Source organism: Paenibacillus sp. A14, assembly GCF_036864815.1.
Lineage (GTDB): Bacteria > Bacillota > Bacilli > Paenibacillales > Paenibacillaceae > Fontibacillus > Fontibacillus sanfengchensis.
In genome coordinates this window covers 1-57,671 of sequence record NZ_JBAGJD010000016.1, presented here as the reverse complement: position 1 = coordinate 57,671, position 57,671 = coordinate 1, and the positions used below count along the sequence as shown (strand labels likewise).

52 protein-coding genes (1 of these 52 running past the window's edge) are annotated in these 57,671 nt (G+C 53.3%); 34 read left to right on the top strand and 18 right to left on the bottom strand.

Annotated elements, in window-relative coordinates; genetic code table 11:
• The 4 genes from V4U88_RS24695 to V4U88_RS24680 form a co-directional block, all read left to right on the top strand.
• A protein-coding gene (locus V4U88_RS24695; RefSeq protein WP_334075861.1) for a carbohydrate ABC transporter permease crosses the window boundary here: on the top strand, positions 1-405 show its 3' end. It extends 459 nt beyond the left edge of the window; 405 of the gene's 864 nt are visible here — the last part of the coding sequence; its start codon lies off the left edge, out of view; it ends in the stop codon at positions 403-405.
• Positions 406-485: 80 nt separating this feature from the next.
• Positions 486-2,216: a cache domain-containing sensor histidine kinase gene (locus V4U88_RS24690; RefSeq protein ID WP_334075860.1), complete on the top strand. Its 1,731-nt coding sequence runs from the start codon at positions 486-488 to the stop codon at positions 2,214-2,216.
• 17 nt (positions 2,217-2,233) lie between these two features.
• Entirely contained in the window at positions 2,234-3,580 is a 1,347-nt protein-coding gene (locus V4U88_RS24685) for an extracellular solute-binding protein (protein WP_334075859.1), read from the top strand.
• An 18-nt stretch (positions 3,581-3,598) separates the two neighbouring features.
• Entirely contained in the window at positions 3,599-5,194 is a 1,596-nt protein-coding gene (locus V4U88_RS24680; protein WP_334075858.1) for a response regulator, read from the top strand.
• A 61-nt stretch (positions 5,195-5,255) separates the two neighbouring features.
• Here the strand turns inward: V4U88_RS24680 and V4U88_RS24675 are convergent, their stop codons facing one another.
• Positions 5,256-5,513 carry a GlsB/YeaQ/YmgE family stress response membrane protein gene (locus tag V4U88_RS24675; RefSeq protein WP_334075857.1) on the bottom strand — a complete coding sequence of 86 codons (258 nt, stop codon included), beginning with the start codon at positions 5,511-5,513 and terminating at the stop codon, positions 5,256-5,258.
• Positions 5,514-5,909: 396 nt separating this feature from the next.
• On the opposite strand from V4U88_RS24675, the gene V4U88_RS24670 reads away from it, so the two are divergent.
• Positions 5,910-8,987, top strand: a complete 3,078-nt coding sequence (locus tag V4U88_RS24670; protein ID WP_334075856.1) for a carbohydrate binding domain-containing protein — start codon at positions 5,910-5,912, stop codon at positions 8,985-8,987.
• Between the two features lie 685 nt (positions 8,988-9,672).
• Here V4U88_RS24670 and V4U88_RS24665 read toward each other — a convergent pair.
• The 4 genes from V4U88_RS24665 to V4U88_RS24650 form a co-directional block, all read right to left on the bottom strand.
• The gene (locus V4U88_RS24665; protein ID WP_334075855.1) at positions 9,673-10,215 is read right to left on the bottom strand and encodes an HXXEE domain-containing protein; all 543 of its coding nucleotides are present in this window, start codon (positions 10,213-10,215) and stop codon (positions 9,673-9,675) included.
• 18 nt (positions 10,216-10,233) lie between these two features.
• Positions 10,234-10,824 (bottom strand): TetR/AcrR family transcriptional regulator, encoded by a 591-nt coding sequence (locus V4U88_RS24660; protein WP_334075854.1) that lies wholly within the window; start codon positions 10,822-10,824, stop codon positions 10,234-10,236.
• Between the two features lie 160 nt (positions 10,825-10,984).
• On the bottom strand, positions 10,985-12,796 hold the full coding sequence (locus V4U88_RS24655; RefSeq protein ID WP_334075853.1) for a SulP family inorganic anion transporter: 1,812 nt from the start codon (positions 12,794-12,796) through the stop codon (positions 10,985-10,987).
• A gap of 44 nt (positions 12,797-12,840) precedes the next feature.
• Complete coding sequence (locus tag V4U88_RS24650) at positions 12,841-13,170, bottom strand: ArsR/SmtB family transcription factor (RefSeq protein WP_334075852.1); 330 nt, start codon at positions 13,168-13,170, stop codon at positions 12,841-12,843.
• Between the two features lie 210 nt (positions 13,171-13,380).
• Between V4U88_RS24650 and V4U88_RS24645 the strand changes: the two genes are divergently transcribed.
• Together V4U88_RS24645 and V4U88_RS24640 are read left to right on the top strand one after the other, a co-directional pair.
• A complete protein-coding gene (locus V4U88_RS24645) occupies positions 13,381-13,707 on the top strand; it encodes an antibiotic biosynthesis monooxygenase (protein ID WP_334075851.1) in 327 nt (108 codons plus the stop codon).
• A 155-nt stretch (positions 13,708-13,862) separates the two neighbouring features.
• On the top strand, positions 13,863-14,654 hold the full coding sequence (locus V4U88_RS24640; RefSeq protein WP_334075850.1) for an exodeoxyribonuclease III: 792 nt from the start codon (positions 13,863-13,865) through the stop codon (positions 14,652-14,654).
• A 188-nt stretch (positions 14,655-14,842) separates the two neighbouring features.
• On the opposite strand, the gene V4U88_RS24635 is transcribed toward V4U88_RS24640, so the two are convergent.
• On the bottom strand, positions 14,843-16,036 hold the full coding sequence (locus V4U88_RS24635; RefSeq protein ID WP_334075849.1) for a VanZ family protein: 1,194 nt from the start codon (positions 16,034-16,036) through the stop codon (positions 14,843-14,845).
• Positions 16,037-16,547: 511 nt separating this feature from the next.
• On the opposite strand from V4U88_RS24635, the gene V4U88_RS24630 reads away from it, so the two are divergent.
• The 5 genes from V4U88_RS24630 to V4U88_RS24610 all read left to right on the top strand — a co-directional run bounded on the left by V4U88_RS24630 (position 16,548) and on the right by V4U88_RS24610 (position 21,947).
• Positions 16,548-17,957 carry a deoxyguanosinetriphosphate triphosphohydrolase family protein gene (locus tag V4U88_RS24630; protein ID WP_334075848.1) on the top strand — a complete coding sequence of 470 codons (1,410 nt, stop codon included), beginning with the start codon at positions 16,548-16,550 and terminating at the stop codon, positions 17,955-17,957.
• Positions 17,958-18,145: 188 nt separating this feature from the next.
• Complete coding sequence (locus V4U88_RS24625; protein WP_334075847.1) at positions 18,146-18,604, top strand: flavodoxin; 459 nt, start codon at positions 18,146-18,148, stop codon at positions 18,602-18,604.
• Positions 18,601-19,308 (top strand): hypothetical protein, encoded by a 708-nt coding sequence (locus V4U88_RS24620; RefSeq protein WP_334075846.1) that lies wholly within the window; start codon positions 18,601-18,603, stop codon positions 19,306-19,308. Before V4U88_RS24625 ends, V4U88_RS24620 begins: the two co-directional genes overlap by 4 nt.
• A gap of 118 nt (positions 19,309-19,426) precedes the next feature.
• Positions 19,427-20,722 (top strand): cytochrome P450, encoded by a 1,296-nt coding sequence (locus V4U88_RS24615; protein WP_334075845.1) that lies wholly within the window; start codon positions 19,427-19,429, stop codon positions 20,720-20,722.
• Between the two features lie 415 nt (positions 20,723-21,137).
• Entirely contained in the window at positions 21,138-21,947 is an 810-nt protein-coding gene (locus V4U88_RS24610) for a hypothetical protein (protein ID WP_334075844.1), read from the top strand.
• Positions 21,948-22,059: 112 nt separating this feature from the next.
• On the opposite strand, the gene V4U88_RS24605 is transcribed toward V4U88_RS24610, so the two are convergent.
• Entirely contained in the window at positions 22,060-22,629 is a 570-nt protein-coding gene (locus tag V4U88_RS24605; protein ID WP_334075843.1) for a thymidine kinase, read from the bottom strand.
• Positions 22,630-22,803: 174 nt separating this feature from the next.
• On the opposite strand from V4U88_RS24605, the gene V4U88_RS24600 reads away from it, so the two are divergent.
• The 5 genes from V4U88_RS24600 (at position 22,804) to V4U88_RS24580 (ending at position 28,111) form a co-directional block, all read left to right on the top strand.
• On the top strand, positions 22,804-23,865 hold the full coding sequence (locus tag V4U88_RS24600; RefSeq protein WP_334075842.1) for a DUF1963 domain-containing protein: 1,062 nt from the start codon (positions 22,804-22,806) through the stop codon (positions 23,863-23,865).
• A gap of 497 nt (positions 23,866-24,362) precedes the next feature.
• Positions 24,363-24,506 (top strand): RNA polymerase sigma factor, encoded by a 144-nt coding sequence (locus V4U88_RS24595; RefSeq protein ID WP_334075841.1) that lies wholly within the window; start codon positions 24,363-24,365, stop codon positions 24,504-24,506.
• Positions 24,507-24,995: 489 nt separating this feature from the next.
• The gene (locus V4U88_RS24590; RefSeq protein ID WP_334075840.1) at positions 24,996-25,889 is read left to right on the top strand and encodes a pentapeptide repeat-containing protein; all 894 of its coding nucleotides are present in this window, start codon (positions 24,996-24,998) and stop codon (positions 25,887-25,889) included.
• 68 nt (positions 25,890-25,957) lie between these two features.
• Positions 25,958-26,809 carry a MerR family transcriptional regulator gene (locus V4U88_RS24585; protein ID WP_334075839.1) on the top strand — a complete coding sequence of 284 codons (852 nt, stop codon included), beginning with the start codon at positions 25,958-25,960 and terminating at the stop codon, positions 26,807-26,809.
• Between the two features lie 201 nt (positions 26,810-27,010).
• Positions 27,011-28,111, top strand: a complete 1,101-nt coding sequence (locus V4U88_RS24580) for a C45 family peptidase (protein ID WP_334075838.1) — start codon at positions 27,011-27,013, stop codon at positions 28,109-28,111.
• Between the two features lie 14 nt (positions 28,112-28,125).
• Here V4U88_RS24580 and V4U88_RS24575 read toward each other — a convergent pair whose 3' ends face one another.
• From V4U88_RS24575 to V4U88_RS24560, 4 genes are all read right to left on the bottom strand, one after another.
• Positions 28,126-29,010 (bottom strand): MerR family transcriptional regulator, encoded by an 885-nt coding sequence (locus tag V4U88_RS24575; protein WP_334075837.1) that lies wholly within the window; start codon positions 29,008-29,010, stop codon positions 28,126-28,128.
• 76 nt (positions 29,011-29,086) lie between these two features.
• Entirely contained in the window at positions 29,087-29,620 is a 534-nt protein-coding gene (locus tag V4U88_RS24570) for a hypothetical protein (RefSeq protein ID WP_334075836.1), read from the bottom strand.
• A gap of 61 nt (positions 29,621-29,681) precedes the next feature.
• Positions 29,682-30,200 carry a DinB family protein gene (locus tag V4U88_RS24565; protein ID WP_334075835.1) on the bottom strand — a complete coding sequence of 173 codons (519 nt, stop codon included), beginning with the start codon at positions 30,198-30,200 and terminating at the stop codon, positions 29,682-29,684.
• Positions 30,201-30,383: 183 nt separating this feature from the next.
• Entirely contained in the window at positions 30,384-30,974 is a 591-nt protein-coding gene (locus V4U88_RS24560; RefSeq protein WP_334075834.1) for a TetR/AcrR family transcriptional regulator, read from the bottom strand.
• A 208-nt stretch (positions 30,975-31,182) separates the two neighbouring features.
• On the opposite strand from V4U88_RS24560, the gene V4U88_RS24555 reads away from it, so the two are divergent.
• The 4 genes from V4U88_RS24555 (at position 31,183) to V4U88_RS24540 (ending at position 35,180) form a co-directional block, all read left to right on the top strand.
• On the top strand, positions 31,183-32,340 hold the full coding sequence (locus V4U88_RS24555; protein ID WP_416367276.1) for an MFS transporter: 1,158 nt from the start codon (positions 31,183-31,185) through the stop codon (positions 32,338-32,340).
• A gap of 102 nt (positions 32,341-32,442) precedes the next feature.
• Positions 32,443-32,988, top strand: coding sequence for a DUF1697 domain-containing protein (locus tag V4U88_RS24550; RefSeq protein ID WP_334075832.1), 546 nt, complete (start codon positions 32,443-32,445; stop codon positions 32,986-32,988).
• A 132-nt stretch (positions 32,989-33,120) separates the two neighbouring features.
• Positions 33,121-33,618 carry a PH domain-containing protein gene (locus V4U88_RS24545; protein ID WP_334077767.1) on the top strand — a complete coding sequence of 166 codons (498 nt, stop codon included), beginning with the start codon at positions 33,121-33,123 and terminating at the stop codon, positions 33,616-33,618.
• Positions 33,615-35,180 carry a PH domain-containing protein gene (locus tag V4U88_RS24540; RefSeq protein ID WP_334075830.1) on the top strand — a complete coding sequence of 522 codons (1,566 nt, stop codon included), beginning with the start codon at positions 33,615-33,617 and terminating at the stop codon, positions 35,178-35,180. Before V4U88_RS24545 ends, V4U88_RS24540 begins: the two co-directional genes overlap by 4 nt.
• Positions 35,181-35,211: 31 nt before the next feature.
• On the opposite strand, the gene V4U88_RS24535 is transcribed toward V4U88_RS24540, so the two are convergent.
• From V4U88_RS24535 to V4U88_RS24515, 5 genes are all read right to left on the bottom strand, one after another.
• Positions 35,212-36,324, bottom strand: a complete 1,113-nt coding sequence (locus V4U88_RS24535; RefSeq protein WP_334075829.1) for an ABC transporter permease — start codon at positions 36,322-36,324, stop codon at positions 35,212-35,214.
• A 15-nt stretch (positions 36,325-36,339) separates the two neighbouring features.
• Positions 36,340-37,491 carry an ABC transporter permease gene (locus V4U88_RS24530; protein WP_334075828.1) on the bottom strand — a complete coding sequence of 384 codons (1,152 nt, stop codon included), beginning with the start codon at positions 37,489-37,491 and terminating at the stop codon, positions 36,340-36,342.
• A 16-nt stretch (positions 37,492-37,507) separates the two neighbouring features.
• Positions 37,508-38,461: an ABC transporter ATP-binding protein gene (locus V4U88_RS24525; protein WP_334075827.1), complete on the bottom strand. Its 954-nt coding sequence runs from the start codon at positions 38,459-38,461 to the stop codon at positions 37,508-37,510.
• A gap of 62 nt (positions 38,462-38,523) precedes the next feature.
• A complete protein-coding gene (locus tag V4U88_RS24520) occupies positions 38,524-39,111 on the bottom strand; it encodes a TetR/AcrR family transcriptional regulator (RefSeq protein ID WP_334075826.1) in 588 nt (195 codons plus the stop codon).
• Between the two features lie 540 nt (positions 39,112-39,651).
• Positions 39,652-40,257, bottom strand: coding sequence for a DUF2625 family protein (locus V4U88_RS24515; RefSeq protein ID WP_334075872.1), 606 nt, complete (start codon positions 40,255-40,257; stop codon positions 39,652-39,654).
• A 169-nt stretch (positions 40,258-40,426) separates the two neighbouring features.
• On the opposite strand from V4U88_RS24515, the gene V4U88_RS24510 reads away from it, so the two are divergent.
• The 10 genes from V4U88_RS24510 to V4U88_RS24465 all read left to right on the top strand — a co-directional run bounded on the left by V4U88_RS24510 (position 40,427) and on the right by V4U88_RS24465 (position 51,919).
• Positions 40,427-41,077 (top strand): hypothetical protein, encoded by a 651-nt coding sequence (locus tag V4U88_RS24510; RefSeq protein WP_334075825.1) that lies wholly within the window; start codon positions 40,427-40,429, stop codon positions 41,075-41,077.
• Positions 41,078-41,121: 44 nt separating this feature from the next.
• Positions 41,122-42,441: a PQQ-binding-like beta-propeller repeat protein gene (locus V4U88_RS24505; protein WP_334075824.1), complete on the top strand. Its 1,320-nt coding sequence runs from the start codon at positions 41,122-41,124 to the stop codon at positions 42,439-42,441.
• Positions 42,442-42,654: 213 nt separating this feature from the next.
• Positions 42,655-43,614, top strand: coding sequence for an AAA family ATPase (locus tag V4U88_RS24500; RefSeq protein WP_334075823.1), 960 nt, complete (start codon positions 42,655-42,657; stop codon positions 43,612-43,614).
• Between the two features lie 13 nt (positions 43,615-43,627).
• Entirely contained in the window at positions 43,628-44,263 is a 636-nt protein-coding gene (locus V4U88_RS24495; RefSeq protein WP_334075822.1) for an RNA ligase family protein, read from the top strand.
• 161 nt (positions 44,264-44,424) lie between these two features.
• On the top strand, positions 44,425-45,228 hold the full coding sequence (locus V4U88_RS24490; protein WP_334075821.1) for a hypothetical protein: 804 nt from the start codon (positions 44,425-44,427) through the stop codon (positions 45,226-45,228).
• Between the two features lie 497 nt (positions 45,229-45,725).
• The gene (locus V4U88_RS24485) at positions 45,726-46,787 is read left to right on the top strand and encodes a suppressor of fused domain protein (protein ID WP_334075820.1); all 1,062 of its coding nucleotides are present in this window, start codon (positions 45,726-45,728) and stop codon (positions 46,785-46,787) included.
• Positions 46,788-46,816: 29 nt separating this feature from the next.
• Positions 46,817-47,662: a metallophosphoesterase family protein gene (locus tag V4U88_RS24480; protein ID WP_334075819.1), complete on the top strand. Its 846-nt coding sequence runs from the start codon at positions 46,817-46,819 to the stop codon at positions 47,660-47,662.
• Positions 47,663-47,697: 35 nt separating this feature from the next.
• A complete protein-coding gene (locus V4U88_RS24475) occupies positions 47,698-48,765 on the top strand; it encodes an ankyrin repeat domain-containing protein (protein ID WP_334075818.1) in 1,068 nt (355 codons plus the stop codon).
• A 17-nt stretch (positions 48,766-48,782) separates the two neighbouring features.
• On the top strand, positions 48,783-49,583 hold the full coding sequence (locus tag V4U88_RS24470; RefSeq protein WP_334075817.1) for a hypothetical protein: 801 nt from the start codon (positions 48,783-48,785) through the stop codon (positions 49,581-49,583).
• Positions 49,584-49,630: 47 nt separating this feature from the next.
• The gene (locus tag V4U88_RS24465) at positions 49,631-51,919 is read left to right on the top strand and encodes a hypothetical protein (protein WP_334075816.1); all 2,289 of its coding nucleotides are present in this window, start codon (positions 49,631-49,633) and stop codon (positions 51,917-51,919) included.
• Between the two features lie 112 nt (positions 51,920-52,031).
• Here V4U88_RS24465 and V4U88_RS24460 read toward each other — a convergent pair whose 3' ends face one another.
• The gene (locus tag V4U88_RS24460) at positions 52,032-53,354 is read right to left on the bottom strand and encodes an XRE family transcriptional regulator (protein WP_334075815.1); all 1,323 of its coding nucleotides are present in this window, start codon (positions 53,352-53,354) and stop codon (positions 52,032-52,034) included.
• A gap of 45 nt (positions 53,355-53,399) precedes the next feature.
• On the opposite strand from V4U88_RS24460, the gene V4U88_RS24455 reads away from it, so the two are divergent.
• The 3 genes from V4U88_RS24455 to V4U88_RS24445 are packed head-to-tail and all read left to right on the top strand — an operon-like array spanning position 53,400 to position 56,653.
• Entirely contained in the window at positions 53,400-54,782 is a 1,383-nt protein-coding gene (locus V4U88_RS24455; RefSeq protein ID WP_334075814.1) for an SMI1/KNR4 family protein, read from the top strand.
• Positions 54,783-54,802: 20 nt separating this feature from the next.
• Positions 54,803-56,131 (top strand): DUF1963 domain-containing protein, encoded by a 1,329-nt coding sequence (locus tag V4U88_RS24450; RefSeq protein ID WP_334075813.1) that lies wholly within the window; start codon positions 54,803-54,805, stop codon positions 56,129-56,131.
• Positions 56,132-56,188: 57 nt separating this feature from the next.
• The gene (locus V4U88_RS24445; protein WP_334075812.1) at positions 56,189-56,653 is read left to right on the top strand and encodes a hypothetical protein; all 465 of its coding nucleotides are present in this window, start codon (positions 56,189-56,191) and stop codon (positions 56,651-56,653) included.
• 547 nt (positions 56,654-57,200) lie between these two features.
• On the opposite strand, the gene V4U88_RS24440 is transcribed toward V4U88_RS24445, so the two are convergent.
• Positions 57,201-57,671 (bottom strand): transposase (locus tag V4U88_RS24440; RefSeq protein ID WP_334075811.1); only part of this gene is annotated, 471 nt, incomplete at its 5' end.

Sequence of the window (57,671 nt, the reverse complement as noted above, 5' to 3'; positions counted from 1 at the left end):
GTCCCGGCGATGGTCAACGCGTTCGGGATTTTCTGGATGCGCCAGTATATCACCTCCGCGGTTCACTCCGAGCTGCTTGAGGCCGGACGGATCGATGGCGGCGGACATTTCCGCATTTTCTGGAATATCGCAATCCCGGTCGTGACGCCGGCGATGGCGACGCTGGGTATCCTGAACTTTATGAATGTATGGAACGATTTTTTCTGGCCGCTGGTCGTGTTGAAAAACAGAGAGAATTACACGATCCAAATTGCCTTGCAGCAGCTGTTTACGAATAAAGACGGCCTGGACTTCGGCATGATCATGTCCGCTACGTTTACGGCGACGCTGCCGCTCCTGATCGTATTCCTGCTGTTCAGCCGCTGGGTGATCGCCGGGTTGACTTCCGGCGCGATAAAGAGCTAGGACTTTTGTTAGGGTGGCAAGGAGATAAGACGCATAATGAAGAATAATAGAGATAGGAGATTGTGGAGGGGGACGAATGCTTGAAGCTCCGTCGGAAAATCTTGCTGGCTATTATTCTTCTTGTGTTTATCCCCGTTATTTTGATGGGATCGATCTCGTATTTCAGTTTTTCGGGCGCCATGGAGAAGAAGTCGAGTAATTTTTATTGGGTTTCTCTGCTGGAGACCGACCGGAAGCTGAAATACGCCTTGAACGAGGTCACCACCATCTCCAATTCGGCGATAACACAACCGGTCATTCAGAAGACCTTGAAGCAGCCAAACTTTGTCATCACGTATGATCAAAGGCAAGATATCAATAACTTGATCAACCATCCGATGATCACCTCTTTCGGGCTCTATTCCAAGGAGAAGCTGTTGTATCAATATAATGAGGCCATGTCATTCGATACGCTCAGCAAACAAAACTGGTACGGGGCGATGAAGGCGGCCGAAGGGAGACCCATCTGGGTCGGCCCCGGCGAAAATGGCAGCGCCTCCACGGGGAAACCGGTTTTGATCCAGGCCCGGGTGATCAAGGATTATTATTCATTGGAGGATATTGGAGCCGCTGTCATTTACGTAAAGCCGGATATTTTGGATCAGGTGTTTTGGGACGCCGCCACGCTCAAACAAGGGGATATTCTGCTCGTCAACCAGCAGGGAAATATCGTGTTTGACAAGTCGGGCGAGCATATTGGGGAACGTACGGATTTTCCGTTTTTAAGCGAGAGTCCGAAGGTGGACGGAAACGGAAAAGGCTATTATGTCGATAAATACGCGGGCGAGAAATCGCTGATTACTTATTTGCCTTCACATAACAAAGATTGGTATCTCGTCGCCATTACGCCGAGTAAGCTGATCGCGTCGGAGTCGATTCAGATCCGCAATATCGCCATGGTCCTGGTGCTGGTCTCCTTGGTTTCGGCCTTCTTGTTCGACCGCTATTTTGTCCGCCGGATGGTGCGGAGCATTATCAGTGCGGTGAACGGAATGAAGCGGGTGCAGCAGGGCATTTTTGTACCGATTCCGCCTGCCTTGCGGGCCGGGGATGAAACGGATTTGCTGATCGACGGCTTTAACCGGATGAGTACGCAAATTTCCGAGCTGATCGAGCAGGTGCAGACGGAGCAAGCGCGAAAAAAAGAAGTGGAGCTGCAGGCGCTCGTGGCGCAGATCAATCCGCATTTTATATACAATTCATTGGAGTCGATCAATTCGATGGCCGTGCTTCAAGGGAACAAGGATATCAGCAAAATGGTCGTATCGCTCGGTAAACTGCTGCGGATCAGCATCAGCGAAAGCCAGCAGTTGATTCCCTTGTCGATGGAGATGGAGCATGTGCGGCATTATTTGAACATTCAGAAATTCCGGTTCGAAGATAAGTTCACGTATCAAATCGAAATCCCGGAATCCTTGAAATATTACAAAACGCAAAAGCTGATCGTGCAGCCGATCGTCGAGAACGCGCTGTACCATGCCATCGAGCCGATGGAAGAGCACGGATTCATTTCGATCACCGCCCGGGATGGTGGACGGGATATCCTCATCGACGTGATGGACAACGGGCCCGGGTTTGATCACGAGACGCTGATGAACTTGTGGAACAAGGACCGCAGCAGTCTGAAAAAATACAGGGAGAACGGCGTCGGCCTCAAAAATGTGCACGAACGGCTCAGCATCCGGTTCGGCGGTTATTACGGGATCATGATCTGTTCCTCCCCGGGATGCGGGTCGATCATCCGGATTCGCATCCCGAAAATCGATTCATGAAGGGGGAAAGAGCGGTCGTGAAATGGTTGATCAATTGGGGCTGGATCGTCGTGTACGCTTTCGTATTGGCCGTCTCGGTGCTCATTCTCGCCATGAACGGGAGCGAGCCGATCGAGGAGAGACAGACCGAAAAAATCACACTGACCTTTCGTCATTTCTGGATCAAGGAGCATGACCGGAAAATGCTGAGTATTTTTGAGGAGGTTGTAGATTCGTTTCAAAAATCCCATCCGAATGTCAAAGTGAATTTTGAGGGAATGGATCAGACCGTCCACCGGGAGCAAAAGCTGAAAAGCGAAATGGTGACGGGAACGGCGCCGGATATGTTCGTGCTCTTCGCCGGCGCCGAGATCGAGCCTTATGTTCGCTCCAACCGGTTGATGGATCTGACGTACTTCGTCCGGGAGAGCGGGCTCGAGGGGAAATTTCAGGATCTTCAGGCGTGGTCGTACGACGGCCGTATCTACGGTTTGCCAATCGAGGGGCATGCCGAGCCGCTATACTATAATAAGGAGATATTCTCCAAATACGACATTTCACCGCCCAAAACGCTTGGGGAGATGGACGCTGTCGTGAAGCGGCTCAAGGCGAACGGGGTGATTCCATTTGCGCTCGGCAATGAAGAACGCTGGCCTGCCGCGATTTTCGCCCACTACTTCATGGACCGCTATGCGGGACCGGAGCTCATTAACCAATTGACCCGGGGAAATCCGAAAGCGGATTTTAACAACAGCGCCTACCTGCAGGCGATGATGCATTTTAAAAGCTGGGTATCCGAGGGAGCGTTCAGCGAGCCGACCAACGATTTATCCACGGAAGAGGCCATCGATTTGTTTACGTCGGGAAAAGCGGCCATGTATTTGAACGGAAGCTGGGATATCAACCTGTTCCATAACGGGGACGAACCGGATGATTTCCCGGACCGGGTCGGCGTAACTTCGTTCCCTACGCTGCTTCCGGACCAGGAGCCTTCGTTAGCGGGCGGCTATACGATCGGGATCGCGCTGTCCTCCAATCTGGATGAGGCGAAGCGCACCGCTGCTCTGGAATTGTTGCAAGCGTTTTATACGGAAGAAATCCAGGAGCGGGTCGTATATGAAGGACTGCGGATTCCGTCGATGAAAATCACGTTTGATTCGGAACGTACAGGGCCGGTGTTCGATCAGGTCGTGAAGCTGATGCGGCAGAGCGATAAGATTTTTTTGGCGTATGACAATGCCTTGTCACCCGAGGTGAACAAAACGTTCCTGAAGGTCGTGGAACAGATTTTGGGCGGCCAAGTCTCCCCCAATGAAGCGCTTGAGCAGATTCAGGCGACATCGGAGCAATATTGGAACCAACGCAACAGTTCTCTGCCCAATTAATGGTCTGGAGGTGTCTTCATGGAATCCAAAGAAGCAAAGTATCGGGTTGTTCTCGTAGATGACGAACCGATTATTTTGCGGAGCTTAAAGGTGGCGATTCCCTGGCATGAGCTGAACCTGGAAATTGCCGGGGAAGCGCGAAACGGAGAAGAGGCGCTCAAGCTGGTCCGCGAGCTCTCTCCGCATATGGTCATCAGCGATATCCGCATGCCGGGGCTGGACGGAATCAGCTTGATGAAGGAAGTGATGGCGGAGAACCCCAAGCGCCTGTTTATCTTTATCAGCGGCTACGGAGAGTTCGAATATGCCAGGGAAGCGCTGCGGGAGGGGGCCTTCGATTACTTGCTCAAGCCGATCGACCACGATGAATTAATCCAAATGATCCTGCGCGCCATCAAAACGTTGGAAAAACAACTGGAAAACGATAAGCTGCTTCATTCCGTGCAAATGCTATCGATGCTGGCCCGGGAGCGGATGTTTGCCGAATTGATCGAGGGCAATCACAGCGAAAGCCATCTGAGGCACATGAAATGGCTGGAGAACAGCGAGCTTCAGGAGGATTATGTTGTGGCCGTGCTGCAATTGGACCACTATCTCAAGCTGTACGACCAATGGTCCATGGAAGAGAGAAGGCTGTGGCTGTTCGCGATCCGCAACATTCTAAGCGAATGGTCGATTGCCCAAGGGGCATTGACGTTATTCCCTTTCCACAGCGGGGAGTGGGTCATGCTGTTTCCGGCGGCGATGAGCGGGCGGAGGGAAAGCTTGGGCCGGGACATCATTCACCGGATCAAGGTCAATACGAAGCTGTCCTGTTCCATCGGCTTCAGCCAGACGGCGCAGGGAATCGGCCAATTGAGCGAGGCTTACCAGAGCGCGGCCAGAGCGTTGTATCGGCGGTTTTACAGTGACAGGGAAGGGGTATTCGTCGAACCGGCCCCCGAGCTGGGGGCGGCGCGCGAAGCGAAGTATCCGAAGCACTTGGAACCGGGGATGCTGGAAGCGGTCCGCACGCTGGACGACGAGCGCCTGATCGCCCTGCTGGATGAGACGAAGGGCTATCTGGAAGCGCAGGCATTCTCCAAGGAAACCGCGGAACGGATGATCGTCGAGCTGACGGTGGTTTTGTACCGTGAATTTGAGCATATGAAGCTGCTGCTGGAGTGGTCGCTGGAGGGGATTCTGCAGGAGCTGCATTCCCTGGAGAGCCTGAATGAAATGATCGGACTGCTAAAACTGAATTTCGGGAAATGGATCAAGGAGAGCAAGGAATCCCAGCCGAAGGAACACATCCACAGCATGATCGACAAAACGAAAGGGTATATAGCCAATCATTATCATAAGGACCTCAGCATCGAGGAGGTGGCGGAAGTGGCCGACCTGAGCATCAGCCATTTCTGCATGCTGTTTAAACAGGTGACGGGATACACCTTCCTCGAGTATTTAACCCAATGCCGAATCGAGAAAGCCAAATTTATTCTACAAAATAGTCAGGTTAAAGTGTATCAGATCGCCCCGCTGGTCGGGTATCAAGATCCGCGTTACTTCACGCAGGTGTTCAAAAAGGTCACCGGCATGACGCCTTCGGAATACCGGGAAGCCCACGCCTCCTGACGCTCACCCCAAAAAGAACCGCCGGAACGGCGGTTCTTTTTGGGGTTCATTTCGCATTAAGTTACGAGCGCCCGCGTCTCATTGAGCCCATGATCAGGCTGACAATAAATACAAGCACAACGGCACCGATCAGAGCCGGAACGAAGTAGAAATCTCCGATGACCGGACCCCAGTTGCCCAGAATCAGGCTGCCCAGCCAAGCGCCGATAAAGCCTGCGATGATATTACCGATGATGCCGCCGGGAATATCTCTGCCCATAATTAACCCTGCCAGCCAACCGATAACGCCACCGATAATTAAGGACCATAAGAAACCCATTCGTATCACCTCTTATGTGTTTAATTTGCTTGTCGATTACTATTAACCAAAGAGGGGGTTTTTAAACAACCGGGTAAAAAATGAGCCTGGATTGGATGAAGAAGTTGGCTGCATAAAAACAGAGTATACATGTGCGGAGGGATATGTTACAATCCAGCTAGCAACTTCCAAAATTAAACAAAATTAACAGCGTGAATATTGTAAGGGCTTACATATTTAATTTTGTTTTGCGGAGCTGCAAAGTTGAACAGCAGGAGGTGAGTATGCCCCAAAAAACAAACGTTTGCACTTCCTAATATTCCAATGGCTAAGAAAGTAATCTTTTTTTCGAAGAGTGCATTTTCCGAAAAATACAAACGTTTGCACAAAAATACTTATTTTGAAAGGAGTAAACGCGTGAAGAAAAAGACCCTCAGGTGTGCGTCATTTTTTCTCAGTTTTATATTCCTGATTACAATATCCTTTGGTTCACAGGTTTTACCGGTTCAGTATGCGGATGCTTTGGAGGCGGGGGCGGGCGCTTTAGCGGAGAAGGTTACGGAGACGGAGGGCCCGACCGGACCGGCTGTCTTCAGCTGGGATAATGCAAACGTTTACTTTGTAATGACCGATCGTTTTAAGGATGGGGATCCAAGCAATAATAACGCTTATGGCAGACCTACTCGTGACGCGACCGGCAAGAATATCGGCACATTTCATGGAGGTGACCTCAAGGGGCTGACCGAGAAGCTGAATGAAGGATACTTTACGAAGCTGGGGACCAATGCGATTTGGATTACGGCCCCTTACGAGCAGATCCACGGTTGGGTCGGCGGCGGGAACGGCGGGGACTTCGCCCATTATGGGTACCATGGTTACTATGCGCTTGATTTTACAATGATGGATAAAAATATGGGTACCGTCGAAGATATGCGGGAATTTGTGGATACCGCGCATGAAAAAGGGATTCGGGTCATTTTGGACGTCGTTTTGAACCACCCGGGCTACGGAACCCTGAAAGACATGGAGGAATATGGCTTTGGCGCCCGCAGCAACATAGGGGCCGGCTGGACGCCGGGAAGCGGTCAAACCTGGCACAGCTTTCACGATAACGTAAATTATAACGATGCTCCGGCCTGGGCCACATGGTGGGGAGGTTGGGTTCGGGCGGGCATCGCCGGCTATGAGAGCTGTGGAGGCAGCGATCTCACGCAATGTGTAGGAAATTTACCTGATTTTCGCACGAACGTGACGAACAATATCGGGCTCCCGACCCTGCTGAAAACAAAATGGGGCAAAGAAACCGCCGGATACGAGCCGTGGATCGTTCCTTCGGCCAAAAACCTGCGGAAGGATCTGGGCCTTCCCCCGGCCGATTATGTCATCAAGTGGCTGGGAGCTTGGGTAGAAGAGTTTGGCATTGACGGGTTCAGAGCGGATACGGCCAAGCATGTGGAGCTCAACCGGTGGAAACAGCTAAAGAGTGAAACCAATGCGGCTCTGCAAAAATGGAGACAAAACAATCCGGATAAACCCGGTGCCGATTGGAACGATCCTTTTTGGATGACCGGCGAAGTCTGGGGGCATGGGGTAGGCAAAAGCGAGTATTTCAACAACGGATTTGATTCCATCATCAACTTTTCCTTCCAAGGCGCGAACTTAAACTCCCTGGAAGGCATCTATGCCGATTACGCCACGAAGATCAATAATGATCCCGGGTTTAACGTATTAAGCTATATTTCCTCGCACGATACTAAGCTGTACGATCGGGGAGGGTTAATTCAAGCCGGCACGGCGCTTCTTTTGTTGCCGGGCGGAGTGAAAACGTTCTATGGAGACGAGGCGGCGAGGGCTTTCGGAGATACCGGCTCGGATCCTCAACAGGGGACGCGCTCTTCGATGAACTGGAATCAGCTCAATCAGAATGTCCTTTCGCATTGGCAGAAGGTAGGCCAATTCCGGAATCAACATATTGCCGTAGGAGCTGGGAGCCATGCCAAAATTGCCGACAGTCCCTACACCTTCAAGCGCACTTATGACAAAGACGGGATTACCGACAAGGTGGTAGTCGCCATAGGCGCTTCGGGGACTACCCAGGTGAACGTGGCGTCCGTGTTTCCGGACGGAACCACCGTCAGGGATGCCTATACCGGGGCTGAAGCCTTGGTAAGCGGAGGTGTCGCCACACTCACGCCGGGAGCCCATGGACTCATCTTGATCGAGCAAATCAAGGAATCCGATTTGCCGGCCGTGTCCGCTTCTCCCGCGGGCGGCAGCTTCAAAACCGAGACTTTGGAAATCAAACTGCGTGTCAATAAAGCCGAAAGCGGAAAGTATACCTTGGACGGAAGCGATCCCAAACAAGGGATCAGCTACACAAACGGAACGGAGATTACGATCGGCGAAGCGATGGAGTTTGGCGATTCGGTCATGCTGCGATTATACGCTGAAAATCAACACGGCTCCGCCCTGCAAGAGTTTAAATATACCAAAAAAGACCCCAACAGCGGTTTGACGGTTCACTTCAAGAAGCCGGCCGATTGGGGAGCGCCGCAATTGTATTATTACGATACCATCCCCAAGGTAACAGAACCCACTTGGGCAACGTCTCCTGCGATGATCAAGGAGAGCGGAGAGTGGTATGCTTATACCATCAATGGCGTCGACAGTGCAACGTTGATTTTCCGGGACAGCAACGGTAGGCAGAATCCCGGAAAAGGCCAGCACGGATTCGTAAGAACCTCGGAAGGCTGGTACGACGGAACCTGGCATGAGTCGAATCCGGACGGGGTTGGCGACACGGAGCCGCCTACGGCTCCCGGCGGTTTGAGAGCCGACCGGACTACCGATACGACGGTGACGTTAAGTTGGGACGCTTCTACCGATAATGTAGCGGTAACGGAGTATGACATCTACCGCAACAATGTGAAGGTAGGCAGCGCTTCAAAGACAACGTTTACGGATACGGGGCTGACACCGGAGACGGCTTACCAGTACACGGCAAAAGCGCGCGATGCCGCCGGCAACGAGTCGCCGGTCAGCGACAGGGTGGAAGTGACCACTGAGCCGGCCGGAAGCGGAGGCAACAAGGTGACGGTCTACTACAAGCACGGCTTCACCACACCGTTTATCCATTACCGTCCGGAAGGCGGAAGCTGGACGACTGCGCCGGGGGTGGCCATGGAGCCGTCCGAGGTTGCGGGATACAGCAAGCTGACCATCGATATCGGAACGGCTTCGCGTTTGGAGGCCTGCTTTAGCGATGGGAAGGCGAACTGGGACAGCAACAACCAACGAAATTATCTCTTCAACGCCGGAACATGGACATACAACGGGAATGGCGATATTCAGTCAGGAGTGCCCCATGCCTCGACTTTGGAATCTATCGACCCGGCCCCCGATGCATTGGATACTCCTGATATTCCAAATGGAAAATCCGGTGACTCCGATGGTCCAGGCAGTTCTCCCGAAGAGCGGGGAGCGGAAGCGGCATAATTCCTTAGGAGATGCGAGGAGCCCGTGTCATTAAAAGACACGGGTTCTTTTAAGTTACACCAAGGTTCATTTGTCAGCGCCAGCTTCCCTTTGAAGCCGGGCAGATGAATAAGGGCCTGTGCTGCCCGCCACATTAACGGTCTTTTGGGCACTAACCCGCACACGATCTGAGACAGACCTTACCTTACCTGCATTGATGGAATCGAGAATGAATTCCTGCAAAAGGTCAGGCTTTCCGGCTGGTACTAATGCCTGAGGGAAGTCTAACGGCTGTACCAGCCGCTATTTAACGAAAAGTAACCCTTTCGAAATTCTAGCGGTCGTGAGCGCCGTTATTTCCCTGGATTCTCGCCCAAACAGCCTGTTTATGCGAAATAAGCGCCGTGGCGACCGTTAGAATGGGAAGTCGGCGTTTTTAGGGCAAATAACGGCTGTGGCAACCGTTAGCGTTAAAATGCGCCGGCGGTTAGGGAAATGGGGAGCGCTGGATCCAACTCGCCACACCGAGGCGACAAGTTTCAAAATAGGCAGGACTCTGTCAGGTTTGATGCAGCTTCAGGGCCTTGAATGCAAACCCTGATTTCGGGGCCCGCATCAGGGCAAGGCCCTTTTTGACCGCTATTTTTCCCCCGAAGCCGAATCGGGCCGAAGTAGCGCCCCAAAAGGCCGCTATGGCGGAGGCGGATTATCCGGCATAGCGGTTTCTTCCCCTGATCAGCAGAAACAGAGCGACCGGAACGATAATCAGCATCAAGATCAAGGCCCAGATCAGGTCCCCCAAGCCTACGACACCTTCCGAGAGCAGACGGTAATAGGCATATAGCGAATAAGGGAGCACGGGGAAAACGGCGGTAATCACGCCGGGGGTGTATTTTTTTAAATATAGTGCTTGCCCGACATGGGTGAAAACATGAAGAAAGTAGAGGTGGAGTGCCGCTAGGAAGAGCAGGTACACGTGAAAAAAGACGGCCAGCCCCGTTGCGACGACGATGATCGTATAGACCGCAAATACATCTTTGGCGAAATGGAGCGTGTTCATGCGGAGGGAGGAGCCGAGAATTTTTTTAAAGAAATCGGGTAAAGTGTCGTCGAGATGATCGCGATGCCGGGTGGCCCATTTCTCCACGGTGAGCAGTTCTTCAAAGTCATGGAACAGGAAAGTCACCGGGAATAGCCAGAACAGGCTGACCAGTTGAATATGTTCGTTCAAAAAAGGCAATAAACTCACGGGAATCCCCCCAATATATTAAGCATGACTCGCCGGATGAAGCAAAATGCCGTTCAGGAACAAACGTCCCAACTGTTCACCCATTTCCGCCGCAGTCTTGTCTCCGGCAGTCCCGTATTTGTAAATCAGTCGTTCCACCGAGGCGACAACCGACTCCGCGGCGAGCTCGGGGTCCACCTTGGGGCTGACGATCCTCGCCTGTTGATTTCGGAGCATATTGCCGCTGATTTGCCGGACAATGGAATCCCGGAGGGAAGCCCCTCCCTCCGACTCGAGCAGCGCAATGCGGGTGAGGTTGACGTTTTGCCCCAGCAGGCTGAACAGTCCAGTAAAAGTATGGATGACAAACGCCTCCAGCGCTTCGGGGGACTTGTTTCCGGCCTCGCGTCCCGCATCGGTAAACGGTTGGAGCTGTTCTTCAAATTTGCCAAGCAGCTCCTGCAGGATCTCATCCTTGCTCTTAAAGTATTGGTAAAAAGAGGCCTGAGTGAGCCCGGCCGTTTTAACGATTTGACTCACGGTCGCGGCGTGATAGCCCTTGTCGGCAAAAAGCTGCTCCGCCGCCGCCAGCAGCTTGTTCTTACTCGCTTCTCCTTTAGAGGTAAGCATTTCTCCGGCCTCCGATCATTCATATTTTTATTATAACTAACTAATCAGTTATAAATTAATATAAACGAATGGACGAAAAAGGTAAAGCTCCTTCCGTTCCCAAGCCGGATCGGCGGGTTCGGAAGGAGCCCGGTTAAATGCTCGTTTTGAGAGCGCCAGTCTAACGTAGCGAGGGCTTGGGCCTTTGCTGTTGAAATGCTGGTTCCGCCGCCGTCGCCGTCGCCGTCGCCGCAGCCTTAGCCGTTATGGTGGCTGGGACCTCGGCCAGGCCGCAAAATCCCGCGCATTCGCTGAAGGCGAAGTGCCGGCATCCTTGGCATTTGTCCTTGTTTAACAGCCCCAGCACATATTCTATCGCCTCGCCGGTATGCTCAAAGAAATTCCCCTCGCCGATGAGTTCCAGCGCACCGGTCTTTTGAAGCAACCGGCGCGGCTGGTGGCGCAAGCCGGTAACGACGACGCTCACCCCTGCCGTCTGCAGACGTTTCACGAGCGAGGCAAAATTCGCTTCCCCCGTCGTGTCCATCAGGGGCACCTGGCTCATGCGGAAGATCACGGCCCGAAGCTCCCGGCGCTCCAGCCGGACACCGAAATCGGCAAAGGTTTGGGAGGCTCCGAAAAACAGTGGGCCGTTCACCGTAAAGATAGAGACCTGAGGGCAATCATGATCCTCGGTAACGGTATGTGCGCTCACTTTCTTTTTGCTGGAGGCGGGATCCGGCAGCACCTTATCGACGGTGAGCATATCGCTCATCCGCTTGATGAAGAGCAGCACGGCAAGGACGAGCCCGATTTCCACGGCCGTGGTGAGGGTGGTGAACACGGTCAGCAAAAAGGTAACCAGCAGAATGACGGAGTCGCTTGTCCGCGTCCGGAGCAGCTTGGCGAACGATTTGCGTTCGCTCATGTTCCAGGCGACCATCATGAGAATCGGCGCCATGGCGGCCAGCGGGATATTCGAAGCATACGGCGCGAATACCGCCACGATCAGCAGCACGACCACCCCGTGGATGATGCCGGAAAAAGGCGACACCGCTCCGTTTCGGATATTCGTGGCCGTCCGCGCGATCGCCCCGGTGGCCGGAATGCCGCCGAAGAACGGGGTGACGATGTTCGCGATGCCTTGACCGATCAGCTCCCGGTTGCTGTTATGCCGGGTTCCCGTCATTCCGTCGGCAACCACGGCCGAGAGCAGAGATTCGATGCTGCCGAGCATCGCGATGATCAGGGCCGGCTGCAGCATACTGCCGATATGATCCCACGACAGGTCGAGTGAATGGAGGCGGGGCAGGCCGCCGGGAATCGTGCCATAGGCGGAGCCGATCGTCGCCACCTTCCCCGGAAAGAGCCAGGCCGCGGCCAGCGTGGACACGATGATGCCGACCAGCGATCCGGGCACTTTCGGCAGGACCTTCGGCGTCAGAATTAAAGCGGCCAGACAGATACAGCCCGTCAGCACGCTGAAGATATTCAGGGTAGACAGCCGGCGGGCGATTTCGAGCATACTTTCATGGAAGTATTCGTGCCGCTCGACGCCTTCAAGCCCCAAAAAACCGGCGATTTGCCCGCTAAAGATCGTGACGGCGATGCCTGCGGTAAAGCCGATCGTCACGGGGCGGGGAATAAACTTGATCAAGGCCCCCAGCCGGAACAAGCCCATCAGCAGCAGTATAACTCCCGCAAGAAATCCGGCAATCAGCAGGTTCTCGTAACCGTACTGAAGCACGATCGCCAGCAGAATGGGAATGAATGCCCCGGTCGGTCCACCGATCTGGAACCTAGATCCCCCCAGCAGCGAGATGAGAATGCCGGCCACGATCGTTGTATATAGTCCATACTCCGGTTTGACCCCCGAAGCGATAGCGAACGCCATGCCGAGCGGGATCGCCACAATCCCCACAATACAGCCCGAGATCAGATCCTGGCGCAAATCCCTTGCCTGATACCCGCTAAACCGTCCTGTCCACTTCATTCCTAACCCTTCTTTTCCGCATGTTGTTTTTAAGTCGGATAATTTTACTTTTCTTTACGAATGCCTTCCAGTAAGGAGATGGATTCCACCAAATGGTTGTCAAAAATCTGCCGGGCCACCGCCAACAAATCCTTGATCAAAGGATCGCGGAGGGAGTATACGACTGTTGTGCCTTCTTTTACCGTGTTGACCAGATTCTTGGCCCGGAGCACGGACAACTGCTGGGATACGGCCGAGCCTTCGGAACCGAGTATCGTCTGTAGTTCATTGACATTCCGTTCCCCCTCGCATAGAACCTCCAATATACGAATACGCATCGGATGGGCCAGCGCTTTGAAAAATTCGGCTTTAAACTGCTGCAAGCTCACGTCCATCGATTGAAGCCCCTCCTTTGTCTATATTTTCGTATATTCAAAAATTTGAATATTGAGAACAATGCCAACATTGTATCATGGGCCGGTTTTAAAAAATGTGATGCTGCTCATAGGAGAAGTACTAACAAACTCGCCATCAATTGACATTGATAATTATTATCAATTAAACTAGCAGAGTGATGTGTTTGTAATTTTAAGGAGGCGTTATCCTTGTTTGTCATGACGAGAACGATGCGAATCGAAAAGGGCCACAGCGATAAAGTGGTCGCCCGGTTCAGCGAACCGAGCCCGCTCCATGAAATGGACGGATTAATCGATGTCAGCGTGATGGTGAATACCAAGAGCAAAGAGGAAGAAGAAGTGGTTGTGGTGATCCGCTGGGAATCGCAGGAGGCCTGGAAGAACTGGGAGAAGAGCGATGCCCATATCCAAGGGCACAAGGAAAACCGCGGTAAGCAGCCGCCGGCGTTCGTCCTCGGCACGGAGGTCAAAATGTACGATGCCGAAGTCGTGAAACGGGGAAAGGCTTCCCGCTAAACTCTAACCTTTAGGGCCGAATAATCCGGCCTCATTCATTTTGCCGCCATGAGGCGGCTTTTTTGTTGATTGACGTTTTTTTTGGACAAAGGGTACAATTTTATAAAAAACAGGGGTGTACGGCCAGGCGCCAGCCCCCCGGCAGGGAGAGAGAAATGAAGCTGGTTTCATGGAACGTCAACGGGCTGAGAGCCTGTGTGAATAAAGGTTTCTACGATTACTTTAAGGAGGCGGACGCGGATATTTTTTGTGTTCAGGAAACCAAGCTGCAGGAAGGCCAAATCTCGCTGGAGCTTGGGGAAGAATACAAGCAGTATTGGAATTATGCGGAGAAGAAAGGCTACTCCGGCACCGCCGTATACAGCAGAATCCAGCCGCTGTCGGTGCGCTACGGGATGGAAGAGAATGAAGAACCTGAAGGCAGACTGGTCATTTTGGAATATGCTGAATTTTTCCTGGTCAATGTCTACACGCCGAACGCCAAGCGCGACTTGACGCGGCTGGATTACCGGCTCGAATGGGAGGACCGCTTTCGCAACTTTCTAGTGAAATTGGATGGACGCAAGCCGGTGATCGTCTGCGGCGATCTGAACGTAGCCCATCGGGAAATCGATTTGAAGAATCCGAAGTCGAACGAGGGCAATTCCGGATTCACGCCCGAAGAGCGCGGCAAGATGACGCAGCTGTTGGAATCCGGCTTTATCGATACATTCAGACATTTTTATCCCGACCGGGAAAACGTCTACAGCTGGTGGTCGTACATGCCCAAAGTGCGGGAGCGGAACGTCGGATGGCGGATCGATTATTTTTTGGCTTCCGCCCGGCTAGCGCCCTATCTTGCGGATGCACGGATCGATTGCCATATCATGGGAAGCGATCATTGCCCGGTGATCCTGGAAACGACGCCCGAGTCTTTTTCCCATATGGTTAATATTAACAAGGTCTAAGATAGCTATATAAATTGAACTTAAGGGGGTGAATTGATGGGGTTTATTGAACGGTCGATGCAAAAGACTAACAAAACTTTGAACCGGGAACGCCCTTTAATCTCGATAACGTTTTTTAATATCCGTACATATCTGCAGGACAAGAAACGCCCGCTTCCTTTTGGGAAGGGGCGTTTCGTTTCGCCTTGTTAACTTTGGGAGGCGTCCGATTCGGCCGCAGGTTGCTTGAACAGGATGCGATGGTGTGTGCCGCTTATTTTTTCATAGAACAGTGTGGAGTCTTTCTTGAGCAAATGCTTGACGAAATGGATAAAAAACCACCCGTCCAGGATCGGGACGAACATGGCCACGACCCATCTCAACAATCCGCCCCACGATCCCGGAGCAAGGACGACCGTATAATTCAGCCCGATAATCACCCAGTAAAGCAAACCGTAGCGGACTATGAGGGCAACCAGCGAAACGGATTCGGAATCGTTCTCCTTGGTCCGGAAATGTTGCAATGCCGCCAGGATGCCCGATTCCTCCGCGTTTTGGCCGGGTTTCGGCACCGTGGCCGTCAACCGGATCCGCACCAGCCATTTGCCGAACGTGCAGCCGCCGGTCAAATAAGGCAGCAGCATGAAATACAGCCCCGTCGCCACGAAATAGGGGCCCGGGATTCCCAACTGGTAGCAAACGGTCGTGAGGAGGACGCAGAGAAAAATATCAAACATCCACGCCAGCCCGCGCCGGGTGTAGGAGACTCTTTTGGTGGACAGGTCGATGTTTTTGTCCAAGTGTTCGATTCGGGGGAGAAGCCCGGACAGCCATTCCGCGGCGAGAAAACCGATCATCCCGCCCAGCGTGTTGGTCATCAGATCGTCGATATCAAACACCCGGTAAGCATGATCGAACACGCCGTAAATCCCGGTGAGCTGTGTAATTTCAATGAATAGGGACAGCAGAAAGGACAGTATTAAACACCGGAAGGCTCCGGAACGAAAATAGTAGCGGATAAACATCCCGAACGGAATGGTCAGGAACACGTTAAACACGACCTGAAGGAAAGCCCGCTCTTTGATCAGCCGCCAATAGGTGGAGGGCTCCCCTTTGACGACCGTCGTTTCTTTTAGAATGTCCTGGATAAAATTAAAGGGAATCCCTTGGACGGCCCCTCCGGCAAGCGAAGGATTGTGGCGGGTCGACGGAAACGGCAGCATAACGAGAAAGACCGCGTTCATCAAATACAGCAGAAATAGATATAAAACGAACGCGCGGACTTTGTTGATATATCCGTGCCGGCGGTATTGGACCACAAGGAAAGGCAGCGTAAACAGCAGCGCCGCGAAAGGAAACGCCATAAAGGCATAAGATATGGGGAACAAGTAGGATTGGATCATTATAAAAAGAACCTCCGGTATCATCAAATTCTCGATTGTATTATCTTATCATACGACGAATGCAACCTGGTTTAAGTTTAGTTTAAATATAAAAAACTTTGGCTTATTAAGCCAAAGCTTGAGCTCGTTCCGGGGAAGCCCCGGCGGTATAGCCTTCCGAGACGATATCGGCAAAAGACAAAGATGGCGATCAAGTAGACGGTAAGAACCATTGGCGGCTACAATAGCATAAAGCAGGGGGCTCCTTCCAACAGGGAACTCTTTGGCTCAAATTAACGGGAATGCTTCCCGGTAATTTGCTGCTTACGCGGTGGCTGGGGCGAATTACCTGGAAAAAGTCCCGCTATACGGCCAGAAATGGCGTGGTTCTGAGGTTGGGGCGTATAATAGATGGTGTTTTTCCAGTTAATTGAATTCAAAGGCCAAGAGCGGCGAATTTAACGGGAGGTTGTCCCGTTAAATTCCGCATCTGGCCTGATGCAGCTTATATAGAGAAAAGGAGTGCGGCAACATGAATATTCAGGAATTGAGAGAACACCGGCAGTATCCCGATAATATCGGGCATGAAACGAATCGCGCGACGTTCGAGCGGGACTATTCCCGGCTGATCCACTCGCCGACCTTTCGGCGGCTTCAGGGAAAATCGCAGGTTTTTGGCGCGGGGACCGGCGATTATTACCGGACGCGGCTGACCCATTCGCTGGAGGTCGCGCAAATCGCCAGGGAGGCGGCACGCAGCCTGCTGCGGGCCTATCCGGCCCTGGCGGCGGAGACGGCGGAGCATCCGGGCCTGATCATCGATCCCGAGGTTGTGGAATGCGCCGCAATCTCCCATGATTTCGGCCACCCGCCATTCGGGCATAAAGGGGAAGAAGTGCTGCAGCACATTCTGAATAACCTTATCGGCGAGAAGGTCCGGGAGGCGATGAAGGAACGCAATGCGGCACCGGGGGAAGAGGAGACGATCCGGCGGGAGATGCGGCATAAGTATGAGCATTTTGAAGGCAATGCCCACAATTTCCGCTTGATGATGTTCCTGGAGAAGCGGGAAAATATAGACGGGCTGAACTTGTCCGACGCCGTCCTGCTCGGCACGAACAAGTATCCATTTCCCGGAACGGAAAACGTAAAGGGACTTTACCGGCACGAGTGGCAGTATATTTCCCATATCCGGGACCTGTGGGGAATGCCGGCCGGGAAGAAGACGTTCGAGGCCCAATTGATGGATCTGTGCGACGATATCGCCTATTCCGCGCATGATCTCGAAGACGGCATCAAAGCCGGAAAGATCGAAGTCCATGAGCATTTTTTGTTCGATTCGCATATTCAGCGGCTGATTGTCGAGAAAATTTTGACGTTGGACGACTTCTTCTGGAAGGGATGGGCACCTGCGCTGATTCAGGTCAAGGTGGAGGAGGTTCTCTCTTCTTTTCTCAACGTATGGAATGCCAAAATGCCGATCTGCGACCACGATTACTCGCGGACCCGCCGTGAAGTGAAAGCTTACTGGGTCAGTCTTTTTGTAGGGAGCCTTGGTGTTGTCGAAGACGGGAACTGGAAAAAGGTCACGTTTGTAAAAGAAGGGCGTGAAGACGAAGATATGCTGCGGACCGTCAGCGTTCTGAAGAGCTTCGCGTGGGTCACCATGATCCGGGACCTGCGGGTTCAGCGGCTCCAGAAGCGCAGCGCCTGGATTATCAAGAGGCTGTGGGACGCCTTTGTCGATCCGGTCACCTCGAAGTCGATCATTCCCGGGGACTGGCTGCGCAGATTCGACCGGGACCAGCAGCGGAGAGATCCGATCTGGACCTGGGAACATATGATCATCGACTATATCGCCGGGATGACGGATGCCTATGCCGAGAAGATCTACAACGAGCTGTACGGGCTAAAGGTCGGAACGATTTACGATATGGACTGAAAAAAGCGTACAGTATGAAAATGAAACCCGCTCAAGTCTGCCGCGACGATGGGCGGGTTTTGTTGTGTGGGAACGTAAGGCACCGGACTGAGAAAAAGGGTGTTTCGCAACCATTCACAATTGACAATGATAATCATTATCAACTATACTTCGGATATTAAATTACTCACCATAAGGGGATGAGGAGTATGAGCAAGATTATCATTGTCTATGCCAGTTTGACCGGCAATACGGAGGAGATGGCCGAACTGATCGCCGAAGGGATTCGTGAAGCCGGAGCGACAGCCGATTTGAAAATGGTGGAGGATTGCAGTGCGTTCCGCTTGACGGAATACGATGCTTTCCTGCTTGGGACATACACTTGGGGAGATGGAGAATTGCCCGACGAATTCATGGATTTTGCGGAAGAAATGGAGGAGATCCCGCTTCAAGGAAGCACCGCCGCCGTCTTTGGGAGCGGGGATACGACGTACCGGTTATACTGCGGGGCCGTGGACGAGTTGGCGGAGCAACTGAGGAAGCTCGGCGCAACGATCGTTCAGGACAGCTTGAAAGTGGAGTATGGGCCAAGTCCCGAGGAAAAAGTGCTGTGCCGCGAATTCGGCTTGAAATTTGCCAAAAGCCTGGAGGCGGTTTCCAGGAAATGACGAAGCGCATCGTGGATTATGTATTGGATGAATGGATCAGGTCGCAGACCGACTGGGGAAGCCGTGACGCTGCTCAGCCCAAAATAACCTGGCAGCATCGCGTACAATACGCCTTAGGTCATGCGGTCAATGATTATTTCACCATGGATCCGGCCGTTCGGGTCCATACGCCGATCCAAGTGCTGCTCAATCGGCGTTGGCCGCGCAGCAGGGCCGATTTTAAAGACCCGCTTCATTATTGGCGGGTATATAACCGTATCGTGGCGCAATTAACGCGGATCACGGGGGAAATGATTTACGAGTACCCTTTAGCGCTATACGAGAATTGGGAGACGCAGGTGACGGAACTGGACGTACAATTGTCCGTCATCTTCCAGGCCGTTTGGAAAAGCGAAAGTGGAGGCGGGCCGAATCAAGTAAAGGTGCAGAAATTTTTAGTGGAAAATAACGAGGAACTTGTCAAAGCGTTTGTCCATACCGCCCATGTGTTCTGGCACAGCGCTTACGGCGAGCCGCCCGGTGAAATTGAAGTACATGCGCTGCTGGATGAGCGAAAGTATATTTTTACAAGGGAGATGCTGGATCTGCAGAAATCGCTCGATTATGTGCGGTTGCTGGCGGAAACGGTGGATGCCCGAAGCGGGACCGAGAAAGCGGACAAGCGGGAAGGCAAAGTGGAATGCCAGGCCCCTGCGGAAGTGTGAAGAACCAAAGGTCACTTGAGCTTGCCGGCTGAGCAGAATTTTGGGGACAGTGATTACCGGATGGCAGGAAGCGGTAAAGATATAAAAGAAGCGATGCCATGAAGGGAGAACGGCCAAAATGAGTGAGTTTGAGCGAGAGTCCGTACCGCATGAAAAAACGTTGGACAGCAGTGTGGCTCTGATGACTGAGGGATATGAGTTTATTTTTAACCGGCGCAAAGCGTTTGGCAGCGATATTTTTGAGACGCGGCTGCTTGGCAAGCCGGCCATTTGCATGGGGGGAAAGGAAGCGGCCAGACTGTTTTACGATACCGACCGTTTTCACAGGCAGGGCGCGATCCCGAAGCGGATACAAAAGTCCTTGTTCGGCCAGGGGGGTGTGCAGACGCTGGATGGCCAGGAGCATGCCCACCGGAAGCGGCTTTTTATGGACCTAATGACGCCGGAGCGCCTGAAGCAGTTGGAGGGGGTCACGGAGAAGGCGTGGCTGGACGCCGCGGAACGCTGGATCGGGAGAGAAGCGGTCGTTTTGTTCGACGAGGCGAGGGATGTGCTGTGCCGTTCCGCCTATGAATGGGCCGGTGTGCCGTTGGACGAAGACGAGGTGCAGGAGCGCGGCCAAGAATACATCGAGATGGTCGACGCGTTCGGCGCGGTCGGCCTGCGGCACCGGCGGGGAAGACAAGCCCGCGCCAAGGCGGAACGGCGGATCGCGGAGCTGATCGGCGAGATCCGGGACGGCCTGCGTCAGGTGCCGGAGGAAACGGCGGCACACGCGATGGCTTGGCACCGCGGCTTGGACGGCCAACTGCTCGACGCCAAGGTGGCGGCAGTGGAGCTGATCAATATTTTGCGGCCGATCGTCGCGATCAGCTGGTATGTCATGTTCAGCGCCATGGCGCTGCATGATTACCCGGCATGTGCGGACAAGCTGAGAATGAAGGCGGACGGGGATGGACACAGGCGGGGGCACGGGGATTACGCTCAGTGGTTTGTTCAAGAGGTCCGGAGGTTTTACCCGTTCACACCGATGCTTGGAGCGGTGGTCAGCCGGGATTTTGTCTGGCGGGGCTGCGAGTTCAAGGAGGGAACGATGGTTCTGCTGGACGTTTACGGAACCAACCGGGACCCCGCCCTCTGGGAGGATCCCGAAACCTTCCGGCCGGAGCGCTTCCGCTCCTGGGAAGGCGGTCCGTTCGATCTGATCCCCCAAGGCGGTGGGGATCATTATACCGGCCACCGCTGCGCCGGGGAATGGCTCACGATCGATACGATGAGAGTGAGCCTGGACTTTCTGGTGAACCGGGTCACTTACACGGTGCCCGAGCAGGACTTGAACCTTAAGCTGTCCCGGATGCCGGCGATGCCGGAAAGCCGGTTTGTGATTAGTGAGGTGAAGTGGGCAGGGGACTAAGGAGCGGAATGTTATGCCGCTCCTTCGTCAATATGGCGCAGACTGCTATTGCGTTAGCCCTGACGGAAATCGCGGGCCCCGGTGCAGCGCAAGTCACTCTAGCGGTGGTTGCAGGCTCTAGCGGAAGTCACGAGGCTAACGGAAATCATAGCACCTATTTGTGCTGATCCCCGGCAAAATGACCTCAATTTAACGAAATAGCAGCTATTTCGTCCGGTTAGAAAGCCAATTGGGCTGGAGCGGTCGAAATAGCGGCTATGGCTTCCGTAAGTGAGAGCCGAATTGGCTGTCGTCTAACTTAATTGGGAAATATTTGGTGGATTTATCTCATAAATCTTGGAATTTGGTCGATACATATGGGTAGGAGTAGAAGTTAATGACATAAGGGGACTATCGGATAAGGGAGGCAAGGGAAGTGAATATATACGAGGTTGGGGCAAGGGATTATCTGAATGCGCTTAACTACTCGAATAATCCAATTGAGAATTCGAGGTTTGAGCCCGACTTTCGGGAGTTACTGGGTACCGCTTTGAAAAATGCAAATAACAAAAGTACATTCGTTAGCGCTGAGCATAGTTTAAAAGAAATCTATCCTGATCTGAAATATCATGTTTTGGATGCATCCCGGTTTAAATACTGGGAGAGACTGGACTTTCCGACGTCTAAGCTATTTAAGGACACCGTCGATGAAAATACGATCAATGAACTAAGCTCATGGAAGCCCAAAACTCGTCTGGCCTCAGGCTATGAACCCTGGGTGCAGCAAGATCTTGAAAAAATACCGAGCGGTGCCCACGTTGTGATCATACATCCGGCGGTTCAAGAGAAAATGAACTCGGATTCAGAATACGCGAAACAGATCGCAGCCAAGGTTAAAAAATATTTTGATGACGATATTCGCCTAAATGCAGCCATAGATCCGGAATCCGTTGAAAGCATGTCCCAATTGGTCACTATTAAGGAGAACGGAGAAATTGGGTATCATCACACCGTCTGCGACGGACCGTCAGAGCAAAAAGATGACTTTGAAGAAGCCGGTTTGAAACATAGTATGGAGACGAGCCGCGATTTTGGTGCATTACGGGGGATGAAGCTTCCCTTTTCACCTCCGTTAGTAGAACTTCTGACAACACCGTCGCTCGCGTTTGGGACGGATTACAGCTCAATATACGCTTTATATAGTTTAAATCATAAGCGCAAAACAGATATTGGCTTCTATTTATAACCACCCGGCAGGCACGCATTTTTGGGAGGACAAGCTGCCCAAAAGGGTAATCCGTATAACGGGGATTGCCTCCCTTTATCTGAGTGCCTGCCCGGCAGAAGAGGCAGTTTAGCTACAGCGGAGGGTTCGCATGGCATTTCCGGCATACCGGATAATACGATTCGTTGCCTCCGATTTGGATTTGCTCGCCGGTGTAGACGGGCTTGCCGTTTTCCACCCGCAGGTTCATGGTGGCTTTCCGCGCGCAGAACCAGCAGATCGTCTTCATTTCCTCGATTTTATCCGCATATATGAGCAGTTGCCGGCTTCCCTCAAAAAGGTGGTTCTGAAAGTCGTTCTTCAGTCCGAACGCCATGACCGGGATGTCCAGCTCATCGACGATGCGCACCAATTGCCGGATGCTGCCTTCGCTTAAAAATTGGCATTCATCGATCAGCACGCAATAGAGCTTGGGGGTATGATTTTGGACGATGCCGAAAATATCCGTCTCCTCATCGATTGGGATCGCTTCCCTGCGCAATCCGATGCGGGAAGAGACGTAACCCACTTCATCGCGGTTATCCAACGCTGACGTAAAAATAAGGACCGGTTTGTTCTGTTCCTCGTAATTGTGGGCCACCTTCAAAATTTCGATCGATTTGCCGCTGTTCATCGCTCCATATTTGTAAAACAATTGTGCCAATGTGGGACGTTCCTCTCTTTAGATCATTTCGATATAGCATGACCATTCTATCATAAATCAAGCAGGGCGTTGGTCCCGAATTGCAAATTTCCGCCTTGCCCCTAAAGCTTATTTCCAGGGATTGGATTATAATGGAATACAGATTGCAAAAGAAAATTAAAGGAAGGTAAGCCGATGACAGATGTAAGAAATGAGGAGTTATTTGTATCTTTAACGGAAGCGGAAGCGGACAAAATACTTGATGAGGCGCTGGAACAATTGGTCTCCGGAGATGAGGAGATGTGTAGGGAACTATTATCTTCCCTGGTCTGTTACAGAGAATATAATATTTCGCGCTCTCTGCCCAAACTTATAGAGCATGGGATGTATTATCCCGGGATCCTGTTTAAAGATGCCGGACCGGAGGTGCGGGATCGATTGCTTCAACAGCTGGAATGGGACGTTGAAAATTTCGACTTCCTGCTGCCGGCTTTAAGCTGGATTGGTGATACGGTAGTGGTAACCCGGTTTCAAGAGTGGAGGAAAAATCCCCCTTCCTGGGCGGAAGAGCTGCCTGTTCCTCCGGAACAATATACATATGCGGCCGGATGGGAGCTCGGCCAAGACGGGACGCGTGTGGATCTGATCCGAAGCCCCGCCTATGCCATCCTAAGGAGGAAGGAACCGTCCGCGGCAGTGCTCGATAGCGGGGAACCCGGCAAGTTTTTGCTGCCGGATCGTGAAAACTGCCCTTGGTGCGGCGGTAAGCTGACGACTCTTATGGACGTAGATGCCCACCATCCGTCGCTCTCGGGTTGGTCCTTGCGGCAGGAACGGTTGCATTTTAAAACCTGTATGAGGTGTGGCTGCTACAGCACTATTTTTATGAAGTCGGATGATCGGGGAGTCGCAAGCTGGAGCGAGTACAATGAAAAGCCGGGATATATGCCGGAGATCGATTTGGGAGATTACGGTGAAGAATATCTGAACTTCGGGCCATTGCTTGAGTTGGAAGCCAAGCCGCGTCTCATCTTTCATACGGCGGTTTGGGGCTTGACCCAGACGAATTCCCAAATTGGCGGGCATCCGAGTTGGATTCAGGATGCGGAGTATCCGGCTTGCCCTTGCTGCGGCGAGAGCATGCACTTTATCGCTCAACTGGATTGGAGTGAACTGGAGGAGTACGGCGAAGGAATCCTGTATATGTTTTTATGCGAAAAAGACAAGCTGACAGCTACGCTATTCCAACAAAGTTAAATGAGGGGGCAAGATGCCGGCTCTCTTTTTTAGTTATATAGGTTGAACTATTTGAACTATTGATTTGCCTATTGGACAGCGGGGGAGGGGGGCTTTTCACACTCTTGGCCTACAGCTCATGGTTTGGTTCAAATTAAAGGGAATTCTTCCCGTTAATTCGGTGCCTATGCGGCCACAGAGGCTATTTAGCTGGAAAACATCCCGCTAATCCGCTCAAAATTGTGGATATCGGCCATTGGGCCAGGAAATAGATGGAGCTTTTCCAGCTAAATCCGGCTTCAGGGCCAAGTGCAGTGAATTAACGGGAGGTTTTCCCGTTAGTGTGTAGACGCCGGCGTCGAAGGTGACGCTTTATATCTACAATTGTGGATGTTGGCAACGTTTTCCGAAACCATTTCACTTTTACTAGCGTCAATTCTCTAAATCAACTTATATAGTGAAAAAAATTGTAACGAATTGCGGTTTGGCCGGTCTAATTGTCGTGAGGATGTGAACAAGTGGCTGACTTTGAAGAGATCTATCGCCAGTGTTTTCGCGAGGTGTACCGGTTTGTATATTCACTAAGCCGGAATGAGGAACTGTCCGAGGAAATTACCCAGGAAACGTTTTTTAAAGCGCTTAAGGGGGATCGACGGCTTTAAAGGCAACTGCAAGCTCAGCGTGTGGCTCTGCCAAATCGCCAAGCATACTTATTTTTCCCACCTTGAGAAACAAAAGCGTTTTTTGCCGGAGCTTTGCACCGGCCTCTCGTCTACCCGTGAGAACCTGGAGGACGTCTTGTTGAACAAAGATGAAACTCTGCGGATTCATAGAGCGCTGCATCGGCTAAAGGAGCCGTACAAGGAAGTGTTTAGTCTTACTATGAAGTTATCGATGTCGAAAATAAGATTTATCAAGCGAAATACGGCGGGAACCATGAAATTCGGGCTTTTTATTATGGTGAGGGAAAGAACCGCATTCTCGTTTGGAAAAAAGGAATGGACCTTCCGGCGGCCAGCCCTTAGGTGGAAGCCTGGTTTCAGTAGCAACCCGCGATTTCCGCAAACTTTCTCTGTTCATCTCTCCGGGGCTGCGATAAAATTTAGGCTAGGTTATCAGAGGATTAAGGTCCAGGAAGAAGGAACAAATGAATGTCTGAAAAATCAACAAAAACCCAAACGTCTTCATTTTCCGGCGAAAGCCGTTTCCGTTTGCAGGCGGATTGCGAAAGCTGCTTTGGGCTGTGCTGTGTGGCGCTGCCCTTTGCGGCTTCCGTCGATTTTGCCGTCGACAAGCAGGCCGGGCAGCCCTGCGCCAACCTGAAGGAGGACTTCCGCTGCGGTATTCACAGCACGCTTCGCGAGCGGGGGTTCCGCGGCTGTACGGTGTACGATTGCTTCGGTGCCGGCCAGCAGGTCTCGCAGGTGACCTACGGCGGACGGGACTGGCGGCAGGCACCGGAAACGGCCGGGCGGATGTATGAGGTGTTTCCGGTGATGCGCCAGCTGCATGAGCTGCTGTGGTATTTGACGGAAGCGCTGGAACGGCAGGAGACGCTGTCGATTCACCGGGAGCTCACCTCCGCGCTGGAGGAGACGAAGCGGCTGACGGAGCTTGACCCGGAAGCGCTGATCAAGCTGGACGTGGCGGCCCATCGCGCGGAAGTCAACGCGCTGCTGCTGCAGACGAGCGAGCTGGTGCGAAACGAGGCTATTCGCCGCCATAAGGGTCCCTGGAAGCCCCACAAAAAAGCGGGCCGGGGCGCGGATCTGATCGGCGCGAATTTAAAGGGAGCCGATCTCAGGTACGCCAATTTGCGCGGCGCCTACTTGATCGCGGCCGACTTGCGGGGAGCGAATCTGCGGGTGGCGGATCTGATCGGTGCGGATCTGCGCGATGCGGATATCCGGGGAGCCGACTTGAGGGAAAGTCTTTTTCTCACCCAATTCCAGGTGAATGCGGCCAAAGGCGACGCGGGGACGAAGCTTCCCGGCGGGATTTCCCGCCCTTTCCATTGGCTGGCGTCGGGCGGGCCTTCTAAATAATAGGAACGTCGTCAGTCGCCGCGCGGGGGTTACTCCGAACAGCGATCTCTGAAAGGAAGGCTTTTACGATGTACTCAATAGGAAAGTTTGCGGAAATCTGTAACGTTCCGGTTAAAACACTGCGCTATTACAGCGACATCGGGCTGCTTGAACCCTCTATCATCGACCCTGTCACGAATTACCGGTATTACGATTATGACAAAATACAAACCGTTAAAAAAATTGTGCTGCTCAAAAGCTGCGAATTTTCTCTGGCCAGCATTAGGAAGTTTATGGAAAACCAGGATCAAGAGCAGTGGAGCCGCTTATTTGAGGAGAAGCTTCGCGAGCTTGAGTTTCGGAGAAAACAACTGGATGAACAAATGGAAGAACTTCACCGGTTAAACGGACAAGTGACGCAGGAGGCCTGCCTGCTCCCGGGTCCTCCGATGTCCGAATGTTACCTGGAGGAACGTAAAGCCATCCGGGTATATACGATCCGGAACAAGATCAAGCCGGCCTTGATCGATCATCTGGTCAAGGATTTATTTGACCGGCTTTACGCGTTCAACTTAACCGTTGCCGGTAAAATGATGGCGATTTTCCATGCGAGAGGTTTGGATCAGGGGGCAGCGGATGTCGAGCTGCTAATGCCCGTTGAGGATAAGCCTCGGATCAGCGGCTGCAAGATGTTGCCGCAGGGAACCTACGCCTGCATAGACATCCGGGGGCCTTATTCCGAACTGGGCGCGGGATACGAAAAGTTGTGCCGATGGATCGAAGAACGAAGTTTCACCCGGGTTGGCGAATTTATGGAAATCTATGAACAAGGGCTGGTTCCGTCCGAATACAACGGGAAAGAGATTCGTCCCGATCTCAGTCTTCATCCCTCCGAGTTTATGACTAAACTGTGCGCCGCAGTCTCTGTACCTCTTAGTTGAGTGGCTGGTACCGCGTCCGTCGGAAGTCTAACGGCTGTGCAGCCGCTATTATGCGAAAAAATGATCCTCTCGAAAATCGAAAGGGGGTAAACTCTCCAGTTGCTGGAGGGTTTATTCTTTTTTATGTAAAGCCAAAAGGCGCTCGGATACGGTGTTTGAAGCGGTACGGGGGCTTTTGCAAAGAGAGGGGAGACCGTAGAAATGAGAGTTATTCCGGCCTATTTTTCTTACCTGGAAGGTGATAGTTACGCAGTTGGCCAAGAACAAGGTGAAGAGGTAAAGTCGATGGTTTGGGCAAAGGAAGCATGGATTTCGTCCAATCCCATGGGGCAAACGCGCTACAAGGAACTGGCAAAAGTAATGGATGCGTACGCTCCGGGACTTAGCGAAGAAATTCAAGGGTTTGCAGACTCGTTAAACGTGGAGATTAGGGCTCTGAAGTTTTTTGATGAAGCTTATTTGAAGCCCGGCGGATGCAGTTTGGCGGCGGTTTTGCCTTCCAAGGCCAGCGATCGCAAAACTTATGTTCTCAGAAACTACGACTTGTCTCCGGAAATTTCCGATATGCGGCTGTGCTCGACGAAGATCACGGGAAAATACAGCCACAGCGGGTTCTCGGTTTCTTGTTTCGGTCGCAGCGATGGGTTGAATGAAAAAGGCTTGTCCGTTGCCTTCGCCTCCTGCGGCATTCCGGTCGGGATGCATCCGGGCATGAAAAAGCCGGTTTCAGCCGGTTTGCAATTTATGGTGATCGTGAGAGCGTTGCTCGAAAATTGTAAAAATGTCGAAGAAGGCATTTTCTGCTTGAAGGATATGCCGATCGGGGCAAATATGAACCTGCTTTTGGCGGATATTAAAGGGGAGGCCGCCGTCGTGGAGACTTATGATGGCAAGATGGCCATCGCAAGGGCCAGCCGGGAGGCGGGTTATATCAGTGCTACGAATCACGCCGTACTGCCGGGAATTGAAGAGAGAGGAGTGCTCCGGCAGTCCAAGGTCCGTTACGACCTCATCCATAGCACGCTCGGAAGAAGTTTGTCGGTATCCAAACAGGAACTAAGGGACTTAACGTTACGGGAGTATCCCGAGGGGATCACCGTCCATAACTATAAACAGAATTTTGGAACCGTTCATTCGGTATTGTTTGATCTTCATGCCGGGCAATTGGAGTTTTCTTTTGGCTCGCCCTTGGAAAATGAAACATATAGTTTAAAAGTAGGAGAAAGGTTCCCTTTCAAGGAGTTAAGTGTCCGGGTGCCCGATCGGGAATACGGACCCGAATTCTGGGCGATGGAGGAATAGAATCGGCCCCCGGCTTATTCCGGGGGCGTTTTTGGATTAAATTCACTTAAAAAGTAGGCGTTCGCCGCCTCCAGTTTCCGATGATATTCCCGATAGGAGCTGCTTAATATTTTCAGGTTGGGTATAAAGATGTCGTGATATCCGCTCCGGCTTTGGAATTCCCTTAACGATTGCTGCAAACGGTAGGCCGGACTCGCTTTAAATGCCGCGGATTCCCGGTACTCCAGCCAGGCGGAGATGGAATCCCGGCGGGCCGACAAATACTGTGGCACATCCAAAAGGGCATCTTCGAGATCATCATGGATCTTTTTAAAATCCACCCTGCTTAATGCCTCGAACGAATTGCTCAGAATCTGCTCCGCCTCCTCGGAAAGCTCCAGTTCGCCGGTTCGGTCGAGAAAGTCGATGATCCGGTGATAAGCTTCTATTTTTTGCGGGCTATCCAGGGGTTCTCCCAGGTATTTTTCAAAGTGAACGTACAGATATTCGCCGAATTTGCCGGGAAAAGCCTGCAGCAGCTTCTCCTTAACGGGAAGCATTTCGTCGAGTCTCCGCTCAATGTCATCCAAGGTTGCGCCCAAATCGTCCGGATGCCGCTCCAGTACACCGCGCAACGCGTCAAGCCGGGCCTGGTCCTGTCGCAGCTGTCTTTCCTTTGTCAGCAAACAATCCCGCAGCGCACGCTGCTTGTCTCCGCTGCTTAGGACATGCTTAATATCCTGGACGTTAAGCCCGAGCTTTCGCAGCACAGAGATTTCTTTAAGCGTCCGTATATCCTCCGCTCTAAAGTCCCTGTAACCGTTGGAATTATAGTGAACGGCAATCAGCCCTTGCCGCTCGTAGTAAGCGATGGCCTTCTTGGTCAAGCCGCTGATTTTTGCGGCCTCGTGAATCAGCATGTAGCATCACCTCGGGTGTGAGTTTAAACCCGTCCCCAAGGGAACAGTCAATAGAAAGTTCGGGGGCCCAGCGGGGTTAGTATTTTTCCAGTATCAAAAAAACGAGCTTACCGTCGAGTTCTCCGTTTTCGGGATACACAAACTCCGCTTTTAGCCGGTTTTGCTTATCATCATAAATCCTCGCGGTCAGCCCTTGCTCACGGTCATAACCGCGCACGACAAAATCGGTTCCCCAGCGCTTCTCCACTTGCGCCATATCGGTGGTCGTCCCGTCCCCAAAGCTTCGGAGACCCTTATCGGACAAGGTTTGCAGCTTCACAATCGTTCCGCGTGAATCCAAGGCGACCATGAAGTCTTCAAAGTATTTGTATTGCAGACCGTGTTGGGTTCGGTCTTCAAAGTCAGGCGATGGCTTAAACTGAGAGAAATCAACAGAGCCCGCAGTTTGACCCGGCCTTATATTCATGATGGACAAATCCGTCAGAGCGGTCGATTTTAGGGTCCGCATTTGCCATTGATCCCTCAGAAAGGGAATACTCATAAGGATCAGGACGCCCATAAGAAATGAAGCCATGACGAGTATGTATTTTTTATTGCGGCTGTTCAACATAAGTTCCCTCTTTACGTTGGATTAGGAACGGCCCGGAATTCTCATTCCGGGCCGTTTCCGCTCATTGGCTCAAAATATACAGATAATAACCGTAGTCGGTCGGCGTTCCCGGATACCCCAATTGTCTAAGCATCGCGGTGATATTGCCGCGGTGATAAGTCCCATGGTTCACCATGTGCTGGAGGAAGTCCACGCCGCGAGCCTGAAAACCGCCGGACGGGAAATAAGCTTCCAAGTTCTCGTGGCCTTCGATGAACTTCCTGAATTGTCCGGCCAGTTCATCCTGCATCAGGCTTAGCTCTTCAATGCGCTTTCCCCGGGTTTCCGCGACAATGGCATCCACCTTATTTTTCAACTGTTCATAATATTCGGGCGAAGTATCCGTGACCCCGCTGGACTCAAAAAATTCGAGCCACCCGCGGTCAATAACGTAGATATGGACCATCGTATCGTAGATCGTCGGAAATACGCTTTGAACTTCTTTGCGGTAAACTTCTTCCGTCAATCCCTCTAAATGCTCGCAAACCTTCCGGTTTGCCCATGCGTGGTATTCAAATTGCTGCAACGCATATCGGTTCAAAATGCTCTCCCCTTTTCTCAAGGGAATCGCGCAGGTTAAGGGCAATTATACGTGGGTCCCCTTATTCATTTGCCCGTGGCTCGCTATCGTTTTCATTGTGAACGCCTCCGTTTTGTAGGATATCCCTATATTACCATCCAATAGGTGGCGAAGAGGGGGAACTTTGTTTATATTTATTTTTTCTCACCGTATAGAGTCAGGAAGCAGCATTAACGCCGTAACGATGCAGCTTTCGATCCATGCCGGATCCGGATTTGATTTCTTCAGAACTGTAATTCCGATAAAAGAGGCAACGAGAGTCTGCGCGACGGCCCGTTTATCCAGGGGTTCGCTGAGCTCTCCGGAAGCGACTCCGCGCGCAAGCGTTTCTTCAAAAATCGCCGCCAGATATTGTTGATGCTCACGGGTCAATATTTCAAACCTCGCCTCGTGGGGAGCCAGTTCCACCATCGTATTGATGCAAAAACAACCGTTCCGCCCTTGATCGGACCCCGGAAACGCCCCCTCCCGAAAAAGTTTCCGAAAAGCTTCTTTCACGGAGGTTTCTTCTTTTAGCTGTTCACGGATCTGCTGGGCGTGCAGGTGATTGTACTTGCGGAGCGCCGCTTCGAATAGGGACGATTTATCACCGTAGGCCGCGTAAAGACTAGGCTTTCGGATCCCCATCCGGGCGGTCAGGTCGCTTAAGCTGGTGGCTTCATACCCCTTCTCCCAAAAAAGATGCATCGCCTCGGTCAAAGCCCTTTGTTCGTCGAATTCGCGAATTCTGGCCATGGTACTTCCTCCTTATGCACGTTACCGATCAGTATAAAATAATCATAGGGTTTAAATCCGGTTTCGTCAATTCCGGTTGACATTAACGAAAGAAAGCAGTTAATATTAACGAAAAATTAAATACCGATTGGTACAAAAAAGGAGGTTGTTTTGTTTGTCCAAACCCATACTTCAGCCCGATTCCAATCCGGGAACTTCCGAGTATTCGATGCACCTCTCCAGAGCCGCTGCTGTGCTCTATGCCTTCCTGTGCGGCACCGCGGTGGCCGCCGTTTACTTTTCCCAGCCGCTGCTCGATGTAATAGCGATTGAATTTGACATCAGCAAAGCCGTGATCGGGACGGTGATCACGGCGACCCAGTTGTGTTATGCGCTGGGGTTGTTTCTTCTCGTTCCGCTGGGAGATAGGCTTGAGCCGCGGCGGCTCGTCACCTGGATGCTGCTGCTGTCGTCTGTGGCTTTAAGCCTGGTGGCGTTCGCGCCGAGTGCCGTTGTGCTGTTTCTCGGCATGGGGATGGTCGGCTTTCTGGCGGTCGTTGCGCAAGTTCTTGTTGCGCTGGCTGCGGCGAGATCTTTACCCGCCGACCGCGGCAAGGCGATCGGTCTCGTTACGAGCGGCATCGTCATCGGAATTCTGCTGGCCCGGACGTTTTCGGGCACGTTGGCGGACTTGTCCGGCTGGCGGATGGTATATATCGTTTCCGCCGCCATTTCCGTGATCCTGGCCTGTTTCTTTGTAATCGTCACTCCAGCCGCTACCAGACGTCCCGCCCCCATTTCCTATTTGAAATTACTGGGCTCGATGAAAGATTTGTTCCGCATTCCTCTGCTGCGGGTCCGCGCGATGCTGGCCTTTTTTATCTTTGCGGCCTTCGGCACTTTATGGTCCTCGATGGTCTTGCCGCTCAGTTCCCCGCCTTTTTCGCTAAGCCATACCGCGATCGGTTTATTCGGGCTTGCCGGGGCTGCGGGCGCATTGGCGGCCAGAAGTGCCGGACGGCTTGCGGACAAGGGGCTGGGGCAAAGAACGACCGGCTGGGCGCTGCTGCTTCTAGCCCTCTCCTGGGTGCCGATCGGGTTGATGCAGAAGTCATTATGGATTTTTGTTCTGGGAGTCATTATGTTGGATTATGCGGTTCAGGCGGTTCACGTCACGAATCAAACCATGATTTTAAGCGTGCTTCCGGAAGCGAGAAGCCGGTTGACCGCGGGGTATATGATTTTCTATTCTTTGGGCAGCGCCGCGGGGGCGGTAGCCTCGACTTTGGTTTATTCCCGGGCGGGATGGCTCGGCGTCTGCATATTGGGAGGAGGAATCAGCACGGCGGCGATCCTGTTCTGGGCCGGAACCCGGAAAACGTCCTGACGCTTCGCCGAGAAGCGAAGTGTTCGCCATTCAACTTATATATATACAAAAGCCGGCCATTCAAATATGATTTTAATAATAGATTTTGAGAGGAGGAAATCGGTGATTTATATTGCCCTGCTTCGCGGAATTAATGTCGGAGGAAACAACAAGATCGATATGAAGCAATTGAAGGCGACTTTCGAACGGGTCGGGATGAAGGATGTCGTGACCTATATTAATACGGGAAATATCATATTTAACTCGGAGATGCAATTGAACACTGAGCTTGCGGCCATATTGGAAGCGAAGATTCAGACGGATTTCGGCCTGCAGATTAAAGTGGTGGTTCGCAGTTTCGAGCAATTCTCCCGCATCACGGAGGCGCTTCCGCCCGACTGGACCAACGGTCCTGCGATGAAAAGCGATGTGCTGTTTCTCTGGGATGAGGTGGATCATGAGAGCTCGTTGGAGCAGTTGGTGATCAAACCGGAGATCGACCGGGTGCTCTATGTGCCTGGAGCGATTCTTTGGTCGGTGGACCGGGAGCACGTAACCAAGAGCGGGATGCAGAAACTGATCGGGACGAAGCTCTACTCTAAGGTTACAGTAAGAAACGTCAATACGACCCGTAAAATCTATGAGCTGATGAAAGCTGCAGGGCATTAACTAAGGCAGAGGCAGCATCACAACGAATCTTCCTGCCCTCTGAAAATGTCACGGCCGGTTCAGGTGGACGCGATAGCGATCCGCCCCGAATCGGCCGTGTCTACTAGATTCGGTTGGAAAGGAGGGGTTATTTTGCCCAATAAAATCAGGGAGCCTCTTAATCGATTATCCCAACATGCGGTGAAAATATGGATCATAAACGAGATAATCGGGAGCGTTATCGCTTTCCTGGTGCTCGGGGTACTGTTCTATCTGGATGCCCGTTTTTCCTGGGTGTTCTGGGTGGGATGGATTCTGATAGGCTCCGCGGTTCTGGCGGTGCTGCTCACACTGTGGTCCGTATTTATCCACCCATTCCTTCTGTACGCAAGATGGCGTTATGAGGTATCGGAACAATTTTTGCAGTTAAAATACGGGGCTTTTACGGTAACGAATGAGCTGGTTCCCATGACCAAAATTCAATCGGTAGCGACCAAGCAGGGCCCGCTGCATAGAAGGTACGGCGTCTGCTCGGTTACGGTCAAAACGATGGGCTCCTCCCATACGATTCCCATGCTGGACCATGATGTGGCCAAAGCGTTAAGAAATCAAATCGCCCGTTATGCCAAGCTGAAAGAGGTGGACGAATGAGCCGGGCCAAACGTTATCATCCTTTGGTTATGCTGCTCGGAATCTGGAACCTGGGGAAGAATACGGTCTATTTCTTTTTCTTCTTGTTTGTGCTCAAGGCGGGCTCGGACACGGCCTGGGTGAAATACGGGAGGCTCGCTCTGTTCGCCGCCGCCGGTATCGGCTTATTGTCCATCGGTTGGAGTTGGCTGACCCGCCGGTATCAGCTCGATGATACTTCATTCCGTTTAGAGTCAGGGGTCTTCGTCAAATCGAAAAAGGTCATTCCGTTCGCCAAAATTCAAAATACTAACCGCCATACGACGCTGTTTCACCGGATTTTCAAGGTGACGGCCATCCGGTTTGAAACCGGGATGGAGGGAGATGACGCGGCCGTGGAATTTCGCGTCATCTCTTATGCGGAAGCGGACCGCTTGGAGAAGCGGGTCGCCGGTTTGGCTCGGCCGGAGGAAGATTCAGACGCAGCGGACGGGAGAGAAGAACAGGTGGCCGCGGAAGCCGCGGCGCGGACGGCATCCCCGGATTCCACACGTTCCCCGGAAGGGCCGCGGACTCCGAAACCCGAACGGATGCTGCACTTCAGTCCGACGCGGAAGGACTTGATCAAAGCTTCATTCACTTCGCTAAGCTTTCTTGTTCTGATTCCGGTGCTTTTTTCGCTTTACTCCAAGGCCGAGGATTTTATCGATCTTGAAGACACGGCTCAGGGCCTGCTCGCCATGCTGATGAGTTCCTGGTGGCTGGCGGCTGCGGTAATCGTATTGTTGTCCGGCGTTTCCGTCGCTTTAGGGATCGCCGTGACTTTTTACAAATACGGTAAATTTGAAATTTCCTCGGACGAGGAGCGGATTTATATCGCCAAGGGAATGGTTGAGACGACAGTGTTCTCAATCGCGAAGGAGAAGGTCCAGGGGGTGGAAATCACCCAATCCCTGATGAAACGCCTGCTTAGCTTGGCGGAGGTACGGCTGATTACGGCCGGCGGAGCGGGGGATGAGGAGCGGGAAGTGAACTCGCTGTATCCCTTCCTGCCGGTGCAGCGGGCCTACTGTCTGATAGCGGAAATGCTGCCTGCTTATGAGATCTCCCCCGAGATGAGCCCTCTACCCCGCCGCTCCTGGGGAACAAGTATGTTCAAATACGGCTGGTTTTGGGCTGCGGCTACGCTGGTTCTGCTTTGCTATTCTCCGCCGGTTCCCGGGTGGATGTCTTTTGTGGATTGGTGGATGATTACGGCGGGACTGTTCATCTGGACGCTGGTATGGAGTTTACTGAATCATTGGAATACCGCTTATGCGATTCATGGTCACTTTCTGCAGTTTCGGACCGGGGGGCTAACTTCCCGGCTGTTTATCAGCAAAAGGGAAAAAATGATCGAGGTCAAGGTGACGCGGAATGTCCTGCAGCGCTGGCTGGGGCTGGCGTCCGTCCATCTTGTAAACCGGGCCCGCCCGGTCCTCCACCAGAAGCTTTCCGACGTTCCCGCCGATTGGGGGCAGTCGTTTTACGCGTGGTATGCGGAGAGGACGAGGGAGGTCCGAATTCAGGAGGACTCGGTTTAGGCCGTCGGTTTTACGGCTTGAGGTCGCCTGGTTATTGCCCGTTAGACATTCGGGCTCCCGCCGCACCTTTGTAAATGGCCGGAACACATAGCAGCGAAACCGCCATAACGGCTGTGATCGCGATGATTTGAGATAGGGCTAACCCGGATGAGAAACGGTGGAGCAGCGGATTAAACCACTCAAACACGCGCGAGAGAATCCAGTATTTGGAAAACATCTGTGACCCGGGAGGTAAGACACTTACGCCTATGAAGCCGCCGGCTCCGAAAAAGGTCGCGATCGAAGTCACCAGAATGACCGGCTGGAGCACCCGGTAATTTTTCAACCATAATGCGATCAGCATGCCGAATACGCTGCACGCGATCATCACCGGAATCATAAATAGATAAACCTGCAGCAAATTCACGAGGTGAATCTTCATCCGGAAAACGGATACCGCCAGCAGCAAAGGCGGAATGGAGCAGAGCCATGTCACGGTCAAGGAGGCGAGGATGTTGCCGATTCCCGCGGTCCATAGCGGCAGCGGAGTCAAAAAAATCTCCTTGCGGGTCCGGTTCTCATGCTCGAAGGCAAACAAGTTGGCGGCGGTCAGAGCGGCTCCCAAAAACAGAGACAGGAGCACGCAGCTTCCGGCGATAAACGAAACGCGCCAAACATCCTCGGCCTTTTCGGTTTTCAACTGCGGGGTGAACAGCAGCTCGTTGCGGGCCTTCAGTTCATCCAGCAGACTGTGCTCCAGCCGGAGCCTGACATTCTTCATCATATCGGTGTTTACGTTATAGGTTTCAATGCTGACTTCCCGGGTTACTGCGTAATCTTCGGGGATTCGAATCAGCATTTGCAGCCTGCCTTCCCGCACAAGCGCTCTGGCACTGTCCAGGTCGGTTTCAACGATACGGTAGTAAGGCGTGATGTTGGAACGGCTCTGTTCGATGCTGGCTTGCAGCGTTTGCGACGAAGGATCTCGGGACTCGTTAATGAGCCCGATCGGCCATTGATCTCCCCCGGCTCCCATAATGACCGCGGTTAAAAACATGACGATCACGGGCAGAAAGAGGGGGGCGGCCAACAGTTGCTTTTGCCTGCCGAGCAGCTTTAAATTACGCAAATACGTTCCCCATATGGCGTACAACTTTTTCTTCATAAACGGGTTACCTCCTCATTGGCCCTGAGAATAGGACAGGCTTTTTTTCATTCGGTAGCTGGAAAGCCATGCGAAAAAGGCGGAAAGGATCAGGAGGGGCAGTAATCCCTCAAATGCGTACCCCGATCCGGACTCGAGAAAAGTTCGCCTCATATGCTCAACGGCCTGGGAAACCGGGATCATGTCCGCCAGACGCCACAGCACTTCAACCGGCCCGCCATAGGCGAATCCGCGCAAGGAGGATTCATTGCCGCAGACCAGGTAAAGAAAGATGCCGGTGACGGCGGAGAAGGTAATCAGCGGCATCGATTTCCGCAGCCAGACGCCGAGCGCGGCTCCCAGCGAACCCCCGAACAGAAACAGAATAAAGATCCAGAACCAGAGAACCGGGTCCATCCGGTGGAGCGGGAAGTCCAGCGTTGCCCCCATGATGCCCAGGACCAGCAGCACGCTCGCCATCGTCTGGACAAAGGCGGTGGTCCATTTGCCGATAATCAAGGGAAGGAAGCCGACGGAAGTGAGAATGACTTCTTTGCTCGTACGCTCCTCCCATTCTCTTGATATCAAAAGACCGGTGTTAACCATGGAGGCGTAGATCGCCGTAAACATGAGAAGGCCAAGAGAAACATAAAGCTTCATGGATACATCGCGGGGAAAACGGCTGTACGCTTCGTCAACGTGGATCAGGTTGAGCGGAGCGTTCTCCTGTTGAAAAAGATAGGCGGCATGGTCCAGGCGAAGCTGAAAGTTCTTGGTGGCATCGGAGTTCAGGTTATGAACATGCAATTCCACTTGCGGCCTTGAGCGGCCTTGGGCTCCAGCGCTCAGTTCGGCGTCGAAGTCGGCGGGGATGACGATCATGGCCGCAGCCTCGCCCCGCACATACCGGTCTTTGGCCTCGCGCGGATCGGTCGTATTAACCGTAAAATAAGGGCCGTCTACGGAACTCATTTCCGTCAAAATGGAGATCAGCTTCTGGCTGTAAGGCCCTTGGGATTCCCGCGCTATGACGACCGGGTTGGTGGCGGATACTTGCGTAATGAGCGAGTACAGCAAAACGAATACGACGGGGACGATAATGCCGAGCAACAGCAGAGAGGGGTTCCTCCAGGTGATGGTCATGTCTTTGCGGACCATGGCGCGCATGGCGCGAATTCCTTGCAGCATCGCAGTTTCCTCCTTATTAGTTCCTCAAATTGCGCCCCGTGTAATGCAGAAAAACATCATTCAGCGTGGGCTCCTTCAACCGGAAAGTCACGATTCCGTTCTGCACGGCGGGAAATGCCTGCAAAAGCTCAAGAGCAACGGCTTTATTCGGCACCCGGGCGACCGCATTGTTATCCGCAACCGAGAAAACGGCCGGCAGCCGCCGTTCGGATGCGGCTTTCGCCATTTGTGCCGCCTGCTCCGGCGTCGCAAAGCACAGCTCCAATTCGAGGTTCATCATGCCCGTTTTCAACTGCTCCGGTGAACCGGCCGCCGAGATGACGCCTTTGTCAATGATGACAATGCGATCCGCCAGTTCGTCCGCTTCCTCCATGTAATTTGTTGTCAAGAAAATGGTTCTGCCTTCTTCGGAGGCAAGGGCTTTGATTTGGTTCCAGATTGAGTTTCTGGACTGGACGTCGACGCCCAAGGTAGGCTCGTCAAGCAGGATCAGGTCGGGAGAAGTCAGCAGCGCTCGGGCCAGCGCGAGCCTTCTTTGCATGCCGCCGGAAAAGGTGCCGACTCTGTCTTTTTGACGGTCGCTTAAACCGACCAGATCCAGCATTTTCGCGATGCTCGGCTGCCAATCGGCTTTGGGCAGACCGTAATACTGCGCGTGAAAAAGCAGATTCTCCCTGGCGGTAAGATCGTTGTATAGCGCGGTTTCTTGAGGGACGACGGCCAGCCGGCTTCGGACCTGCCGGGCATCCTTTTGCGGATTCAGACCGAACACGCGAACATCGCCGCCGGTCGGTCCGCCTAACCCGTTAATAAGATTGATGCAGGTCGTTTTGCCGGAACCGTTCGGGCCCAGCAGACAGAAAATCTCCCCCTTCTTTACATCGATGGAAAGCTCGCGCAAAGCATAGAAACGCTCCTGTTTCTTGCGGGGATAGGAAACCTCCACCCGGTTCATTTCGATGACATTCATCTCATACACCTCTTTTTGTTTATTAAGTGATCACTAAGTGAAATGACCAAAAAAACAGAATTTCAGAGGATGGCTTTTAAAAATTGTTTAACCGTCGCGGTGATATACAGGACATGCTCTTGTTTATCTTTGGCATTCCGCCCGAAGAGCAGAAAGTACATCACGAAGGATGTGTGCACATTCCGGACGGCTAGGTGCAATTCCGAGGAATGGGGGACCCCCTTTTCGGTCAAAAGACGGACGAGCGGCTCCATGCCCGCTTCAACCAGTTGAACCAAACGCTGGTGAATGGCCGGATTGCGCTGAGCCTCACCAAAAAACATGACGATCAGCTCGGATTTGGCATGCAGCATATCCAGTAATTTCGTGAAATAAGCAAGAAGAAGCTCTTCCAGCGAGTTCTCCGCAGAGAAGTCCTTGATGGCCTTTTCCAAATCGTTGTTCAGGGTATGCTTTTCAATGACCGCCCATAGCAGTTCTTCTTTGGATGAAAAATAATGATAGATCAATCCGTCCGTAACGCCGGCTTCTTTAGCGATATCTTTCGTTGTACTCGCTCCGAAACCCTTGGCCGAGAAAACGCGGAGGGCGGAATCGATCAAACGGTTCTTCGTTTCGGCGGCTTTTTGCTGCTTCAAGTTTAGGGTCATGTATATTCGCTCCTTCATTTCACTTAGTGATTACTTAATAAAATAAAACCTGCAGAAAAATTTGTCAACCGTATAGTCACGTTTGTCCGTTCGGGATTACCCCTAAAGTTACTAGAACCGACGCTTATTTGGCTTGCCACTTGGGATTCGGGGGAAAACATCAAGATTTCGCCGGTCGATCCGGTCAAGCCCCATCGCAACAAGGAGAACCGGACATTTAGCTGGAAAACCTCCCGCTAATTTAACCCACATAGCCGGAAGCTCACAATTAACGGGAAAACCTCCAGCTAATCTCTGGGGAAGTGGCAGATTCGCTCCTTGTGGGCGGAAATAGCTGGAGAAATTCCAGCTAAATTGCCCCCTGAGGACGTTATGAGCCAAATTAACGGGAGAAATTCCCGTTAGTGGGTGGACTTTCGAAAGCGCAGTCAGTCGTACGTTCCTCCTTTAGGAGTATGCAGGGGGGGCGGTTAGTTAGTTGGAGTAATTTATAGGGAATCGTTCCACTCCATGGCGAAGAGCGCCCTGGGTCCGCGACGGTTATTTTGCTCCTCCAACGGCAACGCCCCAGGCTTCCGCAACGGAAACGGGCGATTTCCGGCTCGTCTCTCCGCCGCCTTCCGCGGTCCAGAGGGGAGGGTAATAAGCGAAAACCTGCCCTTCCCCGAGGCGTTCCATATCAGCTTGCCAGCCCTCCCAGCGGAAGGTCTGATAGAACAAATCCAAGTCGCCCTCCGCGAGCCAAGCCAGAAAACCGGAATATTGCAGGTCGGTCGATTCCCACTCCAGCGTATCCGGCGCGAAATAATAGATCAGCCCGCTTCGTCCGAATTTACCCGTATCCAGCGCAAAAAAGCCTCCGGCCGCATCATAAGCGACCACCAGCAAGCCGTCCTCAGTCGTGACTACCGATTCTCCCGGTCCAAGCCCATTCCAGGAGCTCAGACTGCCGGAAATACCCGGACCGCCCGCTCCAAGCAGCGTAATCCAGCCCTCGTTCCACCGAATGCCTCCCGTCTCGTAAGCTATCGTGCCTAAATAGGACTTTGTACTCACTTGCAAACGATACAACGTGTCATTCGCCGCTTGCCGCGCGGCGGGAACGATCGTATATGTATTGGTGCCCTGGCGCAGCAGCTCAAGGATTTCCTCTCATGCGTGGTTTTCCCGGTCCACCAATTCCTCCGCCGATAATAATGACATGGCCTTCCCTGCCTTTCTGAATACTTTGTACCTACCGCTTCCTAGCTTTTCCAGTGTATCATGAAGAGATAGGCGTATGGAATGAAACTGGGGGAAAGGGGGGAGGTAAATTGTGGAGAAGTTGAAGGCTGCTTTGCAGCGTTTCTTGGAGCAGCAGGATCTTTACAATGAGGCGTTTGGGTTGTTCGAAGAGCATGAGATCCGTCTCCGCCCCGAGCCGGTTCGCTATGAAATCGACGAGCGGATTCCGGTTTCTCCGGAGCTTGAATATTTGTACAGCCACTACGAAATGATTGACTCGAATGCGGAGGGGACGCGGAAGCTGAAGAATGCGGCCGTTGAGATCGGGGATGCCGCCGTGTTGTTTTTTGCCGCGCCGGAGCATCTGCATCGCCAGCAGTTGGGCTATCGCTGGATCGGTCAGGGCGAGCCCTACCGCGAATCCGAAACCTGGCCGCGTCAGCACGTGGTCATCGCCAATTTCAACGACGACCCGCTGATTGTCGATACATCTGTACCGGGTTCGCCGGTATATGCGGGGGTGGCCGGGGGGCGACCGGAATGCGTCGCATCCTCGCTGGGAGATTTGTTCTCGGCGCTGGCGATTCTGATCGAGGAGGCACGCGCTTTTGGCGGAGAAGTCATGGATGAAGAAACCTATGAAACCAAACCGGCTTATTTGGAGCAAGTAGAACCGTCACTGCGGGCATTGCTGGGAATGGAGCGCGCGGAACACCTCTGCGAGTTCTTATCGTTTAAGTAGTAGATAGAAACGTCGAATCACGATACATAAGGAGATTTGTTACGATGAGTTGGTTGAATCAAGAAATCGCGGAACGGTGGCGGACGGAAGGGAAACGCTACGCTTCCGACATCAACGAATATGTCCGGGTCGGCATGGAAACCGGCTGGCCGGAGGAGTTGAAGCCGCCGGAGGAGGATCAGCGGCGCAGCATCGCGGGGGAGATCCTCGACATGATTCGCGGCGCCAATCGGGCCGGGGAGACGAAGCGGCTGCGGGAGGAAATTCCGCCGGCATCCTGGCCGATTACCTCCGAATTTCAGGAGCGGCTTCAGCCGGTAAAACCGCTGGCTTTTTTGCGGGACGGCGGCTTGCTGGTGCATGTCGGCAGCCAGCGGGAACGGGGCACGCTTTATGTCGCCCGGGAGGAAGGGCTTCGTGAAGTGTCCGGCGCGTGTTTCGCCGGAGGCTCCAGGGACGGCGCTTCTTATGTCGCTCTGGTCGATAAGGAAGGCATTCGCGTTGTTCACGGCATGACTGCCGAAACGGAAGGGGAGCAGGTAGCCGTCTACCCTTGGAAAGAGGTGCAGCGCAAGCTGAAGGCGGCGATCCCGGGCCTGGAGTCGCTGGCCGATGAAGAGCATCCCGAGAACGTGATGGATGAGGTGATTCCTTTTGACGCGGGGCGGAAGCTGCTGCTCGTTTGCGGGTACGGCGTTTACCTGCTGGACAGCGAGGGGGCAGCCGAACTGCTCTATCCCGAACTCGCGGACCTCATTAAATACAAAGCGGAAGATACCATTGCGGATATGGTTCACGGGGACGTCTCGCCCGATAACCGGTGGCTGGCTTACGGCACGCAGGGAAGCTCGCATATGTTAAAGGATTTGCAGAGCGGGAAGGTTTTCGCCTTCGAACCGGCGTCCAGCTACCCGCACTTTGCCCGGTTTTCAAAGGATAGCCGTGAGGTGTGGTACAATGCTTGCCACTTTTATAACGGGGCGACGATGAAGGTGCCGTTTGCGGAGTATGGACTGGAGAGGCTAGGCGACGGGGAGACGGAGTGGCCTTTGACTAATGAGGAGATGCGGGTCTATGCGGGCGTGTCTTTGAAGCAAGGCTTTATCCTCGGGGATGCCTACGGATACCTTAAACTGATCGATGGCGAAGGCCGGGAGATTTGGCGGCATTTCGTAGGCAGTACGATCTTTGGAATGACGGCAACCGCCGACGACAAGATGCTGGCCGTTGGCACGTATGGGGGCATGCTTCATCTGCTGAACCTGGACAGCGGGAGGAAGAGCGAATACAGCATCGGCACGGCCGACATTTTGGAAACGGACCGCTGGATGCTGTGGCGGGATCAGGAGCCGCTGCGCTGGTAATCCGGCACAATAAAATAGTAAATGATGGCTTTCTATTTTAGAAACAGCACGTAAATTTTGCGGAAAGCAAGCTGCATACCCTTGTTGAATCGGCGATTTAATGTGTTTAATCCATTAGAGCGCCGATTTTTTTGTTTAATCGCAAATACCTTCTGCACGGATAAACGGGTTGGTATACTTGAGACATGAAGCCTTGGAAAGGAGGTGATGAAGATGAGTACGATTCATATGCTGGCCGGCATTCCGGGCAGCGGCAAAAGCCACTACGCGAAAGAATGCTGCAAACGGGAAAGAGCCGTGCTGGTGGCGACGGATGCGATCCGGGAAAGGCTTTTCGGGAGCGAATCCCGGCAAAAAAACACCTACCGCATCTTTGACGAAGCCTTTGCCGAGATCGAACAGGCGCTGGCGTCCGGAAGAAACGTCGTCTTTGACGCCACGAATGTGGCGAGGGATCGGCGGATGCAATTTGTAAAGCGGTTCAAGGAGGTTCCGGTGGAATGCCATATTTTTACCGCGCCTTACGAACTGGCCCGGGACCGGGTGCGGCAGCGAAAACGCAAAATCGAGGACCAGGTGCTGGAGAAGTATGTTAAAAACTTTGAGTTCCCCGTACTTGCCGAAGGTTTCGACAAGCTGCATCTCGTTCGAACGCCGATGGAAACCGGGCTGGACCGGACGGGGCTGGAACAACTGCTTGCGCGAAAACCGGGGCATGACGAGCTGTTTGCCTATTTGCGCAGTTCTCCCTATTTTAACGTAATGCTGGGTTATGACCAGGAGAATCCCTATCATTCCAAAACGTTGTCCGAGCATACTCAGGCCGTGATGGAATATGTCGATGCTTTTTACGAAGGGGAATACCTGCTGGAAATGCAGCTGGCCGCCTTGTTTCATGACGCGGGCAAGCCGTTCTGCAAGGTCTGGAAGCCGAACCGGGGATATTACTCGTATTTTGGACACGAGCATGTATCCGCGGCGATAGCCTGCCATGTTTTGAAAGAACTCGGATACGCGGACGACCTGGTTTTGCATGTGGTGAACATAGTAAGCTTCCATATGGAAATTCTGCATGGCGGAGACGCCGGAGCGTCAAAGATCTACCATTTGCTCGGCGACCGGATGCTGGCGGAGCTGTATTTCTTCGCCGAAGCGGACACGTTCGGCAAATAGAGGAGGTGATGAGATGAAAGTGAAATATCCGAAAACGATGCACCTGCCGTGGTCCAGAAGCTATACCGACGATGACAAGATTTTGCGGAATACGGAGCATTTTGCGGGGCGGGAGGTCGTTATTACTGAAAAAATGGACGGAGAAAACACGACAATGTATCGCGATTTTATCCACGCCAGATCGCTGGACAGCAAAGACCACCCTTCACGTCATTATGTGAAGACACTCCACGGCGGTATCAAATATTTGATCCCGGAAGGATACCGGCTGTGTGGGGAAAACGTGTTTGCGAAGCACTCGCTGTCCTATACGAATCTGCCCGGATACTATATGCTCTTCTCGGTATGGGATAACCGCAACATTTGCCTGTCTTGGGATGAGACGGTAGTCTGGGCGGAAAAGCTGGGAATTCCGACGGTTCCGGTGCTGTATCGCGGGATCTGGAGCGAGGAAGCCGCCAAGGCATGCTACACGAAGCAGTCCCAATGCGGCGGGGAACAGGAGGGGTACGTGGTCCGGCTGGCCTCCGAATTTCCTTACGAGGAATTCAAGCGCTCGGTCGCCAAGTTTGTCCGGAAGAATCATGTGCAAACCGACGAGCATTGGCTCAGTAAACCCGTTGAAGCGAATGGATTGGCTTCGTCTTAAACCGGGCGGGTCCGGTTTCCGGCGAGCGAGACTAGTTACCTTTTATTGAATTTAGATGAGGAGGGATTATCATGTAAGGCTCCATTTAAACAACCAACATACATAAGAAATGATGAATTTATACTTACTTATTCATAAAAACAAACACGGAGGTGGTTGCCGTGAACACAGGGATTGCGATTTACGATACGGAGGGGATTACCGCGCGGGAGGCTATGGACATCGGCGTGTCTTTTTTCGAGACGATCGGCGTCAGCGTAAACTCCGCCACTTATTATAGGCTTTTAAGCAACGGGGACCATGAAGGGGATCATGATTTGTTCGAGGTTTCTCCGGACCGGCTGAAAGAGATGGTGCTGCGCGGCGATTGCGAGGCGTACTGGCTTTACCATGAGCGACAAGGATCGGTCCCCTGGCATGCGGCCTTTAGCCGGCAAACCGGGGAGTTCGGCGGCTTTCCCCATCTGACGGCGTTTTGCGAATTTCCCCTTGAAGAAGTTTACGCTCCGCTGAAAACATGGCTCGAAAATTTGGCGAAGCGATTCCCCCGCTTTTCTTACGGGATCATTTACAGCGCCGAAAAGATGACCGACGCTTATTTATACGCGGCGGGAAATGGAGGGGCGGCCGTGTATCCGTATGAGAACCGCTTTGCGTTCAACAAGGAAACGCCCGGTTTATACGGAGGAAAGGGGCGGTATTTCGGGGAGATGCTCCGGATGGTGTACCCTGGCAACCTGGTAAACCGCCGGCATCTGCAGATCGATATCGGCGGGGTCAAGCTGGGGGAATGGATCGTTAGCCGCCGTGAGCACGGAAAGCTGACGGAGCTCGGGAACGATTTTTGGCTTTGGGAGTTGGACGTGGAGCAACTCGACGCGGTCAACCAGGCATGCGGGGAAGTCGGAATATCGGTGGCCTGGAAGCCCGTCGTACCGAAGAAGCCGAGACGCAAACTGCCGTGAACAGGAGGGGCTGGCAACCAAACGGTTTGCTTCAAATTAAAGGGAATTTCTCCCGTTAATTGGGTGCCTATACAGCTGCAGAGGCGATTTAGCTGGAAATCCTCCCGCTAATCCGCCTGAATTTGTGCAGATCGGCTATTGAGCCGCGAAATAGATGGAGCTTTTCCAGTTAAATCCGATTCAAGGGCCAAGAGCGGTAAATTAACGGGAGGTTTTCCCGTTAGTCAATATTGTCTGACGGGTACTAGTGTCCCATCTGACAACCTTGATTAGAATTCCTGCAGATTTGCATGTTTTTGAGTTGAAAGTGCGCTCGGCACCTTGACCGCCGTGGGCCCAATACGATTTGGATGTATGTGGGCGCGAGACTGCGTACTAATCGAGTATGGGGAACTAGGATCGTTTCATGCACATTAGAGACTCTTGACACCTCGGGCTGAACCTGAACTTAACAAAATTTAGCAAAACAAAATCATCATTTGGAGGAATGAAAAATTATGAGCGAAGAAGTAGTGACAACCGGATGGGATGCGATTGAAGAACAAATGACCAGGCTGTACGGGGCGCAGGAGCCCAAGCATTACGGCACGGCGATTCCCTATATGCTTGGGGGAAAGGATCCGCTGGACGGCCTCAGCGCTTACAAGGCGGATAAGCCGTCCCCGCACTGGCATATCGTGACGTTCGGATTTTCCGAGCTTTACGAGAAAGAATCGGAAGACCCCGATTACAGCGGCTATGGATTTGAGCTTACTTTTCGGGTGGCGCGCAAGGAAGACGAGGAAGAGCCTCCAATGTGGGCGCTGAATCTGTTGCAAAATATGGGACGGTATGTGTTTAACAGTGGGAATATTTTCGCGGCCGGCGATTATTTGGACGCCAATGGCCCGATCTGCCTGGGGGCCGATACACTGCTGACCGCCCTGGCCTTTATGGAAGATTCCGAACTGCCTGCCGTACATACCCCGAATGGACGGGTTGAATTTCTGCAGATGGTCGGGATTACGGAGGATGAGCTGGAGGCCATGAAGACGTGGAGCACGTTGAGCGTGTTGGAGGCCAGCCGGGCGGCGCTCCCGGGATATATCACCGACTTGTCGCGCGATTCCCTGCTGCAAATTCCCGCTGTAAACGAAGCGGTTCAGCAAGGGATCGAGCGGGACGGTTCAAGCACCGGCTTTTTGTTCGTGGATCAATTGGCCTGGGCGCCCGGCAAGAATCGTCTGCTCAGCAAGACGCCGGCCGTGCTCATTTTGGGAGCCAAGCAGGCTCCGACGGTAGGCAAACTATTGCGCGGCCGGCTTCTGAAAGGCAAGGACTTGACCCTGGCCAGTCATGATTTGCGGGTGGTCCTGAAGCCGGGAGAAGAAACCGGCTACGAGGCGGGCGAAGATGAAGTGCGGTTGACGCTGGATGCGGCGGCCGCGGACGAACTGTCGCGTACCCTGCAGCCAAGGGAAGAGACGTTGCGGATTTCAGCTTATAAAGGATTGGTCATTCAAATTGAGAAAACCCATATCAAAGATCAGGATGGCAATGTGGTATCCACGATCGGATAAGCGGGAGAAGAAGGGGCGGGAGTAACGTCATGAAAACGCGCAGCGGAGGGAGAGCGCAGTTGAAGGTGGTCTGTCTGGCGGAGGAACCGATAGAGCAGCTGCCCTATACCGCCGCCGCACCCGGAAGCCAAGGGGTGTCCAACGAATATTTGCCGGTTTACCTGGGGGAGATGCTCGGACTTCCGGACGAGGTGGATGCGCTGATCGTGGCTTCGGATCTCCAAGGAATGGCAGGGCACGGGCCGCTAGAGGGACGTTCCTCCCGACTGATTGGCGAGGAGTTGCCGGAACTGCTGGCCTTGCTGCTGGAGAACTGTCTCCCCCGGTTCAGCCCCGAACGGGTCGTCGCGCTCCTGTGCGGTGACCTGTACGGCGATCCGGGCCAAAGAGGCTCCAGCGGCGACCCGCTTCCGGTCTGGGAGGCGTTCCATCGGCAGTTTGGCACCGTGCTTGGCGTAGCGGGCAATCACGATTTGTTTACGGCGGAGGGGAGCGCCAAGCTCGAGGCTGCCCCGGGCGTGGATTTCTATGCCGAGCCGAAGACGGCTCCGCACCGTGGGCTTGTCGTTGGCGGTTTGGGCGGCGTGACCGGAAGGGCGGGCAAGCCGAACCGGAGGCCCGAAGCGGACTACTTGAACGCGCTGAGAAATCTGCTTCGCCGCGGTCCGGATGTGCTGCTGTTGCATCAGGGGCCGGACGTGCCGGCACTGGGGCTGCCCGGTCATCCGGGAATCCGGCGGGAGCTTGAAGCCGCGCCGTCTCTGCTGGTCTGCTGCGGACATGTCCATTGGGAGCGGCCCTTGGCGGAGCTCGGCAACGGTACGCAGGTCATCAATGCCGACGGGCGGGTATTGGTCTTTACGGCGGCGGAATAAAGTTTGGCCGGATTTATGGCGGAGAGGGGACAGTTATGTACAAGATCAAGGATAAAGGGAAGTTCGAAACTTTGCCGGAAATGGCGTTATTCATCTACAAAGGGGATGTGGCGGCGGTAGAGACGATGCTGGCGGATGGATGGAATATAGAAGAGAAGATGAAGTTGGGGACCCATATCAAGTTATCCTCCCTGGATCTGGCCCTGATTATGGATCGGCTCGAGATTGTGAAGTTGCTGGTGCGGCACGGTGCGGAGTTGAACGAACCGGGAAATCCGGCCTTTCTGCTGGCGGTCCGGTACGGCCGGGAGGAGACTGTCCGCTTCGTCCGGGAGCAGGGGGCCCGAATCGACTTGGTGAACCATGTCGGCTCGGGGGCTTATCAGGAAGCCTACTACGGAAAGTCCGGCCATATTCCGCTGATCCGCGAGCTGGGGCTCGACCTACGGGAGCACGGGGGCAAAACGCTGCGCACTGCCGTTTCCGACCATAAGTTGAACATCGTCGAATATTTGCTGGACCACGGGGTCGATATCAATTACAACGAACCGGACATGGTGTACCCTTACCGGGCGACCCCGTTGACCGTTGCGGCCAGAAACGGAGACATGGCCATGGTCCGCTATCTGGTCGAGCGCGGGGCGGATGTTACTCTGGCCGAAAAGGACGGGGAGCGGCCGTATACGATCGCGGTAGCGGCGAAAAACCGCGAAATGGCGGAGTATCTCAAAGCGCTGGAACCGCCGGAGTTTCATGAGCGGAGCAACAAGCTGCATGCGCTCAAAAGCTATCATCTTCCGGCGGAGCTGGTGGCCTTTTTGAGCGGGGATGAGCTTCGCCTTACTTTGCCGGATAACGAATACGATGTGAATTATATCGATTTCTTCAGCCTGACCGACACGATCGAAATGAAGCTCGGCCGTAAAAAGCTGCTGCGTCTGTCCGCCGAGATGGACAATTACAGCGATATCCTTCTCGTCTGGCATCCCGGCTCCAAAATGATCGGTTACTATGACGTGGAGCATCAGGAATACGCGCCGCTGGCGAAATATGCGGAATTTATGGCGAACCCCGGAGTTTATGTGGGGCAAATCTTTGAGTGAACGGGAGGCGTAAGGCGATGGATGCCAAGGCCAAAAAAATATTGCTGAACACCTACTGGAGCTCCGGCCGCTGGAGAGCGGGCGGTCCGCTCTGTACGGATGAAGATTTCGAGTATGCGAAGAGCAAAGGCGTTATGTTCGACCCGGTGACGATCTCGCATGACGAGTGCATTCGCCGGCTCCGGGAGCTGCACGAGAAGTCGATTACAAAGGATAAAGTGGTACGCGCCTTCCTGCACAGTCTTTCCACGCGCAAGGTTTACTTACGAAGTGCCCTTTCCAGCTATGCGTTAACGTACGACTTGCCTTTACATACCTACACGGAACAGCCGGCCGAACAGCCGAGTTACTCCGCTTGCAGCGCTTGCAACGACAGAAGGCTGATGGCGAACGAACAATATATCAATCAGGACTGGAACGTCCTAAATTTTGAACGCGTGAAATGGGGAGGCGTCCGTTTAAACTGGCTGATCTATTGCCTAATGGATTTAGAGTTGCTTGCCGGACAGGAAGAGGAATTGGCGGTCAGCGCGGAGGACGTGACGATTCTTAAGCGCATGTTTGAATCGGTGGAAGCCTGCGGCGATAAAGAAGCGGCCCGGCAATTGGAGAAACGCTGGAAGGATGTTTTTCCGTCCAATGGCGACGAACGGGATTCTGTGATGGAAATCTGGGGATACGCCGGGCTGCTGCAGTCCGGAGACGACTACCGGAAGGAACGGGGCCGCGGCACCGACTTTAACTCGATGGCCACTTGGAGAGGGGAAGACGGTTATTCCAGAGAAAAGGCGGAGTTCTATTTCGGGGCGTATCTGTAAGGATGGCTGAGAACGGCCGTGTGTTTTAGGAAGGGAGAGGTCGTAAAGTGAAAAAAATGCGGGGAATATCGCTGCTGAATCTGGTGTTCTTTATACCCGGAATTCTGTTAAGTGTGTCCGTATGGAACAGCTACAACCGCTATATCGGGAATGTCGATGATTACCTGCCGACTCCGAAAGGGGTTTATGTGCTGGATGAGGGTAAAAAAGCGGTGGGGGTTTTTGAAAAGGACCTCGGCGAAGAGCAGTTTACGGCGCGGCTGTTTGATACCGCCACCGGAAATGTGCTGAAGGAGTTCGTCCTGGACTCCGACTTTAGCGGGGAACTGGGACCGGCGGTATATCAGCAAGGCGGTGTGATCATACCGACGTATAACAGCAGCAACGGGCTGCGGATCAACTTTATCCGCCCGTCCGGGGAGGTTGAAGAACTGGCAAGATCAACGGTGCACATCCCCGGGGGAATGGGCTCGGGGACTTATTCGTGGCGCGGCCGGCTGATTGTGTCGGGGGAAACGATAGGGCAGGCGCTCTATCTGGCCCAGGTGAAGGACGGGAAGCTGCAAATGGCGAATTTCAATAACCCCGACCTACTTCCGGCGAGACCTGTCAGTGTGAACGAAGTTCACCGCAGCTTTGAGAACGATCAGGCGGTCCCGATCTTTTCGGTGAGCCTGAAAGACGACCGAACCGCGTTTGTCAGCGGAATTTTGGACAATAACGGGCTGCCGCTCGTACTCCTGCAGAACAAGGAGGAGAACACCTTCGACGCGGAGGACCGGGCCGGGGCGAGTTTCGCCAAGCACTTCGGCTTCAACAACGCGAAGCTGGTCCGGGAGAATGGCGATTATCCCGGGAAGGCCGTGTTTTATAATGCGGCCAAGAGTGAATGGGGAGCCGCCGTACCGACGCCCAAACCGGTTTATCAGGCCAAGGTTTTTCTGCTGAACGATCAGGAGGTGCTGATTGCCGGATCGACGGCGGAAGATGAGCTGAACGGGACTGTGCTGGGCTATGTGTTCAATGAGAAAACCGGGAAATACAGCGATGCCACCGATTTGCTCGGAAAGCTCTCTTATGAGGATTTGAAAGGGGAGGATATCGAGTTCCACAAAGAACCGGACAGCGATACGCTTTACTATGTAAACGGCGAGCATGCGGCGGCGGGATTTGTCAATGTCAAAAGCCGGGAGGCCAAGGTGTTCGGGGGCGATCTGGTCAGAAGCTGGGTGGTCGCCGAAAACGAAACGCGCGTATCGTTTTCAAGCTTTTGGAATTACGTAAGGCAAGGCGGCCCACTCGTGATCAACTGGGCGGTTTGGCTGTTTATTCCGTTGGCCACCATCTTCAGCGGAGCTCTGCTTCCTCGCCTATTGAGTGGAACGAGATCCAAAAAAATCGCCGAAGGTGTAGCGCTGCCGGGCAAGATCGTCGATATGCGGGAAACGGGCCTTTATGTGAACGAGCGGCCGCAGGTCGGGTTTACCGTCCGGTTCGAGGACGAGGGGCAGGTTAAGGAGATCGAAATCAAGCAGGTCATCTCGTACCTGAACGATATTAAGGTCGGAGATCCTGTCATGATCAGCTATAACCGGAAAAAGAACAAGGCCGTGTTTATCACGGAAGAAGATCTCAAGGACATGGGGCAGCAGCCGGGAACGGAGCCGGAAATTATCCGCAACGCGGTTCTGCGGCGGATCGAACCTTACGGCAGGGTGAACCGGGGACAGGCGCTGCAGCTCCACTTTACGGCTGACGGGCGCGATTACGTCGTGCCGGTGGTGCAGCCGCCGGGGTTCGAATACCGCGTCGGCGAACGGGCTTCCCTGGCGCTGATCCAGGGGACGGTGCGGCTTTACAGTTACGGAAACGGAGGCAGTTTTGAAAAGTCGGAGCAGTTTACCCTGGAGGGCGAAGTGCTCCGCGTGGAGGAGTATCCGATTACGATCGGGGGACGGAAGCTCATGCTGTTCGAAGTTCTGCTCACGGAAGGTTCGGTGCCTCTTCGCAAGATAAACAGCCTTTATGTGCCGCGGGAACTTCCGGTGAAAGCCGGCATAACGGTTCCTGTCGCGATGCGAAAAGACGACTACTTGAAGGAAGTCCGGCTGCATCGCGGCGGCAAGCAGGGAGCGGCGAAGGTGACCTCGGTCCAGTACGACGGCACGCTGGGGGAACGGCCGCTGGCCACGATCACGCTGGAAAGAGGCGGCATGACCTACCGGATGACCCAAACGATCGAACCGATGTACGGGGTGGAGGTCGGCGACGAACTCTGGATCGCTTATGACGAGGCTTCGCGGGAAGCGATCATCGTCAACTATTCCTCGACATAATTTGGAGGCCGGCGTATGACATCCGGCAGCTTGGCTTTGGTTTGCGGGGCGCCGCCGCCGTCCCCAAGCAGGGAAGGGAGCGCACTTTCGGCGGTCGGCTTCCCTACTTGCTCTACTTGCTCCTCAACAGCTGAACGAGCTTCTTATAGTAAGCCGCCGCGTCCTTATACTTGCGGAGCTCCTCGGAGACGACGGCCAGCGTCTCGTACAGCGGCTCCAGCCGATTGGCCTGCCGGACCGATTCGTAATAGGGCAGGCAGGCCAAAGCCTGCTCCATGAATGGCTCGTACCGGCCTTGGGCCAGCGACAGCCGGCTTCGGTAAAACAGCAGCGACATTTGCTGGTCGTCGTTATGGGCGGTCCGCGCAAGCATGGCGATTTCGCTCTCCAGCAAGGCCCACTGCTTCCGGCTTACGGCAAGTTCGCAGCGGTATACATGGATGAGCGGCCGGAACTGAACCCGAACCTCCTCGGGTTCCCGGAGAGTTATCTCTTCGTAACGGGCGATCTCCTGTTCGGCCTTGTCGTATTCGCCCAGCAGGATCAGCATAATGATCCGATTGTTGATCAGCGCCGGAAACAACTCGCCTTGGTTGGCGGCGTAAACCAGGTTGGCCTCGGCCATCGTCAGGGCAAGGAGCGCCTCCTGAACCAGTCCGACCGAGAAATTATAGCCGCTGTAGGCGATATAGAGTTCGGACAGACGATGAAACCAGCGTTGCTCATAAACGTGTTTCATCGTATGCTCAAAGGTCCGCTTCGCCTGGTCGAATTGCTTTAAATAGATGTAGGATTCCAGCATAAAATTTTGCGCCGTAATCCATATTTCCGTTCCGGGATCAAGCATGTCCGCCAGATATCGGGACTGGTTCAACGCCTCGTCATAACGCCCTTGGGACCGGAACAGCTGGATACGGTAATAGTAGAGGGCTTTTTTCGCAGGCACCGGCAGTTGGGGCATGCTGTTGCCTTCGAGTCGGCCATATTTTTCGAGGAAAAAATCCAGGTAGTTCCGGTGTAAATAATCGTAGGCTATCGTGTTATTCCACTGCTGGTAGTAGACGGCTTTCATCAATGCGGTCGTCAGCTCGACGGTCAGGGTGTCGTCCTTGTCGGGGAGCTCGCCAACCTGCTGTTCATCGAGGGTGGCCGCCGACTGTGACAACAGGTCGAAGGCCGCTTCCGCCCGCGATAGCGTTTCCTCCGATACGGACGAGGCTTCCAGCAGGTAAGCGGGGGTGACGCCGAGCCGGCCCGCGATTTGCACCGCCAAATCCTCGGGCAGCGGGTAGCGCTCAGCCAGAATGTTGGCGAAATGGGCCTGCGTAACCAGGCCGTTCACCAACTCCTTGCGGGCGATCTCTCTTTTTTTGCACAAATAGTCGATCCGTTCCTTTAACATCAGGCTTCGTGCATCCTTTCCGTTAAATGTCATCCCAAAGTATACCATAGTTTTTTTTGTTAAAAGGAGGGACCTCTTGTGAAAAATCAGTTGGATCGGATTCGCAGCAAACTCTTGCTGGCTGCTCAAGCGGACCCGGATTATCGAGTGTTCGGCGCCAAGTCGCATCGGTATAGGATTAATGAACGGCTGAGTCCCGTTGAGCTGCAGCGTTTCGAGCAAACGCACGGCATCGTGCTGCCCGAGGAATATGCCGCTTTTCTGACGGAGATCGGGAACGGCGGGGCAGGCCCTTACTACGGGATTCACCCGCTGGGGACCAAGCAGTCCATAGAGATGGACCGCATGGGGGAACCTGCGGCCCTGCGGCCCCAAATGAGCCAGGCTGTCATGGACGGGGAGCCGAACGATCCCGATCCCGACACCATGACCGACGAGGAATATGACGACTGGGTCGCGAAGCGGGTTCAGGGATTGCTGAATATCGGCGAACAGGGGTGCAGCTATGAAACGATGCTGGTCATAACGGGCGAATACCGGGGGAAAGTGGTTTATCTGGATATGGACAGCCACCGGTCCTTTTTTACATATGAAGAGCATTTTCTGGATTGGTACGAGCGTTGGCTCGATGAGACGATCGCCGGTTACGACGACTCTTGGTTCGGTATGGGCCGGGGCGGAGACGATCGCGCGCTGCTGAACCTGTATGCTGCGGCGACGGAAGAAGCGGTCAAGCTGGAGGCGTTGGAAGGGATGCTCAAGCTGCCGGAAATCGCCGATGAAACGGTCTTTTTTCTGGAGGGGCTATGCCGGGAAAGCTCGGGGGAAGCAGCCCGCCGGGCGCTGCAGGTGCTGGCCAAAACCAGGTTCGACCGGGCGGAACCGCTGATCCGGCACAAGCTGAACGGGACGGAAGCCGAAGGCCGCCTGCTTGCTCTGCAGTATATCAAGTGGTACATGCCCCCGGGAGAGCAGCGATTCACAGAGGAGATTGTCCGTTTGCTGCCGCGGGAAACGAATGCGGAGGCATTTCGCTTTATGACGTACATTTTGAACGATGCCGGCGTGGACATGGTGGCCTGGATGCTGCCTTTTTTCCGTCATCCGGACAAGGAGTTTCGCATACAGGCCGTTTATCAGGCGGGGAAATCCGCAAGAAAGGCCGAGTACCTGTCCGATTTCATGACAGCGCTCGAAGATCCGGAGGTCCGTGTGCAGCACATCGCCGTGCAGGCGTTGTCGGACGTGCCCGACCCCGTATTGCTCGAATCGTATGAACGGCTGCTCTGGCAGCATAAGACGGACCAAGATTATATCCGTTCGAATGTACGCCGCCGTCTGGAGGAGTTTGGGTTTGCTGCCATGGAGGAGATGGAACGGAAAGTGCCCGCTGCTTTGACGCAAGTACGAGGAATGCTCAGAACGATATTGGACCCTGATCGGAGAGGGAGAGAGCGCTAAATTATGGAGGTGGAATCATCATGACCGAACGTATCCCTTGCAAAACGGAAGGATGCAAAGCAACCATTTTGCCGACCACGGCCGCCAAAACAGGCGGCTACTGCATGCCCTGCCATCAGTGGCAGGAACAGCAGAAATATCAAGCTTACCTCGAGCAGAACCGCAAAACGGTGAACTTGTATGAGGGTCTGACGGATCCGGTGGAAATCCTCAAGATTATGCATGCTCCAAGGCGGCATGACCCGCTGATCCAATATGTGCGTTATCCGCTGAAGAAGGAACGGGTCTATGTTTCCCTAACGGCCGATCAGGCCGGACGGATGCTGGATTATGCGGTGGAGCTGTTGAGCGGGAGCGGGGACGGGGATAAGGATATCGCGGAAAATATCCTGTTGGCGCTGGTATGTTACCGGAACGAAAATATCGCCGGGGTGCTGCCCGAGCTCATGGAACGCGGTATCTATTATCCTTCTATTTTGTATAAGGATGCGCCCGCGGAGATCAGGGACCGCCTGCTTGAGCAGGTGGAGCAAGACGACGAGAACCGCAATCATATCCTGCTGATCTTAAGCTGGATCGGCGATTCCGAGGTGGTCGGCCGATTCCGGGAATGGCGGGTCCACCCGCCGCAGTGGGCTGAGCGGCTGTATGTCGCGCCTGAAGTTTATGCGCTCGAAGCGGGCTGGGAGCTCACTTCGGACGGGAAGCGCCGTGATTTGATTCATCCGCCGAATTATGCGATTGCCCTTTCGGATGAGCCCGAGCCGAAGCGGGGGCAGGCTGATGCTGACGGGCCGCCGGTGGCAAGCTTCCTGGTCCTGGAAAGCAGTTCCTCCGTCTGTCCGTGGTGCAAAGGGAAATTGAACGCACTGATCGATGTGGATGCTTCTCATCCGTCCGTGGCCTATCTCGGTCTGTCGACGGAACGTCTGCGGGTTGAAACCTGCGAGCGCTGCGGCTGTTTCGGCATCATCTACATGGAGCTTGATTCCCGGGGCGTCCCCGTCTGGAGCCGCTTTAACCGGGAGCCGGACTACCTGCCGGTCTTCGATCCGGAGGACAGTGAACCCTTCGATGCGGCGGGAAACGCAGGCGAGCCTACTCTGTCTGAGACGCCGCGATCCCCGTTTTACGCCGCGGAGTGGGGCATGTCCCAACAAGGCTCGCAAATCGGGGGGCATCCGGGCTGGGTCCAGGATGCGGAATACCCGCAGTGTCCCTGCTGCGACCAGCGAATGCGGTTTGTCGGCCAAGTGGACTGGGATGATTTCGACATGGGGGAAGGTGTTTTTTACATGTTCGTGTGTCCCGAGGACAGGCTGACCGCGGGCGTGTATCAGCAAAGCTGAGCAGCGTAAGGGGACGGTAGCAGCTAATAGGAAAGGTATAAAGAAGGAGGCTAGTCTATGTATATTGATTTTTCGGTCATGGCCTCGATTTCCGATTTGGTATTGTATCCGGACGAGCAGCGCGACGAGTATATCCCTCATCCGAATTTTCGGGCGGTGATGGATGCGCTCAGCATCCGCGTTCCCGTGGAAGCCATTTATGAGCGTTATTTTGATAATCCGGTGAACACTGGGGATGTGCTGGTATTCGGCAGGAAAGAACAGCCCGGTATTTGTATCGTTTTGGACACTTACCGTGATCCGCTGGACCAGTTGGATATGATTCGTTTTGGATGGCGGACCAAGGAAAATATAGAGAACGTTCAAAGGTTGTCACGGCTGTTATATGACGAGTGCGAGTACGCGGTATGCTACTCGGAGGGACAGTCGGTGCTGCTCGATGTGCTGCGTGAAGACAAGTATCCTCGTAAATTCCATTATATTACATTGTTTGAGCAGAGAATAAAAAGATACTTGCTATGAGTGCAAGGCCAGCATTAACAGCTGCTCCAATCCAGCGCGCCACATCAGAGGACCTTGATAACATAGAATTCCTGCATATGTGCATGTTTTTTTTCTGTTTGGAACAATGATTTCAAAATTCCTGCAATTCTGCAGGGATTTTCGACGAAATCGGCTCGTTTCTCTAAAATCGCCAGAAATGCCTGCAGATTTGCATCTTTTTTCGAATCCCCTCAGGGACCGGACTGAAATACCTGCAGATTTGCATCTTTTTGGAGTTGGAAGGATCAGAAAATGCGCTAGGCCCCTTGATCCCCGCGGGTTAAATACGATTTTTCTCCTACTACGATGTCTGAAGGGGCAGTAGTACATGGGTAGTTGCTGGACGGCAAAAGCGTTCGATTTAAAGAGGTACGGCGGAGTCAATTCCACGATTGCCCGGGGATAATCAGCTTGTTTTTCTGCCGGGACAAAAAACGGCCTTGTCAAAAGAGGAGGCTGTCCCAAAAGTAAACTTTGGAACACCCTCTCCAACAAAATAGGATGATATTTGTAAAAAAAGAAGGAGCTAAGCGGGCTGTTTTCGCTTAGCTCCTTCTTTTTTGGAGTCTACGGCGGCTTTCTTAAGCAAATTGTGGGCAAGGGAAAGCCAGCCGACCTCCAGACTTACTTTTTGTAAGCCTCGAAGCAGAAACCTTTTAAAGCCTCGGTTGTTCTTCATATCGCCAAACACAGGTTCCGGCTCGATCATGCGCCTTACGGCCAAGGCATAACCTTCTTCACTGCGGAGTTTTTGCCTTGCCTGGCTCTTTAACCGCAAATACTTCATACTAACTTTGATCTCACGATCACCCTGGGCTTGTGTACACTGCGGCTTTAACGGACAACCCTCGCAGCCGGAGCTTCGGTAATGTCGGTATTCGATTTCATACCCACTTTCTGTTTTCTCCTTACTCCCTCTCCGGAAATGGAGCGTTTGCCCAGCCGTGCATGTCCATGTATCTTGTTCGCTGTTATAGGTCCAATTGTCGATTTTACT

Bases quoted from the DNA above. Each gene is read 5' to 3' on its own strand.
- V4U88_RS24680 (WP_334075858.1), top strand. From the start codon at position 3,599: ATGGAATCCAAAGAAGCAAAGTATCGGGTTGTTCTCGTAGATGACGAA.
- V4U88_RS24675 (WP_334075857.1), bottom strand. From the start codon at position 5,513: ATGGGTTTCTTATGGTCCTTAATTATCGGTGGCGTTATCGGTTGGCTG.
- V4U88_RS24660 (WP_334075854.1), bottom strand. From the start codon at position 10,824: ATGCTTACCTCTAAAGGAGAAGCGAGTAAGAACAAGCTGCTGGCGGCG.
- V4U88_RS24655 (WP_334075853.1), bottom strand. From the start codon at position 12,796: ATGAAGTGGACAGGACGGTTTAGCGGGTATCAGGCAAGGGATTTGCGC.
- V4U88_RS24650 (WP_334075852.1), bottom strand. From the start codon at position 13,170: ATGGACGTGAGCTTGCAGCAGTTTAAAGCCGAATTTTTCAAAGCGCTG.
- V4U88_RS24640 (WP_334075850.1), top strand. From the start codon at position 13,863: ATGAAGCTGGTTTCATGGAACGTCAACGGGCTGAGAGCCTGTGTGAAT.
- V4U88_RS24635 (WP_334075849.1), bottom strand. From the start codon at position 16,036: ATGATCCAATCCTACTTGTTCCCCATATCTTATGCCTTTATGGCGTTT.
- V4U88_RS24630 (WP_334075848.1), top strand. From the start codon at position 16,548: ATGAATATTCAGGAATTGAGAGAACACCGGCAGTATCCCGATAATATC.
- V4U88_RS24625 (WP_334075847.1), top strand. From the start codon at position 18,146: ATGAGCAAGATTATCATTGTCTATGCCAGTTTGACCGGCAATACGGAG.
- V4U88_RS24620 (WP_334075846.1), top strand. From the start codon at position 18,601: ATGACGAAGCGCATCGTGGATTATGTATTGGATGAATGGATCAGGTCG.
- V4U88_RS24615 (WP_334075845.1), top strand. From the start codon at position 19,427: ATGAGTGAGTTTGAGCGAGAGTCCGTACCGCATGAAAAAACGTTGGAC.
- V4U88_RS24600 (WP_334075842.1), top strand. From the start codon at position 22,804: ATGACAGATGTAAGAAATGAGGAGTTATTTGTATCTTTAACGGAAGCG.
- V4U88_RS24590 (WP_334075840.1), top strand. From the start codon at position 24,996: ATGTCTGAAAAATCAACAAAAACCCAAACGTCTTCATTTTCCGGCGAA.
- V4U88_RS24585 (WP_334075839.1), top strand. From the start codon at position 25,958: ATGTACTCAATAGGAAAGTTTGCGGAAATCTGTAACGTTCCGGTTAAA.
- V4U88_RS24580 (WP_334075838.1), top strand. From the start codon at position 27,011: ATGAGAGTTATTCCGGCCTATTTTTCTTACCTGGAAGGTGATAGTTAC.
- V4U88_RS24575 (WP_334075837.1), bottom strand. From the start codon at position 29,010: ATGCTGATTCACGAGGCCGCAAAAATCAGCGGCTTGACCAAGAAGGCC.
- V4U88_RS24570 (WP_334075836.1), bottom strand. From the start codon at position 29,620: ATGTTGAACAGCCGCAATAAAAAATACATACTCGTCATGGCTTCATTT.
- V4U88_RS24560 (WP_334075834.1), bottom strand. From the start codon at position 30,974: ATGGCCAGAATTCGCGAATTCGACGAACAAAGGGCTTTGACCGAGGCG.
- V4U88_RS24555 (WP_416367276.1), top strand. From the start codon at position 31,183: ATGCACCTCTCCAGAGCCGCTGCTGTGCTCTATGCCTTCCTGTGCGGC.
- V4U88_RS24540 (WP_334075830.1), top strand. From the start codon at position 33,615: ATGAGCCGGGCCAAACGTTATCATCCTTTGGTTATGCTGCTCGGAATC.
- V4U88_RS24535 (WP_334075829.1), bottom strand. From the start codon at position 36,324: ATGAAGAAAAAGTTGTACGCCATATGGGGAACGTATTTGCGTAATTTA.
- V4U88_RS24530 (WP_334075828.1), bottom strand. From the start codon at position 37,491: ATGCTGCAAGGAATTCGCGCCATGCGCGCCATGGTCCGCAAAGACATG.
- V4U88_RS24525 (WP_334075827.1), bottom strand. From the start codon at position 38,461: ATGAATGTCATCGAAATGAACCGGGTGGAGGTTTCCTATCCCCGCAAG.
- V4U88_RS24520 (WP_334075826.1), bottom strand. From the start codon at position 39,111: ATGACCCTAAACTTGAAGCAGCAAAAAGCCGCCGAAACGAAGAACCGT.
- V4U88_RS24505 (WP_334075824.1), top strand. From the start codon at position 41,122: ATGAGTTGGTTGAATCAAGAAATCGCGGAACGGTGGCGGACGGAAGGG.
- V4U88_RS24500 (WP_334075823.1), top strand. From the start codon at position 42,655: ATGAGTACGATTCATATGCTGGCCGGCATTCCGGGCAGCGGCAAAAGC.
- V4U88_RS24495 (WP_334075822.1), top strand. From the start codon at position 43,628: ATGAAAGTGAAATATCCGAAAACGATGCACCTGCCGTGGTCCAGAAGC.
- V4U88_RS24485 (WP_334075820.1), top strand. From the start codon at position 45,726: ATGAGCGAAGAAGTAGTGACAACCGGATGGGATGCGATTGAAGAACAA.
- V4U88_RS24480 (WP_334075819.1), top strand. From the start codon at position 46,817: ATGAAAACGCGCAGCGGAGGGAGAGCGCAGTTGAAGGTGGTCTGTCTG.
- V4U88_RS24475 (WP_334075818.1), top strand. From the start codon at position 47,698: ATGTACAAGATCAAGGATAAAGGGAAGTTCGAAACTTTGCCGGAAATG.
- V4U88_RS24470 (WP_334075817.1), top strand. From the start codon at position 48,783: ATGGATGCCAAGGCCAAAAAAATATTGCTGAACACCTACTGGAGCTCC.
- V4U88_RS24460 (WP_334075815.1), bottom strand. From the start codon at position 53,354: ATGACATTTAACGGAAAGGATGCACGAAGCCTGATGTTAAAGGAACGG.
- V4U88_RS24450 (WP_334075813.1), top strand. From the start codon at position 54,803: ATGACCGAACGTATCCCTTGCAAAACGGAAGGATGCAAAGCAACCATT.
- V4U88_RS24445 (WP_334075812.1), top strand. From the start codon at position 56,189: ATGTATATTGATTTTTCGGTCATGGCCTCGATTTCCGATTTGGTATTG.